This is a genomic window from Pseudoalteromonas sp. SG44-8 (assembly GCF_014164125.1).
GTDB classification, from domain to species: Bacteria; Pseudomonadota; Gammaproteobacteria; order Enterobacterales; family Alteromonadaceae; genus Pseudoalteromonas; species Pseudoalteromonas rhizosphaerae.
This window is the reverse complement of record NZ_JACJEQ010000027.1, coordinates 1-55,686: the sequence shown is the minus strand read 5'-3', so window position 1 is coordinate 55,686 and position 55,686 is coordinate 1. Positions and strand designations below refer to the sequence as shown.

The following is a 55,686-nucleotide window of genomic DNA, read 5'->3' as shown; positions in this document are numbered from 1 at the left end:
TAGCTTTCTTGCCTCTTCTGCTTGACGTTTCGCTTCTTCTTCAGCTTTCTTCAATGCGGCCTCTTCTGCTTCTCTTTGCAGACGCTCAGCTTCAACGCGATCTTTTTCAGACTTCGCGGTTTGTTCTGGGGTCATCTGCTTCTGTTTTGCTACACGTTCAGCATCTGCTTTACGTTTAGCTTCTTCTTTCACTTTACGGTCAGCCTCTTCTTTGGCTTTGCGCTCTGCGTCTTGTTTTGCTTTAAGCTCAGCTGCTTCTTTTGCAGCTTGTTGCTCAAGTTCACGACGAGCGGCTTCTTCTGCTGCTATACGCGCTTGCTCTTGCTCTTGCTCAACCGCGCTTTTCTTCACGTAAGTACGTGTTTTACGTACTTCAACTTGAACTGACTTTGCTTGACCTGTAGAACCCGTCACACTTAATGTGCTTTTGCTCTTACGTTGCAATGTCATACGTGCTGGGCCATCTGAGCCTGTGCCGCCGTGCTGCTTGCTTAAATGATCAAGTAACTTTGCTTTTTCAGCTTCAGTTACATTATCACCCGCTTGCTTAGTGATACCGGCTTGCGATAATTGTTGAAGCAATTTATCAACAGTTGTACCAATATCCCCGGCTAGTTTTTCAACATTTACTTCTGCCATAGTCTCTAATACCTCCGTTAATAACTTACTCGTCTGCGAACCAACAAATGTTGCGCGCAGCCATAATTAGCTCACCCGCTTTCTCTGGAGAAAGCTCTGTAATATCGACTAATTCATCAATACCTTGCTCTGCTAAGTCTTCTAGCGTAACAACCCCTTTGCTTGCCATAACAAACGCAAGGTGACGCTCTAACCCTTCTAGTGCTAATAAGTCTTCAGCAGGCTCTGCACCATCAAGGCTTTCTTCTGTTTTAAGTGCTTTAGTCGTTAATGCATCTTTTGCACGTGAGCGTAACAAATCAACAGTATCTTCATCTAAGCCATCAATTTCTAAAAACTCAGACGCAGGTACATAGGCAACTTCTTCAAGGGTTGAGAAACCTTCGTTGATAAGTAATGTTGCAAAGTCTTCATCGATGTCTAAGTTTTCAGTGAATAAGTTGATTAACTTATCAGATTCCGCTTCGTTCTTAGCGCGCATTTCTTCAACTGTCATTACGTTTAGTTCCCAACCAGTTAACTGGCTAGCAAGACGTACGTTTTGACCATTACGACCAATTGCTTGTGCTAGGTTATCAGCTTCAACAGCGATATCCATTGAATGGGTGTCTTCATCCATTACAATTGAAGCAACTTCAGCAGGTGACATTGCATTAATAACGAACTGGGCTGGGTTGTCATCGTAAAGTACGATATCAACACGCTCACCACCAAGTTCAGTCGATACTGCTTGTACACGTGCGCCACGCATACCAACACACGCACCAATCGGATCGATACGTTTATCATTAGATTTAACGGCGATTTTAGCACGTGAACCTGGATCACGTGCCGCTGCACGTAGTTCAATCATCTCTTCGCCAATTTCTGGCACCTCAATGCGGAATAATTCCATCAGCATTTCTGGCTTAGAGCGTGTTACAAATAACTGTGCACCACGAGCATCAGGTTTTACTTCATAAAGTAAACCACGGATACGATCGCCAGGACGGAAATTTTCACGTGGTAACATGTCATCACGGTAAATAACCGCTTCAGCATTGTTACCTAAATCTAATACGATTGCGTCACGCGTTGCTTTTTTCACAACACCTGTTACTAACTCGCCTTGTTGATCTTTATAAGCTTCTACAACAAGTGCGCGCTCAGCTTCACGTACTTTTTGTACGATTACTTGTTTCGCCATTTGTGTAGTAATACGGTCAAATTTAATTGACTCGATTTGCTCTTCGATGAAATCACCAATCTTAAGATCTGGGTCATCAACCTGAGCCGCTTCCAACGTGATTTCGCTGTAAGGGTTTTCCAGTGAACCATCTTCAAGTACTGCAGCAATTTGCCAACGACGATAAGTGTCGTAATCGCCTGTTTTACGGTCAATTGCAACGCGTACTTCAATTTCACCAGTATGTTTTTTCTTAGTCGCAGTCGCTAATGCGAACTCTAACGCTTCGAAAATCTTTTCTTTTGGAACCGCTTTCTCATTGGAAACGGCTTCAGCAACCAATAATATCTCTTTTGCCATGGGTTATGCCTCGCTTGCCCTATTCCTTCGCACTCGGATTAAAACTTTGCGATGATGTTCGCACGTTCAATGTTACTGAGCATAATTAACTGCTCAGTACCGTCATATGAAAGTGTGATCATATCACTGCTAACTGCTATTAGATCGCCTTTAAAATTACGACGACCATCTTGTGGAAGCTTAGTACGCACGCGTACTTCCTCTCCTTGTGCCTTCTCGTAGTGATCTTGTTTGAATAATAGACGATCAACACCAGGAGACGATACTTCCAAATCATATTCATTTGTAATCGGGTCTTCGACATCTAAAATTGCGCTTATTTGACGACTTGCATCAGCACAGTTATCAACCGAGATCCCCGCTTCGTGATCGATATAGACCCTAAGCGTAGAATGGCGACCCGCTTGCACAAACTCTAGACCATGTAATTCAAAGCCTAACATTTCAACTGACGGTGAAAGCATGGTTAATAAATCTTGCTCAAGTTTTGTCACGAAAATTCTCCATACAAACAAAAAAAGGGCTTATAGCCCTAAAATACTTAGCTTATACCTTGATTTAAAATCAAGTGGTGCAGATACAACAACGCCCCGAACCAAGCGGGGCGTCACACCTAAAGCATAAAACTGTGTGGCCATGGGCCAAGCTTGGTTGCGGATAGCTAACACCATCTAAATTAAACCCAAAGGCTTAAACGCAAAACGCGCATTACATAGAATGCGCGACTTCAAATCAGTAACTAAAATCGCTACTCAAAAGTTTGGCTTCAAGAATTTAGAAATATTAATTAAACTAATAACTTATCTAAAAACTTGGTTGCGGGAGCCGGATTTGAACCGACGACCTTCGGGTTATGAGCCCGACGAGCTACCAGGCTGCTCCATCCCGCGCCAACTGGTATCAAAATACCTGATACCTGCCTAGCAGCTAATTAAGTGAGCTAGACAATGGCGGCTATTATAAAGAGGCTTGGCGTAATTAGCAACCAAAAACTGGTAAAGAATGACTAGACTATAAAGTACAAAATTATACGTCAGAACAATTCGCTATAACCGTACCAAAAGTACCCTGTTAAAAAACCAACATAAAAGCCCTAGGGCGTGTTGACCTTTTGTGATTAATTTTGCAGCAGTATGTTTGGTATTTAGGCAAGGCAGAGTCTATGTAGTGTGGTTGTTCCCCATAAATAGACGATAACGCAGTATAAATTCCAAACATGCGCTGCCCAAAGGGTTCTTCCTAGGGGCGATTAACTCTTTGTTACTTACATGGATGTAAGTAAGGGGCGTGAGCAGGACGCGGAAGCTTTGCTCGATTTTTACTTAGCCCACTAGGTTACAAACCTCGCGCCGCGATTAAATCGCCCCTAGATTGAACAAATTTCAATCCACAAAGGTCAACACGCCCTAGCCTTATTGGCATTAATAATGCGCGCTATTACGCGATTTCCATCGATTTACTCACTCTTTCCTACACAGCGTCTATACTAAGTTTTTAATGGCAATCTGCATATTTAAGGCTATTTAGAGAGGGCTTATTATGAGTATTTCTGCTCATCATCAAAAAATGTTATTACAAAGTATCGCAATAATAAAACCTAACTTTCACTGTTTTACTGTTACCTTTCATGTGCAATTAAAACGTCATGCACTGACTATGCAATGGCCTAGCAGTGATGAAATAAGTGAAAAAAGTTATTTGTTGTATTGCTCATTGGAACGCACTATTACCCACTTAGATCGCTTATTGTCTGTATTACCTTTTATTCATTATCATGCCAACAACCTAAGTAAATCTGGCCTCACTTGTCAGGATGTTGATTTATTATGTGATGCTTTTATAGCTGCGCTAAAAATTCATTTGGGCCGAGAATTTACGCCAAACATAGAGCAAGCGTGGCGTTATGCACTCAGGATGTTTAACAGCATAGTGAAAAGCTATTTATTTAATACCAGTAATATTGTTGCAATTAACAAGTCCGTGCAGCAGCAAGTGAATTCATAGCAAATAACCTACATGCATTATTCTATACTAGCTAACTCTTGTAGAAGACGATCTATTTGGTGCTGTTCAACATCGATTAAAGTTGCATATCTTGATGTTAACGCACTCATTTTTCTAGATAAGGAGTTATCAAAAGTCGCATCAGTTAAGTTATTTAGTTGCTCTTTAGCCTGAGCTTCGAGGGCTGCTATTTGGCGATCCATTTGAGTTTGGTAAGTATCTATTTTTGATTGTCGCTGTTCAACATCTCGTTTGATTTCTTGTGCCCGAATGAACGAATCAATGCCTTTGCTCTGGGTTGATTGTTGGTCAATTTCAGAAGTGTTTTTCGACTCAGGCAAAGCGTATTTTTCTTTTAATAGTCGATCAATATCCCGCTGTTCACGTGCAATTAGAACGTTATAGCGCTCTGAAATACTGGTCATTTGATTTGCTATTGCAGTTTCTTTTTTTGCACCAGATAAATTATTTAACTGCGCATCTGATTGCTCACCTAAGGCGGCAATTTGCTGATTCATTTTCTCGCTTAAGCTATCAATTTTATCTTGATGCTGTTGAATATCAGCATCAATTTGCCGAGTCCGAATATAACTATCGACGCCCGAGGTATCAATATTTTCATTAGCAACAAATTGACTAGATAAGCTCGGGTTTTGCTCTTTTATAGAGATTAGTTTCGCATCATCACCACATGGAAATTGACTAAATTCCACGACGCCTTTTTTTTCACACTGATAAACTGTGGCATGCAAAGAACTAACATGACAAAGTGCAATGAGACAAGGTAAAACAATTTTAAATTTGCGAACAGTATACTGATATTGATTCATAAGCCGACATTCCTTTGTTTATATAGTTAACTTACACAGGTTCCTTATATTTATATACCACGACTATCAGTAATAATAAATGCGATCTAACCGTCAACTTAGTTCGTATAAATAACATTTAGGCAAAATTCATGATTTATAAAACGCTGCGATTTATTTTTGGCGACCAACTTAATGCCAATCACAGTTGGTATAAAGAAGAGAATCAAACACAATACCTTTATGTCATTGCTGAATTAAAACAAGAAACAGATTATGTAAAACATCATATACAAAAGGTAGCGGCGTTTTTTGCAGCAATGGAGAACTTTGCTACTGCGCTCAAACAAGCACAATTAAATGTGCTTCACTTAACACTCGATGATACCCACGATGATGCTTGCATTACCTCATTGCTAACACGCTTGGCTAAGCAATATCAGTGTCAACAAATTCAATATCAGTATCCTGATGAGTATAGATTAAAAACTCAACTGCAAGAGTTTGCAAACAGCAGTGACTTTAATGTTAGTGCCACAGACAGCGAACATTTTTTATTACCTTTTGCTGATATCAGCGACCATTTTAAAAAAGATAAGCATGTGAAAATGGAATTTTTTTATCGCATGATGCGCAAGCGCTTTGACATATTGATGCAAGATAATGCTCCACTAGGCGGGCAATGGAACTTTGACCAAGACAATCGTAACAAATTAAAAAAAACTGATTTAGCTGCTATCCCTGAACCAAAAATATTTACCAATAATATTGAAGCTATTTTACAGCGCATAAGAAAACACCAGGTAAATACCCTTGGCCATTGTTCAGCAACTTTATTATGGCCAACCAGTCGTGCTCAAGCAAAACAATTACTCGATTACTTTTGCACTCATCTACTCCCCTGTTTCGGACAGTTTCAAGACGCGATGACCTGTCAGAGCTCATACAAATGGAGCTTGTATCATAGTCGTATCGCGTTTGCACTTAACACAAAAATGCTGCACCCAATGCAAGTTATTAAGCAAGTACTGGCTGAGTTTGCGGCACGCCAAGAACAGATCACGCTTGCCCAAGTTGAGGGGTTTATTAGGCAAATTTTAGGTTGGCGAGAATATGTAAGAGGTATTTATTGGCAAAATATGCCTGATTACGCGAGTAAAAATGAACTTGAGGCTGCTCGTCTGTTACCTGATTATTTTTGGAGTGGCAAAACAAAAATGAACTGTATGAAACAGGCAATCACGCAGAGCTTAGAGACCGCCTACGCGCATCATATTCAACGCTTAATGATCACCGGAAACTTTTGCTTATTAACCGGTATTGATCCAAATGAAGTTGATAGCTGGTATTTGGGCATTTACATCGATGCCATTGAATGGGTAGAAATGCCTAACACCCGTGGCATGAGTCAATTTGCAGATGGCGGCCTAATCGCCACAAAACCGTATGCCGCAAGCGGTAATTACATAAACAAAATGAGTGATTACTGCACCAGCTGCCACTATAACGTAAAACAAAAAAGTGACGACACGGCTTGCCCTTTTAATAGTTTATATTGGCAATTTATGCACACCCATGAAGCCCGCTTAGCTCGTAACCCACGTATTGGCATGGTCTATAAAAATTGGCAAAAACAAGATACATCACAACAGCACGCTATTTTAGAGCGAGCGCAATGGTGCCTAAATAATATAGAAAAACTCTAACAGAAGTATCATATTAGGTAATATTGTTAATTAAATGTTTAATTAATTTGTAATTATAGTGTAATCACCCTACTTTCTAATATTAGAAATTACTCCACAACACTATGAGAACACGATGAAAAAACAGTTTTTAACGGCATTATTACTGATCAGTACAAGCCAAGCACAGGCATTTAGCCAAGAAACACATAAACGTATCGTCATCGATGCAGTGAACTACATGCAGCAGCACCCAAGCAGCACACAGTTTTCGGCATTAAGCCAATACGCTCAACAAAATAATATGACGGTAACCCAGTTAGCCGAAGTACTAGGCCAAGCAGCCTATGATGTGGATGACTTTGAAGACACCTTCTTTTGTGGTGCTGTAACGGGGTCATGTGTTCAAGCACCAATATGGGGAGCAGCAGAGAGTATTGTTAAATATACCAGCTATTGGCATTTCCAAAACCATACCCAAGGGGCTGATCAACACGGTAACGACTTTGGTGGCTACAATTACCAAAAACTGACGGTATGGGGAACCGTTGATAACTTGGCTTCAAGCTGGTTAAAAGGTGACTACCTTGATGACGGTCAAGGCGGTGAAACAGGCTGGTTTAATGCCGATTCATCAAAGTACAACAGCTATGGTATTACTGAAGCTAATTACCGAATTGACAGCCAATCAAATTACAACATGTACGATGACTTTGAAGAAATGCCTTTTCAGCCAATTGATAATTTAGGTCAATACTGGTATCAAAGCTATTTGCAAAGTGGCAACCCACAAGTGTTAGGTTTTGTTTTCCATACAACTGACTTACTACAACCACACCATACTTGGACCACATCTGATCTCAATCATTCAAGCTGGGAAAGCTGGGTAAAAGACTACTATGATCAGGAACAACTCAATGACTCTGCCCTTATTACACAAGCCATGCAAACATTTTCAGCACTGGATATAAACAGTCAAGACGTACGCCCTTTACTGACACAAGGTGGCGCTTTTTCTTATGCTCAAGGCGGTATTGTGCTTAATTCACAAGACCATTACGACCGCTTAAATACGGCAAAACAAGTGATCCCACATGCGATTGCCATGGTTGTGCACCTACTTAATCATGCCATGGTCGTGCGCCAATGAAAACGCTGAGCAGTTGTATTTTGTTATTATTAGGACTGCTTTATAGCAGCCTAACAATGGCATCATTTAACCAATATAACGATGCTGAAGTGCGTTTAATGCAGCAAGTTTATCAACAACACAATGCCAACATTAGTCGCAAAGACGTTCGTAAACATATGTTTGAAAATCAATTTTTATTATATCAAGCAGAACAACATATGCCTGAGCTGCTTGAACGTCAATCTGCGGTAGGCTTTAGCACGCAGTACCATGTTGAGCGCTATTTGATGAACATATTTGACACGCAACTAAATTTATCAACATCCTATGTTAAAGGAGGTAATCTCACACAATATAATGCCCAGTGGCTGCTCAAAGTATTGCCTAGCTACCCTGCTGATGGCCAATACAACGCTGAACAAATCAATAAAATGCAGCGCACCGAGCTCAGAGGGCTCTTTACAACCGCCGTCAATCTTTATGAGTTTATAGCCCCTTTATCTATGCAAGTACGCTTTCGACTGCACCAAGGTGAAAGTGACTTATTCAAAACTGAAGTAATAAAAAAGCAACAATTTGAGGCGTTGCTTTTAAAAGCAACGCCATTACTTTTAAAGCAAGGGATCAGTATCGCGCACCTAGAAGAACTAGCAAAAGGCGATATTTTAAGGCCTTCGATTCAAAGTTGGCTAGGTATTAAAGACATGATGCACGTTCAAAGCCCAATACTCGACAGTCTTGAACAACAAATATCCGATAAAGAAATAAAATATTATTATCAGGCAAATAAAGCGCGCTTTAAATACCTTAGTGAAGTGACAGCTTACGGCGCTGCGTTTACTGAGCGAGACCAAGCGGTTCGCTTTAGAAATACAGTACAAGCAAGCTCTTTTACAGATGCATTATATATATCACAGCAAAACGACATTTATGCTAAGTATCACAATAAACTAACTCGCAAAAATAAAAGTAATTGGGCTGTGCAACTGGCTTATACGCTAAAAGCAGAAGAATTATCTGCGGTGATGCGCTCACCTGAAGGTCTATGGGTCGTCATAATTAGTAATAACCATCAGTATAACTACTTTAGCGCTACTGACGAAACGGTTCGCTATCAAGCTAAAAAAGCCATCGCAATACAAAAAGCGCAGCAACGCTATCAGCAAAATTGGCTGGCTTGGCAACAACAAAATGCAGTAAAACTATGAATAAAAAAGCTATCTACATAATTACAGGCGTCGCTTGTTTAGGTTTTTTAGTAATAAATTTAACAACAGAGCGAAAACGTGAAATAGCTCCCATCCGCGCTGCTGATGATTTAACGCCAGTAACGCCCGCGCCACAAATAAATAATGCGTCGGCACCGACAGCTATTAATCCAGATATGACTGCTGAAGCGGCGATTGATAGTCACACCTCATTAAAAAATACTGATGCCAGTCAACAACTGCCGCCCATTACTACACCGAGTTACTTGCCTGTCATCGCAAAAAATCCAATCAGTGCGAGTCAGTTTCAAGGCGACTTAACCGATCATCAAGCTTACCTCGATTTTCATAAACAGCAGCAAACTCAGCTTGAGCAACGCTTTGTAATAGCTGCTCAACAAAAAATAACTAACCTTGAAAGCTTGCTCGAAAAAGGCCGTCAAAAAGGCCTCCCTCAACGGCAGCTGCAAGTTGCTATTGATAAAATTGCTGCCTTAAAAGACATGCAAGCCAAATTAAAAAGTAAAGATACTAACTGAACACAGCATCATTAATCATCTGCGATTAATGGTGCGCTAAGCGGAACCGATGTTTGAGCAAAGCTAAAAAAGCCGCCTCAGCTGAGGCGGCTACTAAAAATAACAAGTAAATTAGGGGAAAAATACTGTCAAAGGGATGGTTATTTACCTTCTAGCAAGTTACCACTGCCAATTTCAATTTTACGTGGTTTAAGTGCTTCAGGGATCTCGCGTTGCAAGTCGATACTAAGTAGCCCATTGGCTAAATCAGCGCCGAGTACTTTAACGTGGTCACCTAGCTGGAATTTGCGTTCAAAGTTGCGCTCAGCAATGCCTTGATGAATAAATTTGCGCTCTGCGCTGTCATCTTTATTGGCTTTAATGCCAGCAACTTTTAAGGTGTTATTTTCTGACTCTATCGTCAGCTCATTATCACTAAAACCGGCAACAGCCATAGTAATGCGATATTTGTCTTTATCGAGTGCTTCGATGTTATACGGAGGAAAACTTGGCTGCTTGTCAGTGCGAGCGGCCGCATCCATTAAAGATGCTAAATGATCGAAGCCAATGAATGAACGATAAAGTGGTGATAAATCTACTGTACGCATAATAATATCCTCATATTTAAGCGATATTTTGCATGTGCTTTTCGGTTGAACAAGCGCAAGCAAAGTTTAATTAATAATATAAATTTCAATTACTTCTGTTTAGTTAGGACCCATCAGGCGTCCTCACTAAACTATATATGGACGGCGAAATTGTTTTCAAGATTATTTTTGAAAAAAGTTTTATTTTTTTTCAAAATCTCTTTTTGCCTACTCAATAAAGTGAGGACTCAAAGTTTGCTTTTCAAGTCTTTAAATAGTAATAAGGGGAATTAGCTTTAGAGGTCGATATGAAAAAAGTAACGAGTTTGCTGCTCAATATAATTATGTTAGTTGTGGTGTTTTTTGTAGTGACTACATATCAGCAACGCAATTTACTCAGCTCAGATAGCAGCCCTGCTCCATATTTTAATTTACCTGTGCTCAATGACAGCGAACAACGTATTGATATTGCGATGCTCAAAGGTAACACCACCGTGGTTTATTTTTTTGCGCCATGGTGCACAATCTGTCGTTACAGTATGCCAAACCTAGAAGCGGCATTGGTTGATTCTAATATCAACGCCATTGGCATTGCACTTGATTATAAAAATGAACAAGCAGTTGCGCAGTTTGTTAGTGAACTTAAACTCACAATGCCCATTTTACTAGGCGATAAAAATACCCAGAGTAATTATAAAATCAGCGCCTTTCCTACTTACTATGTAATTGATCAACAACTGCGAATAACCGCACGCTCAATGGGCTATTCAAGCCAATTAGGTATTACTATCAGAGCTCAAAACTAAATGTAACAGCTTGTAACACCTCCCTACATTTGCCTACATTTTCGTACAGTTTACTACGTATTTTTATATATTTTCTCATTACTATAGGTCGCAGTCACACTTACTCATAACCATGGAAGAATCATGTTAGCCACCTGCTTGCCATCACTTTACCGTTTAACGCCACTGGCGTTGTGTTTGCCATTTTTAACGCACGCCAACGTTGATGCTAATGAAGAAATAATAGAGCGTCTTGAAACCGTTTATAAACGCAGTAGCATTACCAGTGAAATAACCGAAAATACTGAAAAACTGATCACTATGCCCGGTGCTATGGGCGATCCACTGCGGGCAGTATTTGCATTGCCAGGCGTTGTCGCCGCTGGCGGCTCAATGAGTGAACCGGCGGTACGTGGCTCATCGCCCGATGATAATTTGTTTGAAGTGGATTTTATGCCTGCAGGCTATATTTTTCATGATTTCGGCAGTTCTATTTTCAACAAGTACATTATTCAAGATTTTCAACTTTACTCAGCCGGCTATGGCACCAGTTACAGCAACGCCACCGGTGCCGTATTTGACGTAACACTGCGTAACCCTAAATATCAACCGATTACTACCACGCTTGATCTTACAATGTTTAATGCCGGTGTCTTTGTTGAAGGGCAACTCACGCAGAACACCGCGTTTTATTTATCAGCACGTAAAAGTACATTACCACTGTTCTTCTCTAAAGGTGAAGAGCTTGAAAACGACGATGGTGAACTCAGTGGTATCACCATCAATGATCCCCCAGATGATCATGATTACCAAGGCAAATGGATCTGGGATATAAACAATCAAAACGCCCTAACAGTGTCATTTACAGGCGCAAAAGACTCGGTTGCAGCAGGCTTTAATCAACGCGCTGAACTTTCACTAAAAAATCCTGAGTATCAAGGCGATGCTGATTTTATTCGTGAATTTACCAGCCAAAGTATTTTATGGGATCACTTTAATAAAGACTTTCATTTACGCTTAGGCGTTGGTTCGCTCGAACATTCTGGCCGATTGGAATACGCTAAACGTGCCACGCTAAGTGATGGCTATTTTGATGAAGAACAACAAAAGCAAATCACTTATAAAGGGCGATTAAATTGGCGTGTTACTAAAGCCCAGCAACTGGTGTTTGATGCCGCCTATTTTGATAACGACAGTACTTACAGTTACGATAGTTTTCAATATCTTTGTACCGAGCTCGATCCTGATTGCGATCTAAACAAAGGTGAGCGAATAACGGGTAAAGACAAGCTAGCCCTTGATAAGTTCTTTGTTGGTGTTAGCCATGTTTGGGTTATTAACGAACAATGGCAAAGCGAAGTCGGCGTGCAATATCAAAGCAATGATTACACTGATGAAGATTTTGTGATGCCGCGTCTTGCGCTTAGCTATTTTATTAATGATCACAATAGCATCAATGCTAAATACGGGCATTATAATCGCATGCAAGATATTGACACTCTATTGCCTGAACACGGCAACCCGAATTTACGTTCGCAAACCTCAAAACACAGCAGTTTAGGTTTTGCACAAGAACTTGCCGATGAATGGACATGGTCTATTGAAGGGTATTACAAAACCATGGACGATTTACCGTTGGCATTAAACAATTATTCCGATGCAGCAATTCGTTACAGTAATGATGTAACTGGGCGAGCTTACGGTGTTGATCTATTAATAAACAAAAATAAAACTGATAAATGGTATGGCTGGCTTGCAGTTAGTTATGCCAAAAGTGAACGCACTGACCAACGCCAAAATATCACTCGGGATTATTACGCTGATACCCCTTTAGTTGTCAACATGGTGTTTAATTACCAAATCAGTGAAAAATGGCAAGGCGGCTTTAACTTTACTGCCCGCAGCGGCCAAGCTTACACCCCGATTGTTGGCGTCACAGAAAATTCCGAATTCGAAGGACGTTTTTTACCACAATATGGTGATCCATTTTCTGAGCGTTTCGATGTTTATCATCGGCTTGATCTTCGTTTTGAACGTCAAACCGACTTTTGGGGCTTAGACGGTGTGTTAATTTTAGAATTAATGAACGCCTACGGCCAAGCAAACACCAGTAGCATTGATTTAGATTATCAGAAAGTAACCTCGACTAATGATTTAATTATCAAAGAAAACGAGGATGATTTTGAAATGCGCCCTTCAATTGGCTTTAGTGTTAAGTTTTAATTAGCCACCCCACATACACCTTTAATACTGATTAAAGGTGTATGTAATCATTAAAATAGAATTCATCAATCGTTTTTTTACGCTGTTTATTTTTTCTCAATTAGTTAAGATGAATGTAAATAAAATCGAGGAGAGCGATATGTTAACTGTAATTTTTGGCCGTGAAGGCTGCCCTTATTGTGTGCGTGCTAAAGATGTTGCTGCAAAACTAGCAAATGAACGTGATGATTTTAAATACCGTTATGTTGATATTATTAAAGAAGGCGTGAGTAAAGCCGATTTAGAACAATCAGCAGGTAAGCCTTGCCCAACCGTGCCACAAATCTTTATTGACCAAGCACACATCGGTGGTTTCACTGAGTTTGAAGCTTACGCTAAAGAAAATCTTGGACTTTATCAATAAGTTCTGTATAAAATTTGTTAATCAATTTGATTTACCCACAATCAAATTGATTAAATTATGACCAACATCAACTACATACAAATTAGTTTCAATTTATACAAGCATTTGCCTCGTAAATCCTATACAATGCGCGCCTCTTTAAATTCGTTGAGGCGTATTAATGTCAGAACCAGTCACGTTTGAATCTCTAAATCTTTCTCCTGCAATTTTGAAGGCAGTTGAAGAGTTGGGTTACAAGACACCATCTGAAATCCAAGCTCAATGTATACCGTTATTGCTAGAAAGAAAGGACGTACTGGGACTAGCTCAAACGGGTACAGGTAAAACCGCAGCATTTGCACTGCCATTACTTAATAATATTGACCCGTCTGTGAAGCAGCCGCAGATCCTTGTACTCACACCAACCCGTGAGCTTGCGATCCAAGTAGCTGAGGCATTCGAACAATATGCTAAACATGTTCGTGGTATTGAAGTATTGGCACTTTATGGTGGCCAGAGCTACAGTATCCAATTAAGTGCACTTCGTCGTGGCGCGCAAGTTATTGTCGCTACTCCAGGTCGCTTAATCGATCATATTAACCGTGGCACTATCAAGTTTGACAGCTTACAAGCTCTTGTACTTGATGAAGCCGATGAAATGTTACGTATGGGCTTTATCGATGATGTTGAAAACATCATGGAAAAAACGCCGCGCGAAAAGCAAACATGTCTTTTCTCTGCGACCATGCCTAAGCAAATTCAAAACATCAGCAGCAAATATATGAATAACCCTGAACAGGTTCATATATCTGCGCGTAACTCAACGGTATCATCTGTTGAGCAAGTGTTTTGGAATGCCAGCGTACACAAGAATAAAGCGATTGTTCGCTTTTTAGAAGCTGAACAATATGAAGGCGCGATTGTTTTCGTACGTACACGTAACGATACAGTACAACTTGCTGAGTTATTAGAGCGCGAAGGTTTCTCTGCAGCTCCACTTAACGGTGACATGAACCAGCAAGCACGTGAACGCACAGTAGAACGCTTAAAAAGTGGCATGCTAAACGTTGTTATCGCAACAGACGTTGCAGCACGTGGTCTAGATGTTGACCGTTTAAGCCTTGTTATCAACTACGATATCCCACAAGATTCTGAAGCTTATGTTCACCGTATTGGCCGTACAGGTCGTGCTGGTCGTACCGGTAAAGCGATTCTTTTCGTAAAACATAACGAACGTTATTTACTTAAAAATATCATTCGTCATACGAATTCAGATATTGTACAAGTTGAACTACCAACTGCAAAAGTTGTTGAAGAAAAACGTATCGAAGCGTTACAAGCTAAATTAGCTATTGCGCTTGAAAATAAAGATATTACTTTCTTTAATGAAGTAGCAGCTAATATGGCGCAAAAGCTTGAACTTGCTCCTGAAGACCTAGCAGGTGCGTTACTGTGTTTAGCACAGCAACAATCACCAATTAAGGTTGAAGAAGTTAAGATCCAACAACGTGAGCGTAGCGAACGTAATGACCGTAACCCACGTGAGCGTAATGATCGTGGTGACCGTGGTCGTCGTAATGAACGCAGCGAACGCCCTGCACGTGACCGTGATGCTAAACCACGTGAACGTAATAGCCGTGATGCAGGCCCTATGGATACTTACCGTATCGAAGTAGGTCGTGAACATGGTGTTCAAGTTAAGAACATTGTTGGCGCTATCGCTAACGAAGCTGACATCTCAAGCAAGTTTATTGGTGATATTCGTTTACACGACAATCACAGTACGGTTCAATTACCGCAAAACATGCCTAAAGATGTACTTGATCATTTCCAAAAAGTGTTTATTTGTAAACGTCCAATGGGCTTAACATTAACACAAGATCAAGGTCCTGCTGAACCACGTGCTGAACGCTCTGAGCGTCCATCAGGTGACAAAAAACGCAGCTTTAACAAAGATGACAGTGCACGCGGTGATAAGCGTAGCGGTCCTCGTAAAGAACGTCGCCCAGTAAGCTTCACAGCTAAATAAGCAACGACTCTTTAATAAAAAAACCTTGCCACGAAAGTGACAAGGTTTTTTTGTGTTTGGAATAAAGTAAATATTCGTGAGGGGAAGATTTTGTGAAGTCACAATAGTCGTTGATAGCAATTGCATTGAATGAATGAGTATTTGAATTCGCTAAAATAATCATGTTTTTAATAAAATTGGCATAAATAAAGCTCTAACATCTATTTTTGCTTCTAAGCGAGCCGCAATCAAATATAAACCAGCAAGTTTACGGTGAATAAATAATGCATCTACTGGTGGTGTATGCCATTGCTGTGCTTGTGCACTAAGTTGCAACCCAGCATCTTTAATATTTGATGCCAGTTGGCTATTTTTAAAATCAAAATCACCATCGTGACGCAGTGGCTCACACGCCATTAAAAATAGCTCTATGACATTATCTTTATAACTGTCACGCAATGTATCTTTAAAATAACCAATCTGAGTGGCCGCATTTAATACCCCATCACGATTATTCTCACTGCCTGCTTTAAATAAAGCTAGATAAGCTTGGCTCAACTGAGGCGAAATCTCACGGGTTGCCCCAAAATCAAATAAAACGATTTTTTGTGTGGCTGGTTGATAATGAAAATTAGCAAAGTTTGGATCTGTTTGTATCAGTCTAAATTCAAACATTTCTTTGAAAAATAACGCAATAAGTTGCTGTGCCACAAAGCTTTGCTCTGCTTTGGGTAAATCGGTAATTCCCTCTATAGGCTGAGCCTCAATATACTGCATCGTTAATATTTGTTTAGTACTGTGCTCTTTATAGACGTTAGGAACAATAAAGTGTCGGTTATTTGCCAATGCATTTTTATAACGTAATAAATACTGCGCTTCACGATGATAATCAGCTTCCGCTAATAATTGTATTTTAGCCTCTGCGACGAGTGGCTTAATATCAAGATCTTTAGGTAATAAACGAGACAATGTAAGCAGCGATATAACATTATCAACATCACTGACCACACTTTTTGCGATCCCCGGGTATTGAATTTTTACAGCTAATTGCTCGCCGTTTTCATGGTAGGCCAAATGCACTTGACCAATAGAAGCGGCAGCAAATGGCCTAAGCTCAATATGTGAAAAGCGCGATAACCAGTCATCTCCCCACTGCTCTTTTAATACAGTAATGAGTTGTTTGTGTGGCATGGGGTTAGCGTCTGATCGAAGTAATGCAAGTAATTGAGCAAGCTCTGGACTGAGTAGATCCCCAGCATCCATTGACAGTAGCTGTCCTAATTTCATTGCCGCACCGCGTAAGTGTGATAGTTCTGTCGCTAGGTTTTTTATGTTTTTAGGCTGCAGTAATAAGCTTTTATTATCCCAACCCTTTCCTGAAAGAGTACTTTTGGCTCCCTCAAATAACATATTACTCGCGACACTGGTTGCTAATGAGCCTAACTTTGCAAAGCGTGAAAATCGAGATGTAGGAACAGCGCGTTCATTGGCCATACTAAAACCTAGTTAACGAATATATTTACCGGTTTATACGTACCAAGCTGGGTATACGATCGAATTGACAACTGGCTGGATAAAACTAACCACAAAAAAACCTCGCCATTATAATGACGAGGTTTTTACACATAAATATTTAGCCGTGTTTTATTAAGGCGCGACTGCTGGATACACGTAACTTGCGTCTAATCCAAGCGGGATACCCAGTGCCCAGTAACCGAGTAAAAATAAGCTCCAGCCAATCATAAAAGCGATTGAATATGGCAGCATCATCGCGATAAGCGTGCCAATGCCCGTGCCTTTGACGTATTTTTGGCAGTACACCACAACTAATGGGAAATACGGCATTAAAGGAGTGATGATGTTTGAACTAGAATCGCCCACGCGATAAGCCGCTTGAGTTAAATCTGGCGAGATACCTAACTGCATTAACATAGGCACAAACACCGGGCCCAGTAGCGCCCACTTTGCTGAACTTGAGCCAACAAACAAGTTTACAAAACCAGTTAAAAAGATGATACCGACAACAGTCACCGCACTTGGTAACTCCATGGCTTTTAACAGCTGCGCGCCTTCAATTGCCAGCAGAGCTCCCAAGTTTGATTTACTAAATGCAGCAATAAACAAGGCACAAAAGAACGCCATTACAATATAATACGCCATGCCGCCCATTGCTTTACTCATGGCATCTATCATATCTTTAGAGCTTTTAAAGGTGCCAACGGTAAAACCATACACTGCACCAGGTATCCAAAACAGTAGGAAAATTAGCGGTACGATAGATTGCATTAAAGGCGAGCGAAAATTAGTTAAAGAGCCATCTTCGCTTCGCATTGCAGAGTCCGCAGGGGCTGACACATAGGCTAATAAAGCAAGACCTGCAATCATCACTGTACTTGCAATAAAAAACGCGCGTTTTTCGTCGCTACGGGCATCTTCAAATGCAGGTAAGTCTTCTTTATTACCATCTAATTCGGTATTTTTTAAACGTGGTTCAATAATTTTATCGGTGATGTACCAGCCTAATAAAATAATGAATAAACTTGAAGCCGAGGTAAACGCCCAGTTATTTAATGGGTTAATCGACATCGCGGGGTTAATAATTTGCGCCGCACTTTGGGTAAAGCTTTGCAGTAGTGGATCAATCCCCGACGGAATAAAGTTTGCACCAAAGCCACCACTGACTCCCGCAAATGCCGCCGCAATACCCGCCAATGGATGGCGCCCTGCTGCATAAAATATAACACCAGCTAACGGAATGACTAACACATAACCTGCATCGGTTGCTGTATGGCTGACGATGGCGACTAAAATAATTGACGGTGTTAAAAGTTTTTTAGGTGTCACCTTTAACATTAACTTAAGGCCAGTATTAATAAAGCCAGAATGTTCAGCAACCCCTACACCCAGCATGGCCACTAACACCACACCTAACGGTGCAAAACCGGTAAAAGTTTTTACCATTGATGATAAAAAGGTCGCTAACGAATCACTCGCCAGCATATTATTAATAATAATAGCTTCACCGGTACGAGGGTCGATAGCGTCAAAAGTAACACCTGAGAACCACCACGACAGTAGCCAAATTAGTAACATGGCAAACAAAAAGATGATTGCCGGATCAGGCAGTTTATTTCCTACCCGCTCAACAAAATTTAAAAATCGCGCAACTATGCCCGAGGGCATTGCCGCATCATTATTATTATTCATTTCACTTGTTCCCTAGAATTTAGTCAGTGGTACTTTAGCGTATCTAGGGAATGAGGTAAATTTTAAGTGAACAGAAAATACATTTTTAGGAACTAAATAGTCTCAATGCACAAAAAAACGGCATTGTTGCCGTTTTTTTAAATAACTTTTTATTTAGTCTTTTAAGCGAGTGCTTTTACTTCTTCCCATAATCTTACTACTAGGGCTTTATCTTCTTCGTTAAGCTCACCATTGCGATACGCTTTCACTAAACTTTTTTCAACGGTTTCATTGAGCTCATCTATTTCAAGATTAAGCTCTTCAACTTGCGCATAGCCTACTGCTAAATCAAAATGGCCTCGTAAATAACCACCGGCAAATAACTCATCATCAGTGGCTTTGATCACTAAGTCATCAAAATACTGTTGGGCTGCGTCAATATAATTTACTAAACTCACTTCTACTTCTCCTGATTTTGCAGGGTCTTCTACCAATCAATCTTGATGGCCTACTGCATACATAATATGGTCGTTAAATCCGCAGGTTACACGAATATAACCGCTTAATTCATCATCCAGCTCACTATCGCCTGTATCGCAAATGAGCGGGCGGCCGTTTAAAGCCTGTAATTTAGTTTTGGTAGCCACCACAATAATATTATCCAGCCCTATCGCGCGAATAAGTGCTGGGCTTAACTGTTGATTGCCACGGCCAAAAATATGGCCTTGGCCACCAATTAGCGTGATCACTAATTTAGTGTCGCGCTGATGGGTCATCGCTAATAATTGTTCAGCTGTAAGATCTTGCGCAATTAAGCTTTGATCTGCAACTAAATCAACACCTAATAAGGTATTTTCAAGTCCCATTTCTTGCATAATAGCTGCAACTGTTGAGCCACTGCCCATTACATATAACGTATCTTCATCCATTTCACTGACGACATAGGCGGCAATATCAGCAAGTACCAGCTCGTCGGTTTCTTTACCGCCATTTTTTACGGCTTGTACATAACGTACTTCACTGGGTACTTGCATTTCACCATAACGTTTTGCTTTAACTGTGCCTTGACGAAACGCATCTTCGTCAATATCCATCACATCGGCATCGCCTAAGGTAACTAGTTCACCTTTAACCAGCATTTCGACTACCCGCCCTGCGGCCTTTGGCGTGATTGCATAAACCCCTGAATGAATTTTACAGCCGGCAGGAATGCCAAGTGCCGGTACGCTATCTTCAACCGCATGACAAATATTGCGCGCAGTGCCATCGCCACCAGCAAATAAAATTAAATCAACACCTAGCTGTTGCAATACCTTGGCTGCACGCTCAGTATCATCTGCACTACTGGGGTGCTCGCTTTGATACACAACTTCGGTATTAAAACCAAGATCTGTAGCGGTGCTTTCACCCATTGAGTGATTAACAGTATAAATTGTTATTTTATCTTGATAAGGCAATAACACCTCAAGCGCTGCTTTAGTGCGTAAATTAGCTTTTGGCTCAGCGCCAAGCGCCAGAGCTTTAGCCGCAACACCATCACTACCTTTGAGCGCCACACTGCCACCTAAACCAGCAACTGGGTTTACAATTAGTCCTAACTTAAACTGCATTACTTAACTCCTGAGGATGTTGCCATACAAACTGCCCGGCATTCAATGGCCATGGCGTATTGTAAAATTCGCTTAATGCTTTTAAAAGTGCAGTAGTCCGAGGATTAAAACCTATTTTTAGTAACTGTAAAAGTTGCTTGTGTACTCGCGCCTGAAAATCAAAACGACAGGTTTGCTCACCATTTAAATTATCAACCGAAACATTAAACTCAAAACCTGTAGCAACACTCAACGCCCACTCGATTGCTTGCGGTTTTACTTCAACGGCTTCAAATTCTGCTTGCTGAGCTTTATCACGGCCATCTGGGCAATACCAATAACCGTAATCTTCGAGTAAACGACGTTTATCACCCGCCACCAGCCAATGAGCTATTTCGTGCAGTGCACTGGCATAAAAACCATGGGCAAACACAATTTGATGATACGGCGTTTTAACATCAGCGGGAATATAAATAGGCTCATGCTCACCTTTGACCAAGCGTGTATTATGGCTGTGGTAAAAAGTGCGTTCAAAAATAGATGTTAAATCGGCTATTTGATGCATAAAAGTCTGATTAATTCGCCTCGGTAAAATGCAACAAATGCACATTAAAATCGAGGCGAATTGTACGGGCTTTTAGCAAGAATGTAAAAGTTGATAACGACTAAGCAGCCATGCGTTATTGTCTTGCCTTTACTTTGCAAATTTAGCTAAGCCAAAAATATGTATTCGCTGCAATCTAGCTCCTTTTATTTACTGTTCAAGTAATAACCCTTATCCTCTTTACACTTACTATCCGAATTTAAGAATAAAATTATAAACCCATGTTCAAATTACTTTTTATAAAACGACCGAAGCTTTTAGTTGTTACTTTAATTACGCTGATAAGTATCCCCCTGCCCTCATTTGCAAAAAGTGTCAGCATCAATGTGTTTGCAATCCCTTCCAAGTCAATCATTAACTTAGTTGAGCAAACTAGTGATGCATTAAAAAAAGAAGGGATCATGAGTTTTTATGAAAAAGGTAAGCCAGTGCACGCTACTTTGTATTTAACTGACTTTGTTGAAGGCTCAGAAGAAGACATTAAACGTGCTGTAAAAAGTATCACCGAGCAACATCAAGAGTTTGCTATAACAGCGCAAGGTTTTAGTGTTACGCAAAGTAATTGGGCATTTATTAACTTACAGTATTCGCCTAAGCTACAAAGGCTAGCAGATGAAGTAACAATGGCGATTGAGCCATTACGCGACACAAATGCCACAATCCCTAGCTGGGTTAAAAACTACCCCAACAAATTAACGGCATTTGAGCGCTATGGTAGCCCCAATGTATTTCAGAACTTTCAGCCGCATTTAACATTATTAGCTAACGAGAAAAGCCCTAAGCTCGTTATTTTAAATAAACAAATGCAAGCCCACCCGCCTGAAGCGCAGGGTAAAATAATCGGCATTGGGATTGGCATTTCAGACCCGTTTGGCCAACAGAAACAAGTGATTGCAGAATACTTTTTTAATAACGATAAAAACTAACTTATTTTTATCGTTATTGTTTTACTAAGTAGCGTTTCAGTAGACGGGTATTGCGGGTATTTGCTTTAAAGTAAGCGTCAAAAATATCACCGACAAGCGGAATTAGGCCACCAAAAAAATCAATCAACATATTTATTACGATACGTAATTTTATACGCTTACTAACTCCTAGGCGCTGGGCTTCAAATAGAATATAGCTAGATAAAATTAGCCCAGCTAGATCTCCAATACCAGGCAGAATACCGATCAGTGCCTCTACGCCAAACTTAAACCGAGTAAAAGGAATGCCAATACTGCTGTCGGTAAAGCGACTAAACCTTTCTAGCCGCTTTAATGTATCTTGGTGTGATAGCTTAATCTGTTCCATACATCCTCATAACCTTAGCGCTTGGCAAGTTACTTTAAGTAACATCAACCCCTGCTTCATCGCAAGCAACAATATCTGTTTCTTTTAGCGCTTCGGTGATCCACTGTTGTAATGTAGGGCAACTTAAAACATGCTGACAATAATGCTCCGCCAAAGCTGAAAGTGATATTTGGTAGGTTTTTAACCTAAGTACTACAGGCGCATACATAGCATCTGCGATACTAAACTCACCAAACAACCACGCATTTGGGTAACTACGTTGTTGCTGGCTAAATATTTCATCAATGCGGCTAATGTCTTTTTTAGCCGCCGCAGATAACTCAATTAGGCGAGTTGCACGAATATTCATTGGCATTTCATTACGCAGCGCCATAAAGCCGGTATGCATTTCAGCGCTTAAACTGCGGGCTGTCGCTCGCTGCGCAGTATCAATAGGCCAAGCTGTATTAGATAAATAAGCATCATTGATGTATTCACAAATTGCCAATGAATCCCATACCTGCAAGTCGCCATCGACTAAGGCGGGTACTTTCTGTACTGCAAAACTGTTTTTAAGCGTTTCATAAAACTCAGGGGTGTCTAATACGAGTTGTTTCTCAGTAAAAATAACATTGAATTTACTCATTAAATACCATGCTCTAAGCGACCATGTCGAATAGTTTTTATTACCGATAAATAATTGCATTTGCGTTCCTTAGTAGTGTTTAATATCCCTAATATAGAGCAGTAGTAAATTAATTACTTACCAATAGTTTTTATACAATACATAAGTAAAATTGATAGATGAGTTAAATATGGATTTAGACGCCCTACGTACTTTTTGCGCTTTTGTTGAAACGGGCAGCTTTACTCGCGCTGCCCAACAAGTATGCCGCACCCAATCGGCAGTGAGCATGCAAATGAAAAAGCTCGAACAAGAGCTGGGTAATCCATTATTTATCAAACAAGGCAGGCAGCTTGTACTATCGTCAAGTGGCGTTCACTTAGCCAGCTACGCAAAACAATTATTAGCACTGCATGATGAAGCCTATAAACAACTTAAAACCGGTGGTGGGCAAACTCGCGTGCGCTTAGCATGTCCTGACGATTATGCAGGCACAGTATTACCTAAAGTTGTGGCTTTATTACATAAACATATACCGCAACTTGATTTACAAATCAGTTGCGAGCCGACCAACCAGCTCAAAACACAACTAGATCAAGGCTTGCTAGACATGGTGATTGCGACGCGCTCGCCCAGCTCTGAAGAAGGTTATTTTTTAGAATCAAGCAAAGGTGTGTGGGTTAAAAGTGCCGAATTTAACTATCAATCCGCTATGACCCTGCCGGTTGCAATATTTCAACGAGATTGTAAATTTCATCAAGCGGCTATTGAAGGGTTACTAAAGGCTGAACGCCCATTTAACATTGTTGCTTGCTGCGGCTCGCTCAGTGCGCTCACAGCATTAGTAAAAGCCAATCTAGCCGTTGGTGTGATGGCTGAGGTAAGTAACACTCAGGAGCTGGTGACGGTTACTGACTCAACTCTGCCGCCCTTGCCCGTTATTGATATCGTACTATTACACGCAAACCACGCTCATAACCCGATAAAACGAGAGTTAGTAAAGCTAATAGCAGCAGATTATGCACTTACCTTGTGAATCTTGGGTTTTAAAGACTATCGCAGCCTTACTAAGGTGCGTTTTCGCTTTGGCTCAGTAAGATATAAAAGTTGCGTATTATCGTGTGAAGCATTAATTAACATATTACCTTTCTCGTTCGCGATATGGCGTATTTCTGAGTGAGCGCTTTGTAAATCAAGCATATTAAGCTCATAACCATCTTCTTGCTCTAAGGTAATACTCAACGTTTGCTCATCGACCGCCAGACCAATAATATCACTATCATCTGCGTGCCATACTTGAGCAAAATTGCCATCTTGATCGAGTCGAAATACCTGTTTGTTATTTGAAAAATAAATCTGATCGTGTTTGTCTAAAGCCATTGCATAACAAGCCAGCCGCTCTCCTTGGCCAGTGAATGGCGATAAACTTAATGTTTGCATGTCTAATTTTGCTGGGTGAAATGTAACGCCATCGTCAGCGCGATATGAAACCAAGATCGCATCTTCATTATAAAACTTCTCTCTGAGATAAAACGAATGATGATGGTGGGCTATTTCTTGATAATCGCCACTTTTTAAATCAATTCGAAACAGTTTATCTTTGCTTGCGGTGATCACTTCTTCGCCATTTTTTGACCAAACAACCCCAAACAGTTCTTCATTATTAGGGTTTGCAAAAATCAGCGTTTGTTTACCTTGCTCATATAAAAATAGCTGTTTTAAACCAAAACGATGGGATTCAAAGACAAACTTAGTTGAATCAGGTGAGAACACCGGTAAAAAATCAACCGACGAGGTATCGACAAGCTTTTCATACTGCTGAGGAGCGGTATTTGTTGCCCGTAAAATATCAACATCAATATTTACAAGCTCCATTAATATCTCCTCACCAGATGGCGTGAATGCAGCATCTCGAATAACTTGATAATTATTAAAGGCGATATCAGTTGAGTTGCCCTGACGATCAATAAGTAATAGATTATTTGTGCTGCTTATCAGCAAGTATTCACCACTTGGGTGCCAACTAAGCCCCTGAATACCATCTTCAATAACGGCAATTGTTTTACTGCTATTATCCGTTAAATTCAGCATTTCAATACGGTAGTTATTTTGTCCTGCTTCATAACCAAGCGCTAGTTGCGTTTGATCTGGCGACAACGCATGTAACTTTAACCAGTCTTGACCCATTGAGGCTTTGATTACCTGTTTTTGTTTAGTTTCTATATTGACGGTCGAAAGCTGCGTATCATTTTTATGTTTTCGTCGCTCAATAAAATAAACCTGATTGTTATTAGTCCATTGTAATTGCTGGCTGGTAACTAAATATTCTTTAAATTCCAGTACGTTGGCGTAATTTAAACTCGTTAGAGTTACCATGTCTAAATTAAAATACGCTAATTGGCTAACATCATTTTGTTTTTCTATAAAAGCCAATGCGCGATTATCCGGACTCCAGCCTAGACTATAGTAGGTCGATGGGTGCTGGGATAATTGTACCTCTTTACCTGTCGTTAATTCTTTTAGCCAGATATGCTGATTATCATTGTCACCGCGAACAAATGCTAAATAATTGCCGTTATTAGATTGCGATTGAGAGGATTCATTGGCTTCATTTGATGTTACAGGCACCAACGCAGAGAAATCAGTTTTAACAACCTGCGTTGCAAATGCGAACCAACCACCAACCAAACATACAATTGTCACGGCGATAAAAGCCAACAACGGCCACTTTACACAGTGAGAACGTGTTTGTTCGTTAAGCTCAAGGCAATAACCCCGTTTCGGGTGGGTAATGATGAATTGTGGATTTTTAGAATCTTCATTTAATGCTTTCCTCAGCAGTGCAATATTGCGTTGCACATTACTTGGGCTAAACACTGAATTAGGCCACACAGCTGCAAAAATTTCTTCCTGGCTAACCACATTGCCCCTATGAGAGTACAAAAATTGGAGCACATCCATAACCTTAGGTTCGACAATTTGTACGCCTTCAGCTGAGGAAATTTTACCACGGCTAACATCGACGTCAAAATTCCCGATTCGAAACCTACCCACTTACAACTCCAATAAATTCATACAAATCATAGATTAAGATTTTCTTAAGATAAACTCAAGGGTTATTACATTGCCGCATTAATTAGTTCAGTTAATGGTTAGGCACCATTTACTAAGTAATAAAAAAGATGCAACGGATATTATCGACATTCATTATTTTTGTGAGCGCGTTTCTACTCTTTCAAATTCAACCTATCTTATCTAAAGAGCTACTACCCGAGTTTGGCGGTGGCGCTTCGGTTTGGTCAACCAGCCTATTTTTTTATCAAAGCATGCTGTTACTCGGCTATTTATATGCTCATTTGTTAAGCCGTTATCAGCTCAAACGACAATTATTTATACACACATTGTTAGTGGCTTTATCGAGCATCATTACTTTTAACACAATTGAAGTCAGTCTATTTTTATCACTAACACCAGCGTGGTCAGTGATTGCTAAATTGTTTTTACAGGTTGGCTTAGTCTTTATGTTACTAAGTGCCACCAGCGTACTATTGCAGCGCTGGTATATTGAATCGACCGCTATGACTGTACCTTATCAATGGTATTCGCTTTCGAATCTGGGTTCACTACTTGCTTTGCTGAGTTACCCATTTATTTTTGAAGTTTTATTTTCAATCGATGAGCAAAAGAGCTATTGGACAGCGGGGTTATTTGCATACTGCATACTGTTATTGTGCCTAGTTTATGTACTATTTAGTAATGGCAGTATCGCTGATAAAGCTATTACTAAATCAAAAACGACTTTGCTCGTCAAACCTAATTGGCTGTGGATTGCGTTCTCAGCAACCAGTTCAATGATGTTGATCGCGACAACTCAGATGATCAGCATCAACATCCCGCCTATGCCTCTGATATGGGCTTTACCATTGGTAATATATTTGCTGACCTTCAGTTATGCGTTTGCATCCGCAAAAAGCTATAATCGCGCCCATTGGACGTACTTATTAATATTTAGCGCATTCGCAGGGCTGATGATGTTTTTCCTTGGCAGCCAATTTAATGCTTTAGCTCAACTGGTGATCTACAGCTTTATTTTATTCATTGTTTGTATGATCTGTCATGGTGAACTTCGAAAACTCGCGCCAGATGGCTCACTGCTTACTGTATTTTATTTATATATCGCTTTAGGAGGAGTGATCGGCAGTTTACTCAGTGCCTTAGTCGCACCGCTACTGTTTGAACAAATAACAGAATTCATTGTGGCGTTAGCTGTAGCGCTTTCATTATTTATATACACGCTACTCACCCAGACGACGAAAACGTCCTCTTGCTATAAAATAGCTTTACTGGCTACGCTGGTTATTTGGGGCACAGGATATAGCTATCTTTTTGTTAATTTTAATCAATACAACTTAGCGTCTGAGAGAAATTTTTACGGTTATGTCACTGTCAAAGACATTACAACGTCTGATCTTGCTGAACGACGCCTAATCGATGGCACAACGATTCATGGCTCACAGCCACTTAATAAACAAACTGAACTCACAAACAGCTATTACCATCACCATACTGGTATCGCTAAATCATTGTCAGCATTAAAAAAGCAACAAGATTTAAATATAGGTATTATTGGTTTAGGTGCTGGAGTTTTAGCAAAGTTTGGCGATAAGTTCGATAAAATCCGCTTTTATGAACTTAACCCTGCGGTTTATAACATGGCCATGAATTATTTTTCATATTTAACAGATAGTCCTGCACGCATTGATGTGGCTATTGGCGATGGCAGAATCACCTTAACTGAAGAGCAAAAAAATAATGCACCGTTAATGAATGCGTTAATTATTGATGCTTTTTCAAGTGATGTTATTCCTACCCATTTACTGACTGAGGAAGCTTTTCAGTTATATTGGCAGCGACTAACAAAAGGCGGCTTATTAATTATCCATATATCCAATAATCATATTGATTTGATGCCAGTGCTCCAAGCTCACAGTAAGCGCTTCGATAAATCTCTGATCAAATTTAACTATAGCGGTACGCAGTTAGGCTCACAATGGGTCGTAATGACGAATAACCAAGCATTTTTAAATTCGATAGCCATGACAGACTTATCACCGATAACACCTTATTCAACAGTACATTTGGCGCAATGGACAGATCAAAAACACAGCCTGATCCCGCTCCTGAAACTTTGATGTCTATCTTAAAATAACCACAACAAAAAAGCGCGATTAACATCGCGCTTTTAAATAATTCTAAATGCTTTTAACTAAACCCTAAACAGAGCCATTTATTGGCCCATGCTCATGATGAACATGCGGGTTTTGACCACGTTGACGTAGTAAATGATCCATTAAAGTAATGGCCATCATCGCCTCGGCAATCGGGATTGCACGAATGCCAACACATGGGTCGTGACGGCCTTTGGTGATCATCTCAACCGATTCATTACTCGTGTTAATACTATTACCGGGGATCGTAATACTTGATGTCGGTTTGAGTGCAATTGACGCGATTATATCTTGCCCTGTAGAGATACCTGCAAGCACCCCACCGGCATGATTTGAGGTAAAGCCATCAGGGGTTAACTCATCACGATGCTCAGAGCCTTTTTGCTCAACCACATCAAAGCCGTCGCCAATTTCAACGCCTTTTACTGCGTTAATACTCATCAGTGAGTGGGCAAGTTCTGCATCAAGGCGGTCAAATACCGGCTCACCTAAACCAACAGGTACATTCTTAGCCACTACTTTTACCTTCGCGCCGACTGAGTCACCTTGTTTTTTAAGGTCGCGCATATAGTCGTCAAGCGCGTCTAACTTGCTTGCATCTGGGAAAAAGAAAAGATTATTTTCAACTTCATCCCAATCGTAATTTTCAGCTTTAATTGGCCCAAGTTGACTCAAACACGCACGTACTTCAATACCATGAAATTGCTTTAGATACTTTTTAGCAATAGCGCCTGCGGCAACACGAATAGCGGTTTCGCGAGCAGATGAACGGCCACCACCGCGATAATCGCGTAGGCCGTATTTATGCCAGTACGTGTAGTCACCATGACCTGGGCGAAATACGTCTTTAATTTTGCCATAATCTTGTGAGCGTTGGTCGGTATTTTCAATTAATAAACCAATACTGGTTCCGGTGGTTTTACCTTCAAAAACACCCGCTAAAATTTTAATTTGATCGCTCTCACGGCGCTGCGTAGTGTAACGGCTTTGCCCTGGCTTACGACGATCTAAATCGATTTGTAAATCTGCCTCAGTGATTTCAAGGCCTGCTGGCGTGCCATCCACAACACCGCCTAAGGCGACGCCGTGGCTTTCGCCAAAGGTGGACACTTTAAATAACTGCCCTATGCTATTACCTGCCATTAACTTTCCTCATTCCTAATGACTACTAAGTACCGAGCCTGATGCTCGGCTTTGATTTTTGTGGTGATCAGTCTGCGAAATATGCAACGAGTTGTTTTTTGCTGATCACAAATACGCCAAATCCACCTTGCTCAAACTCAACCCATTCAAAAGGCGCATTTGGATAAAGGGCATCCATGTGTACCATAGAATTACCAACTTCGACAAATAACAAACCGTTATCAGTTAGATGATCGGCCGCTTCACTCAAAATAGTACGGGTTACATCAAGACCATCATGGCCTGATGCTAAACCAAGCTCTGGCTCATGGTGGAACTCACGCGGTAAATCAGCCATATCTTCGGCGTCTACATACGGAGGGTTTGCCACGATCAGGTCATATTTCTGCCCTGGTACACCGCTGAATACGTCGGATTGAATAGGTAATACACGGTCACTTAACTGATAATCAGTGATATTGATATCAGCAACTTCGAGTGCTTCATAAGAAATATCAACGGCATCAACCTGCGCTTCTGCAAAAGTTTGTGCTAATGCAATCGCGATACAACCAGAACCGGTACATAAATCTAAAATACGATTTACCGATTCAGGCTCAGCTAGCCAAGGTGAAAAGCGATTATGTATTAACTCTGCAAAAGGTGAACGTGGGATCAATACGCGCTCATCGACATAAAATGGCATATTAGCAAACCATGCAATATTAGTCAGATAAGGTACTGGCGTGAAATCATTTATACGTTCTGCAATTAATCCCGCAAGGCGGTTTTTTTCGGTGCTAGTTAACCGGGCATGCATTAATTCTTTTGGTGCATCAATGGGTAAGCTTAACGCGGGCAGTAACAAGTTGACTGCTTCATCCCATGCGTTATCAGTTCCATGACCAAAGAAAATACCACTGCTGGCAAATTGACTCGTGGTCCACCGTAGCCAATCGTGTAACGTTGACAGTTCTGCTACAGCTTCATCTAAGGTTGCTTCTTCTATTAATAATTCGCTCATATTCGTTATCTACCTGCTGCTTTAGAAAATATCAATTCAATCGAGGCGCAATTAAGGCCCCATGATTGCCCTATTGTAACGCTTTTTTACACAGTTTTTACTCTGTTTTCACTCGATTTCTAGCGTTTTTTTGTTTAGACTGCCGCTATGAAAAAAGATCCTCTCTCAAACGCAGATATTAGCCCTGACGACATCGATATGTTTCGTCAAAGTATTAATGGTGCCCGTGTATTTAAACAAGACACGCATCGCTTTGCTAACAAACCTAAAATCTCACAAGCTAAGCTGTTTGCCCAGCAAAAAAAGCAACATCAGGCAGAATTTTTCTTTTCTGATGAATATGTGCCAGATATTGATACCAACGGAACGGTTAATTATGTGCAAGACGGTCAAGATCGTTTTTTAGCAAAGCAGTTACGCCGAGGTGACTTTGTACCTGATTTAACCCTTGATTTACATGGTTTAAATAAGGAGTTGGCAAAAGATGAACTCGCAGGACTGATCCATGAGTGCAAAAAGAAGCATTACTACTGTGCGTGTGTAGTACATGGTATTGGTGGACATATACTCAGACACAAAGTGCCGCAATATTTAGTACAGCATCCAGATGTCATAGCAATACACCAAGCGCCACTTGAATACGGTGGTAAAGGTGCGGTACTTATTTTAATAAACTTACCACAAAGTGATGAATTTAGACGCTAAGCGTTAACGTTATCCCTATTTCAAGGCAACAGTGCAGTGCATATTTTCTCTATCATCTTTCCGCTGATTTTCATTGTTGCGCTTGGTTTTAGTTGTTGTAAATTAAAGTTTTTTGAACAGCAACACATTGCAGGGCTAAGTAAGTTTACTTTTTACATTAGCCTGCCGGCATTTTTATTTTTAAATATGTCGCAAATCGATTTACAGCAAAGTATTAGTTTATCGGCCTTTCTGAGTTTTTATATTCCTGTACTGAGCGTATTTGCCTTAGGTATTTTGGTTGACCGCTTTTATTTAGCTAAGCAAAAAAATTATCAACAACACAGTGTATTTGGCTTAGCGTCGAGTTACTCAAACATGGTGTTGGTGGGCATTCCTATCATCATCGCATCCCTTGGCAAAGAAATGATCGCCATCGCTTTTATGATCATTACCTTTCATAGCACATTGCTGTTTGCACTTACCTATTTAATCGGCGCAAAGGGCAGCGAACACGCATTTTCATGGTCAAGTTTTGCTAAGAGCATGGTACTGAATCCGATTGTATTGAGCATCGGCTGCGGGCTAATATTAAATGTCAGCGGCATTGTTTTGTTTGATAATCTAGCAAAGAGTTTAGAGCTTTTAGCGACCCCCGCCATTGCCTGCGCGTTATTTGTATTAGGCGCCAACTTAGCGTTTTACAAAATTGCAGCTAACTGGCAACCCGCATTAATCGCCTCGTTAATGAAGATTTTGTTACTTCCTGCTGGGGTATTTTTAATCGGTGCATACGCATTTGAATTAGATAGAGAGATTTTGAACGTGTTAGTGCTATTAAGCGCTTCTCCTGTTGGTGTAAATGCTTACCTTATTGCCAGTCAAATAGGTCAACATCAGGTGACATTAGCCGGTGCAGTTGTACTGTCAACGGTTTTAAGTGTGATTAGCTTTAGTTTTTGGTTATCGGTATTGCTTTAACCTTTACAAACCGCCAGCTACATCAACAAAGCTACCTGTGGTAAACGATGCCTGCTCAGAGGCTAAAAAGTAAATTGCAGCGGCAACTTCCTCAGGTTGTCCACCTCGACCCAATGGCAGCTTGTCTTTAAGACGCTCCACCCGATTTACTTCACCACCATCGCGGTGCATATCGGTGTAAATTAATCCTGGGCGCACTGAGTTAACACGAATACCTAACTTGGCTACTTCTTTGGCTAAACCAATGGTTAACGTGTCCATTGCTCCTTTAGATGCGGCATAATCAATATATTCATTTGGTGAACCGGTTTTAGCCGCTGCCGATGATACATTAACGATACTGCCGCCACTGGGCATTCGCTTAATCGCTTCACGGACACATAAAAAAGCGCTTGTTACATTGGTGGTTAGCACTTCATTTATACGCGAGGCTCCCATCTCAAGTAATGGCATTTGCGGTTTCAAAATACCCGCATTATTTATAAGCACATCTAATTTGCCAAATAACTCATCTACTTTTGTAAACAGGGTCAGCACTTGCGTTTCATCAGACACATCGGCTTGCACTATTTCGGCTTTTACACCAAAGCCGCGTGCTTGCTCTGCTATTTTTTCTGCGCTGTGTTGATTCGTTTTATAATTAATACAAACATCATAACCGTGACGAGCAAAATAAATTGCGGTTGCAGCACCAATTCCTCGGCTTGCTCCGGTTATAAGTACTACTGGGTTAGATTTCATTGTCTGTCCTTGTTTTTGCTTATTTAAAAAAACTGACCACTAAGTGATGAATTTAGACGCTAAGGGTTAACGTCATCTTTATTTCAAAACAATCGTTTAAATTTTTCATCGGCGCACCAGGATTTTATAAAATTGTAGCAAACTCGCAACCGGCATTAATAGCCTCGCTGTTAAAGATATTTTATGTTGCGATCCCCGATTCAGGGAATATATTGAGCAAATTCTTTATAGCCATCACACCAATACTATTTAATTAGTGTTCAAATGTACCTGATTATAAACAAAGGCTTAGCTTCCTCCAAGAACGAGATAGAATCGTTTCAAGTTATTTATGAAAGAAACTCTTCTAGCTTAAATAGATCATGTATTAAATCAAAATGGTATTAAGTTGAGGTAAACATCGGGCGTACATTACTGACAACAAGCGTGAGGTATTCAAAGGAGTAATTTAGACACTGCCAGTGTAATTCAACTCAACAAAAAGGTTCGAATGGACTGTGGAAATACTCACCTGACAGCAAAGTAAAATGTATCTTTATTTACTTCTTTAAAATCGTCAAACCGACTAGCTTTGTATTCATCACCTAATCTACTTTTATCTCCAAAAATTAAACCTTGATAACCGTTCATCACTGAACTTCCCCATTGCAAAGTGAAAATTTCATTAGTTCTATTATGATAAATATCCGTAATGCCGATTGCTTTCATTGCCGATAATAATTCGAGTACATCTTCTCTTTTCACTATAGTAGAAGGGATGAAATTGTTCGTAATGGTGTCCCAATTTTCGTATGCATTTTTTTCAGATTGTAAATAGTAACTTTCATAAAACCCGCCTTCAGGAGCTATACCATACGTTTTCTTCTTATCATTTATTATAATATTATTAACGATGAAAATTTCTTCTTTAAGATAACTTAAGGTTACCAAGTTTAAATTTTCTAACTGTTGAGCTAAAGCTTTGGACTTATTCAGCGTAGAAGCTGATGTAATAAACTCTTCATTATAATTATCACTACAAGCGACTAAAGAAAACGTTAAAACAATAAGTAATAAGCACTTTCGATTTAAAAGAAACAACCCCATGAATTAATCCCCAAAGCAAGCGTAAATTTTAAGTTAAATTACTCATCCCCACTATGCAATCGAAAAGTATCAGCAATGTCTTTACAATACATGCACTGACGGACCTTGCCAATTGGTGAAGATAGCTAAATCACCATTTTTTAGTATTGCTTCATTATGATGCTCAAAGCAAAATAAAAAAGAGGTAGTAGCTTTACCTCTTTTAATACAAAGGCTGCAAATTCATCGCATTAATTTGGATATATTAAGTCCTTAAATGCTTGTGGGTTACTTGCTTGCAGCAACAACTGAAATCTCAACTAACAAAGCATCGCGGGCCATTTTAGCTTCTACGCAGGCACGTGCGGGCGCATGACCTGCTGGTACCCACGCATCCCAAACCGCATTCATATCGGCAAAGTAATCCATGCTTTTTACATAAATAGTGGCGCTGAGCATATGCTCTTTTGAACTTCCCGCCTCATTTAAAAGTAACTCAACTTTATCAAGCATGGTTTGCGTTTGTTCGGTGATGCCCTGCTCTGCGTCAGCACATACTTGGCCACATAAGTACACCGTACCATTGTGCTTAACGATACGACTCATGCGAGTTGCGGTTTGAATACGTTCAATTGTCATAAAATTGTCTTTGCTAAATTAGTGTGTCGCTAATTTAGCAAATTTGGTTCTGAACACAAGGTTACATACCCAAGTCACCTCAAGATGCGAGTTTCAGTTGGGCATTTCACTGGCACTTACTCTCATCGTTGTTACTTCTTGAAAGGGACTGCCATTGTTGCAAAGTAACGCCTTGATATTAAGCCCCTGTGAAACGCTGAATTCTGTATCTTGAGGTGGTTTGGGTATGAGGTTAAATTTCGACATTGCTGGGAGCGTGAATACTTAAATATTGGCTTTTATGGCGACTTTCATCGTAACTCAATACGGCAACCGCTCCAGTGTTAAATATCGGCATATTCCCAGCACTCAATTGGTCAACTAAATAACTAACTATTGGCATGTGAGCTACGACCAACCAGGTATCGCATTGTGGATGCATCGCGATGAGAGTTTCTAGATAATCGGCGGCAATTTGTGGATTGCCTTCAGGGATTATATCGCTGCAAGTTTCTTCGAATAAAAAAGCATTATGCTTTTTTACTCCTTCAGCTGTTTGCTGAGCACGAATGTAAGGACTTACTAACAATGCCGTTGGGGTATGCGTTGCTTGCAACCATAAACCCATTTTTTCGGCCTGTTGTTGGCCAACCGAGGTCAAATTTCTACTTGCATCGTCAGCTTGCATCGGTGTTGCTTCGCCGTGGCGCATTATTAAGATTGTTTTCATAAAAAATCAACCGATTAAAGAATATAAAACAGTAGCCAGTTTGCCTGTTTGTCCGCTATATTAAAACAACGTCACACATTTCGCTTATGATATTCAGGTAAAAATCGCCAAGCAATTTAATCGCAGCCCTGAAGTTATCATTGTTGTTAACGAGTAAACTTAACGTTTCAGGAGCATCATTTGAATATCAGCCGCAATGATAACAGAACATACCGTGCCCTCACACTGGACAATGGTCTAAAAGTCCTGTTAGTGCAAGATAAAGATTCAACTAAAGCCGCTGCATCGATGGCCGTGAATGCTGGTCACTTTGACGATCCTGTTGATAGACAAGGGCTCGCGCACTTTTTAGAGCATATGCTTTTTTTAGGCACAGACCAATTTCCGGAATCCGGCGGGTTTGGTAATTTTGTTTCCCAATCCGGTGGCAACACCAACGCATGGACCGGCACCGAGCACACTTGTTATTTCTTCGATATTAACAATCAAGAGTTTGCACAAGCACTGAGCCAATTTAGCCGGTTTTTTATTGCACCTTCTCTCAACCCTGGCGAAACTGAAAAAGAACGTAATGCCATTGATGCAGAATTTAAATTAAAAATAAAAGACGATGGCCGACGCATCTATCAAGCACACAAAGAAACCGTTAATCCTGCTCATCCATTTGCTAAATTTTCAGTGGGTAATCAGCAAACCTTAGCGGATCGTAATGGCTGTGTAAGCAAAGAATTGCGAGATTTTTTTAACTCCCATTATCAAGCCCAGTGGATGAGCCTAGTGATCTGCGCTGATGCAGAAATTGACACTATGGTGCAATGGGTAACTACATTATTTAATGATATTAAAGGTCAGCAGCAACCAAAACCCGTCATTGAGGCATCACTTTATCGCGCGCAAGATCTTTGCAAAGTACTGCATATAGAACCGCATAAGCATATGCAAAAACTCATAGTAAGTTTTGCGATGCCTAATATTGATGATTTTTATCGCCATAAAACCGTTAGTTTTATTGCGCATTTATTAGGGTATGAAGGGCAAGGGTCGCTTTACTCTATTTTAAAAGCGCAAGGTTGGATCAATGCCCTCTCTGCTGGAGGTGGCATTAACGGTAGCAACTTTAAAGATTTTAATATCAGCATGGCACTGACCGATGAAGGAATTGAATACTATGAAGACATCGTTGAAATGGTGTTTGAATATATTTGTTTAATTAATCAAAACATCGATAAATTACCGCGCTTATATCAAGATAAAAAAAATCTATTACAAATCGCCTTTGATAACCAAGAAAAAGCCCGCTTAATAGATTGGGTCAGTAATTTAAGCATCAACATGCAACACTACGATGAAGCCAATTATGTGCAAGGTGACTATCTCATGGATGGTTTTAATCAAACGGCTCATGAAACTGCAATGCAATGGTTAACGCCGCATAATATGCGCTTGGTGTTGATCCATCCTGATGTTGAACCTGAGCATACCACTCAGTGGTATCACACGCCCTATCGGATCGAAAGTATTTCTAGCTGTTGGCTGGAAGCGCTGTGCGAAATTAATACTCCACTACCAGAAATGCTATTACCTACAGCAAACCCTTATTTAACCAAAGAAGTGTCATTGTATGACGTTGAGCAGCCACAAAATCACCCACAACTATTAGTAAAAGAACCTGGCTTTGATTTTTGGTTTAAACAAGACAACACTTTTCGAGTTGCCAAGGGGCACTTTTATTTGGCGATGGATTCTGACTTTGCTGTTAAAGATATCAAACACATGGCACTTACTCGTCTATTTGCAGACTTATTTATGGATAGTGTTGCAGAACAATTTTACCCGGCAGAGTTAGCTGGTTTAAGTTATCACTTAACCTCACATCAAGGTGGTTTAACCCTGCACACTGCGGGACTCTCATCGAGCCAATTAGAATTAGTTGATGAATTACTCCAAGCGTTATTTAACGTCGATATTTGCGCTAAACGTTTTGCCGAGTATAAAAAACAGTTAGTCCGTCATTGGCGTAACAGCAATCAAAATAAACCCGTTGGTGAATTATTTAGCGTGCTGGGTGCAAAAATAATGCCGTGGAATCCAGAACCAGAGCAGCTTGCTGTGGCACTTAAAGATACCAGCTTTCATCAGTTTAATTGTTTTCGCCGCGAGTTTTTTAATGCCTTGCATGTAGAGTCATTTTTGCACGGTAATTGGCGAGAAAGTGATGCAATTGAGTTTCAAAAAAAGATTGCTCACCACTTAGCTAAATCAGCAACGATTGAAGATCTAACCCGTCCGTTATTTGAAATAGACAAAATAACCCGCTCGCAACTGACCCTAAATTGTAGCGATCATGCGATGGTTATTTATTACCAAGCACAAACCGATGACGTTGTTGAAAAAGTAAAAATGATGGCGCTAAACCATCTTATTAATCAAGATTACTTTAATGAACTTCGTACCAAACAACAGTTAGGCTACCTAGTGGGCGCAGGTTATGCGCCCTTTAATACTCGTGCGGGCATCGCCTTCTACGTGCAGTCACCTAACTACAGTGCAACCGCGATTTTTGAGCGTCATAATGCGTTTCTTGAGCAATTCCTTGCTTCATTAGAGCAATTAAATGAAGAGCAATGGCAGCAACAAAAACATGGCTTAACCACCCACATCGCCGAAAAAGATAAAAACCTCCGGCTGCGTTCACAACGCTTGTGGCTTGCCATTGGTAATCAAGATCATCACTTTCATATGCAACAAAAATTGTTAGAAGCATTGGAAAACCTTAGTCTTGCGCAGATAGTTACTTATATTCGCGAGACATTTGCAGAACATAGACCAAGATATGAGCTACTAAGCGTACCTAAAACAAACAAAACGACAAAAAAGCTGATTTCTTCTCATTCTCTTTGACACAACACCGTGCTTCAATTAGATTATCAAGTGCAAAATACAGAAGTGCCCTATGATAATAATAAAAATAATATTCAACACATTCATATTCGCCTCATTATTACTCTGCTTTAGCCCATTGGGCTATAGCGAGCAATTAGTCGATCAGCAAACTTTAATGCTTTATTTACCGAGTGCATTTGTTACGTTAGTGCTGCCTTACTTATTATTCACAATCTACAAATTACGCCGCTCACGACGCCAATTATGTATTTCTGAACGGCGTTTAAAAAGCACGGTTGAAGGCAGTGGTGACACACTTTGGGATTGGAATATCAAAACTGGTGAAGTACTGCGCATTAACGATAAATACATGATGGATAGAAATACCATCATTGATGTTCCACCTAATAAAGCCCTTATTCACCCTAATGATATAGCGCAAGTTGAATTACTGTTAAAGCAACACTTTGCGGAGCAAACCGCTTTCTTTGAAGCCAGCTATCGCATTAAAGATAGCTTTGATCGCTGGCATTGGGTACTCGACAGAGGCAAAATCATTGAAAAAGACACCAATTTAAACCCGCTAAGAATGACTGGCACGGTACGCGATATCACGCAATTAAAATCAACCGAGGCACGCCTTAACTTATTCGCTAAATGTGTTGAATCACTCACTGATGCATTAGCCATTTACGATAAAAACTTTAACCTGGTTGATCTTAATCCCAGCTTTTTATCGCAGTTTGGTGGGAACCGAGATAACTATTTAAACAAGCCATTTACCTTGCCAGGTTACGAGCAAAGTTATATTGATGATATTAAAAATACTGTTCGTCTTACCGACCATTGGCAACAAGAAGTTAAACTGCGCAATAGTGAGCGAAAACTACTACCGATTGAAATCTCAATCGATGAAATTAAGAATGAACATAATCAAATTTGTAACTATGTCATTGTATATTCAGATTTAACCGAGCGTAAAAAAGCCGAATCACAACTACATAACTTATCAAATCGCGATCGTACAACTGGCTTACCTAACCGAAATCTATTTTTTACCGATCTTAAAAAGCTGGCAAAACAAGACAGCCATCATGCATTACTAGTATTTGATTTAGATAACTTTAAAAAAATTAATGACTCATTAGGGCATCAACTAGGCGACAGTTTACTGGCAAAACTAGCAATGCGGTTGAGTAAACTCACCCGTGAAAAAGATGTGTTTTACCGCTTAGGTGGCGATGAATTTGCCTTAGTTATGTCTGGCACTAACGATATTCATACCATTACCAGAATGGCAAAACAGTTTTTAGCCGCCATTGCCACGCCATTTAAAATGGCAGGTCACGAATTAGTGATCACTTCAAGTGTCGGCATTGTGTTATTCCCAGAAGATGGCAATACCCCAGAACTACTGCTTAAAAATGCCGATACTGCGATGTACCATGCGAAAAAGAAAGGTAATAGCTACTTATTCTTTAATGACACCATGAACCGCCAAGCAGTAAAACGCCTGCAAATTGAAAACTTAATGCGATTTGGTTTAAAAGAAGATCATTTTGAAGTTTACTACCAACCAAAAATGAATATCCGCACCGGTAAATTCACTGGAATGGAAGCCTTAGTGCGTTTTATTACTCCGAAAAAAGGCATTATTAGTCCTGGCGTGTTCATTCCCATCGCAGAAGAAACTGGGCAAATCATCGAAATTGGTGAAGTGGTACTTCATAAAGCATGCCGTGATGTTAAAGCCTGGCTGGATGCTGGCTTATTTAATGGCCGAGTTGCGGTAAACTTGTCTGCTAAACAATTTAGCTTACCGGATCTAACTACTCGTATTGATGTGATTTTACAAAATCACGCCTTGCCATCGTACTTTTTAGAACTTGAAATTACGGAAGGTACGGTAATGGACGACCCACAAGATGCTATTTCGATCATGCGCTCTCTCAGTGCCCGTGGTATTCATTTAGCCATGGATGACTTTGGCACTGGCTACTCATCACTTGCATATTTAAAGCAGTTTCCACTTAATACGCTAAAAGTTGATAAAGCGTTTATTGATGATATGCAAACAGAGCGAGGCCGTAATATGGTTGACTCAATAGTTACCATTGCACATAACTTAGACTTACATGTGGTGGCTGAAGGGGTTGAGCAAGCAGAGCAAATTGCAATCTTAAAAGAGCTTAATTGCGAAACGATGCAAGGCTACTATTATTCAAAACCTTTATCGCGAGCTGAATTTACAGAATTTTTGAAGAAACAACAAAACCAAGCGGCACTTAGTTTAGTACAACAGGCATAAATGACAGCCTATGGTCGCCATGTGCACGCTTGTATACCCACGCAGCGCACTAGTGCACGACGATAATGTAAGTTAAACAAGCACCATGCAACGGGGCCTAACAACCCTGCTAGCACCAACCAGCGTTTAACTGGCATACCTTTTTTAATTGCCTGTGAATACATAACGACAATAGATACTACGCTGAGCAGAAAATACAAAAGCAGCCTCGTTCTTTCAGTTTAAAAAATGAGCGCGCAGTGTAACCAAAGCATGCACTGATTTAAAGTACTGCGGGCAAATAATGAGCATAAATTATAATGATATAAAAAAACCGACAAAGATGTCGGTTTTTATCAATACAGGCAGCGTACTTATTTTTCAGCACGGCCCATAAATTTATGCTCTGCGGTATTAATACGGATGCGGTCACCTGTAGAAATATGCTCCGGCACTTGAATGATCAAACCAGTTGATAATCGTGCAGGTTTAGAGCGAGCGCTCGCTGAAGCACCTTTAATTGAAGGGTCTGTTTCTTCAACCACAAGTTCAACACTTGATGGTAAATCTAATCCCACTGGTGCGCCATCAATTACAATGACATGCACGCCTTGGGTTTCTTCGTTGACGAATAAAATTTCTTCGCTGATCGCTTCTTTATTAAGATTATATGGCGTGTAATCTTCGTTATCCATAAATACGTATTCTTCGCCATCTAAATACGAGAACATTGCTTCACGACGAGTTAAATCAGCTAGTTTTAACATGTCGCTATCTTTGAATGTTTCATCTACTTTGCTACCAGTTACTACATCGTATAAGCGCATACGGTACAAACTTCCACCAGCACGGCCTTGTGGTACAGAACGAACAATATCTTTAACCACTAAAACGCGGCCATTAAACTCAATCGCAGTACCTTTTTTAACTTCACTTGCCTTTGGCATCAGTGTATTTCCTATAATTTATAAATCCCCAGAAACATACCACGAACTGGATTTTCTTCAATAAGAAAATATCACATACCGCTATTTTTCTCGTAGGGCCTGTATTTACTCATAAATTTTACCTATTAATCGATTTTTCATGACTAAACTACGAAAAAGCTGCTATGGTTAAACTACCAAAAATGACTTCAAGGACTGGATCATGGATCAGCACACTGCACATGAGTATTTAGCAAAAAAACCTCTGGTTATGGTTACCCAACCTTTCGGCCAAGAAGTTGATGTATATAAAGTAAACCATAAAATGTTTGCCACTTTATCGGTTGGCAACGAAGGGGAAACTGACGAAGACGGCAACCCTATTTGGTGGATGAATTTAAAATGCGACCCGGATGAAGCGCAATCACTTCGTGATATTTTTCCTTCAGTGATCCCGGGCTATCATATGAATAAACGGTTATGGAATACTGTTATTTTAGATGGCTCAATCCCGCAAGGTGAAATTGAACGTATGATTGATAATTCATTTAACTTAGTGGTTGCCAATATGCCGGAAAAAGATCGCAAAGCGATTGAAATTCATATGTAAGTCACAATTTTATGTTGTACTGCGCAAGCTACTTGTTCAGTACAACTTAGCCTTACTCCGTACACGTTAGTAAAAAATGATGATCATCAAATAATACCCCACCAATTTCGTAAGCTGACGGTTCAACGCTAACTAACTTAAAGCCACATTTAGCCAACACTTTTTCTGAGCCTACATTCCCTTTCGTAACCACAGCAGTAAATTGTTGAATGTTAAACGCTGTCGTCGCCCATGTTAAAAATGCTTGTAGTGCTTCAGTTGCATAACCTTGACCATAAAACTCAGGCATTAACAGATAACCAACTTCGGGAGTGTTTGATGATGATGTTGTAAGCCCTGTAACGCCCACTTTTTTGCCTGTTTTTATTTCAATGATCATCAAACACAAAGACTTATTGGCTGTAGGGTGCCACGGCGCCAACCGCTGCATAAACTTACTACGTATTTGCGTATCAGAAGGCCTGTCAAAACATTTTTCAATAACGCATGGCTCATCATGCAAAGCTAGAAAAAACGACCAATCGTCTTGTTCAAGGAGTCTCAATTGTAATCTTGCAGTGCTGATGTTCATTATTCGTCTTTACGCGGTATCAGTTAGGATGCCCCTGTTATAACAACAAAGCAAAATGATTTCAGCAACTAAATTTTTTAAATTCTAGGCATAAAAAAACGCACTTCAAACTATCAGTGCGTTTTTATAACTAGCAATTAAATACTATTTCACTTTATCATCGCTTGCATCAGCTGGGTGCGCGTCGGTTACCGATTCAGCTTCAGTAGCTGGCGCTGGCGGAACAATAACTTCTTGAGCCTCAACCGCTTCGACAGGTTCTACATCGGCAACGTCTTGCGTAGCCGCCACGGTTTGTTCTACCACAACTGCTTTACTTGGCTGTGCAGGCTCAGGCTGATAAAAGCTTGCACCATCATCAGCCATCGCAACTAAAGCTGCACACGGCGCAAATACCGGATTAAAATTAGCAAAAGTAGCCATTTCTGAGCTTACTTTGTTTGCGCCAAGTTTATCCATATAGCTGAATGGACCACCTAAAAATGGCGGGAAGCCAATACCAAAGATTGCGCCAATATCACCATCACGAGGACTGGCAATAATGCCTTCGTCTAAACAGCGGGCAGCTTCGTTAAGCATTTGTGCCACACAACGTTTAGCAATTTCGCTTTTATTTAAACGTGGTGATGGGCTCACGCCGAGTAATTCGTAAACTGATTCGTCTACTTTTTTAGCTTTCTTATCGTAAAGATAAAAACCACGGCCAGTCTTCCGGCCTAAGCGTTTGGCATCAATTAAACGTGAAAACGCATCGGGTGCTTTAAAACGATCACCGAGTTCTTTTTCAAGAATTGGCGCAATCTTAGAGCCGATATCAATGCCGACTTCGTCTAATAGTGCTAATGGTCCAACAGGGAAACCAAACTCAACGAGTGCCGCATCAATCTTTTCAATTGGCTCACCTGCCAGTAATAAGTTAGCCGCTTCATTCACATAAGGCGCTAAAATACGGTTAACGTAAAAGCCTGCGCTATCTTTAACAACGATTGGTGTTTTACCTTGCTTACGGGCAAAATTTACAATCCGGGCGATAGTCTCTTCTGAGGTGCCTTCGTGTGGAATGATTTCAACCAATGGCATTTTCTCAACTGGTGAGAAATAATGTAAGCCAATTACATTCTCTGGACGGGCAGCTTCTGCCGCAATTTGTGAGATAGGCAATGATGACGTGTTACTAGCAAAAATTGTGTTTGCTTGGCATTCACGTTCTACATCTGCCACCATACCTTGCTTAAGACTTAGGTCTTCAAATACCGCTTCAATCACTAAATCAATGTGTTTAAAACCACTGTAGTTAGTTGTACCAGTAATTCGGTTCATAGTTTGTTGCAGTTCAGCCTTAGATAAAATACGGCGCTTTTGCTTTTTATCTAAAATTTTATAGCTGTAATTCATGGCATTACTTATGCCCTGCTCTGCAACATCTTTGATACGAACTGGTACACCGGCTTTTACAGCACTAACATGGGCAATACCTGCGCCCATTAAACCACCGCCTAGTACGGCTGTTTTAGTGATTGCTGGAGCGTCGTCGTTGCGCCACTCTTTTTTCATTTCAGTGGTGGCAAAAAATATCCCACGTAATGACTTTGATTCGCTACTCATTACTAAAGTAGCAAAACCTTCCGCTTCTGTCTTATAAGCTTTTAGTTCATCCAGCTCAACACTTGCGCGTATTGCTTTGATAATAGCCAACGGCGCAGGATAATGACCACCGGTTTTTTTCAGTACATTTTCTTGTGCTTTTTTAAAGATGAAGTTTCGGCCAAACGGATTCGATTCTAATAATTGGCTAATACGATCAAGCTTAGGCTTGGCCGCTTTCGCTTTACCTTTTGAAGCAAATTCTTTTGCTACTTTTAGCAATACGGTCTGTGGTACACAATCATCTACCAAACCCGATTTTTTAGCTTGTTTAGCGCGAATTTGTTTACCTGTTAACGTCCACTCAAGGGCTTTTTGCAAACCAACCAGTTTAGGCAAGCGTTGCGTTCCACCACCACCGGGTAATAAACCAAGTTGTACTTCAGGTAAGCCTAGTTTAGTGATATCACTGTCTGTACATACGCGATAATCGCACGCCAAGGCAAATTCTAAACCACCACCCAATGCCGCACCATGAATGGCACTAACAGTTGGAAATGGCAGTTTTTTCATATCAAAAAATGCACGGTGGCATAATTCGCTGATCGCCAGTGCATCATCACGACTTTGCACGTTATCAAGCATTTTTACATCAGCACCAGCAATAAAGTTATCGCTTTTACCACTAATGAATACCATGCCCTTCACTGACTGCTGTTTTGCGTCATCAAGTAAGGCTGTTAAATCATCTGCAAAAGTGTCGCGCAGGGTATTCATTTTTTCGCCCGGCACATCAATGGTGACAACGGCAATACCGCTATCATCAACGTCTAAATTAAATACTGACTGTGTCATTACGCACTCTCCAATACAAAGGCTGCACCTAAGCCACCTGCGGCACACGCAGTTGTTAGTGCTAAGCCACCGCCACGGCGGTTGAGTTCATGTAAACTTTGGGTGATAAGTCGTGCGCCGGTGGCTGCAAATGGATGACCATATGCAAGCGAACCGCCTAAAACGTTAAACTTATCCATGTTAATTTCACCAATCGCTTTGCTGCGACCGAGTTTTTCTTGCGCAAACTTATCTGAGGCAAACATTTTCATGTTCGCTAACGTTTGTGCTGCAAAGGCTTCGTGCATTTCAATTAAATCAAGATCGGCAAGCGTTATGCCAGCTCTCGCTAAGGCAACAGGCGTTGAATGAGCCGGCCCCATTAGCATGTCTTCATTCACACCAATGGCAGAGAATGCAAAGCTACGTACATAACCTAAAATGTTATAGCCTAATGCTTTGGCTTTACTTTCGCTCATCATTAATACCGCTGCTGCACCATCAGTTAGCGGTGTTGAGTTTGCAGCAGTGACTGAGCCATGCTGACGGTCAAACGCTGGTTTTAATTTAGCGTACCCTTCAACCGTTGAATTATGGCGAATATTATTATCTTGTTCGATAAAACTTTTATACGGCGGTAAATGTGCAGTCATCACTTCATCAGCAAGTTTACCATCTGCCCATGCTTGGCTAGCAAGAGTATGTGAACGATGTGCTAAGGCATCTTGATCTTCACGGCTAATACTGTGAGTTTTTGCCATCTGCTCGGCAGTTTGACCCATAGATAAACCAGTTGAATATTCTGCAACCGCAGGCGGTACTGGTAATAAATCTTTTAAACGCAGCTTAGAGAATATTTTTAAGCGCTGACCTAAGGTACGTGCTTTATTGAGATCAACAAGGCTACCTGCTAATTTTTTACTTACGCCGATTGGCAATACCGATGACGAGTCTGCACCACCAGCAATACCCACTTGCACCGAACCTGCCATGATTGATTCAGCCACATTAGCAATCGCCTGAAAACTAGTAGCACAAGCACGTGATACGGAGTACGCATCAACAGATACTGGCATACCAGTACCCAATACGATTTCGCGGGCAATGTTTGGCGCTTCTGGCATTTGTACTACTTGACCAAACACTAATTGATCAATTTCAGATTTATCAAAGTTAAGGCGTTCAAGCATTTCGTTAACGACTAACTTCCCCATATCAAGGGCTGGTACATGATGAAATGCAGTTGCTTGTTTAGCAAATGGCGTACGTAAACCACTGACGATGGCAATACGATCGCCCTTTGCTGTTTTTAGTATATTTTGCTCAGACATTAATGCTCTCCCACTGACAGGTCTGACCTGTTTGTTTTCCTCGATTCTAAACAACCCGTGTGCTAAAGCCAATAGCGAAATTGAAAATAGTATAATTAGTTACCAACCATAGGCTTTTTTTAGCATATTTACAAAAAATACTGCGCTTTCTATGCTAGGGTAAAAATCGTTAAAAAATAACGAACTATTTTGAAAACTTGAGTCTAACACTTGTGTTATAAACTATTTACCCATATTACTAGTTAAGCTTTTATAAACCTTGCAAATCAGGACAGTTTTTTTACTATGGCCACTAACGTATTTTCACAATTAAAAACTTATTTAGATAGCCAAATTATTGGCCAGCCAGAATTAACGCAAGCACTACTTATTGCTATTTTAGCCGATGGTCACTTATTAGTAGAAGGCCCTCCAGGGCTTGCTAAAACTCGCGCAGTAAATGCATTAGCCAAAGGCGTTGAAGGCTCATTCCAACGCGTACAGTTTACCCCAGATCTATTACCTGCTGACGTAACCGGTACTGATATTTATCGCCAACAGACCAGCGAATTCGTTTTTGAAAAAGGCCCACTATTTCATAACCTTATTTTAGCCGACGAAATTAACCGTGCCCCAGCTAAAGTGCAATCAGCCTTATTAGAAGCCATGGCTGAGCGCCAAGTCACGGTTGGTAAAAACACTTATCCGCTGTCGGATTTATTTATGGTGATGGCAACCCAAAATCCACTGGAGCAAGAAGGCACTTACCCGCTACCAGAGGCGCAATTAGACCGTTTCTTACTCCACCTAAGTATTGATTATCCAGGCGCCGAGCATGAGCTTGATATTTTACGCCTTACCCGTGGCGAAGCGTTGAGCGAGCATCAAGCACCAGCACAACAAATTAGTCAAAGCGATTTATTTGCCTCTCGCAAAGCAATTTTAGGGCTGTATTTAGCTGAGCCACTTGAGCAATATTTAGTGCAACTTATTATTGCAACGCGTGAAGGCGCAAAACTAGACGCCCAATTAGGTAGCTGGATTGAATATGGCGCAAGTCCGCGTGCCACCATCGCCTTAGATAAATGTGCCCGTGCTCATGCATGGTTACAAGGTCGTGACTTTGTTGCTCCAGATGATATTCAAGCTGTGTTACATAATGTTCTGCGCCATCGCATTATTTTAAGTTATGAAGCACAAGCCGATGGCGTTACTAAAGATCAAGTCATTAGCCGTATTTTAGAACTTGTTGCCGTGCCATAAATCATGCAAAGCCAATTAGATAACCAACAGTGGCTCAGCCTAAGTCATAGCCATGGGGTCGACTTAGGCTTGAAAGAGCTGATGTATTATAAAGCGAAAGCTCGCTTATTAGAGCTTGCGCCAAAAGTTAAAATTAGAAATAGCCTGACCGGCCAATATCTCGCGCCTCATAAAGGCCGTGGTATGGAGTTTGCTGAAGTACGTCATTATCAACAAGGCGATGATATTCGCTCAATTGATTGGCGCGTTACAGCACGTACTGGCGAAACACACACTAAGTTGTTTCAAGAGGAAAAAGAACGGCCAGTGTTTGTGTTTACAGACTTTTCTAATTCAATGCTGTTTGGCTCAAAGCTATTACTTAAATCTGTGCAAGCGGCGCATATCAGTGCCTTGGTTGCGTGGTCAGCGTGCCAACGCGGCGATCGCATCGGTGGCATCGTGTTTAATCAACACGGTCATTTAGAGCTCAAGCCCAGCGCCCGCGAAAAAGCCGTGTTAAAACTATGCCACAATTTGTGTAATAACCACCAGCAAGCACTCGCGCAGATTGATGAGCCCGCAGACAATAAACTCAGTGATAATCTAAAACGTTTGAATCATTTAGCCAAGCCGGGCAGCTTAGTCTATTTAGTGTCAGATTTTAGCGCCCTTGATGATGCCAGTTTTAAACAACTAGAAATACTGAGTCGACATTGTGAACTGATCGGCTGCCATATTAGCGACCCATTTGAGCATCAGCTACCGGCGTTTAAACAAACAGTCACGGTTAGCGCCAACGGCAGTGACTTTGCGTTACCGCTGATGGATAAAAGTTTTCGTGATAAATTTGCTAAAACTGCTGAGCAAGCATTTACCACACGAATGCAACGCTTAACTAAATCGGGTCTTAATTTAATATCATTCAATGCAGCCACACCTCTTGAGCTGCAATTAGTGAGAAAGTAATATGCAAACCTCTCCATTAGCTGGCCTCCATGATGTGATTGTGCCAAGCCATGTTTCTTGGTGGCCTTTAGCACCTATTTGGTGGCTCATCATTGTCGTGTTACTCGTAACTGTCAGCTTTATAAGTTACCAGTTGTACCGGGCACGGCAGTTTAAAAAAGCTAAACGCCAAGCTATTTCCCTCAGTGAACAACACGCAGAAGATGCCCAGCAACTACATATTTTAATTAAACGCCTGGTTTTACACTATTATCAGCAAAGTGCTGCATCACAAGGCACGAAACAATGGTGTATTACTCTAAATAAGCTGACCGGACAACAATTTACTGAACACGAACTGATGAGCCTTTATCAATCACAAAGCAATCAAACTGCGCTGGCACAGAAATTAAAACTCGCCATTGTGCAATTTAAATTAAAGGAGCCGCTGAATGTTTGAATTTAGCTGGCCTTGGTTATTTGTATTATTACCGCTGCCTTGGTTGTTGCGCTTATTTAAGCCAGTGCACAGTGAAGGCAATACCCGCTTACGTATTCCAAGCTTCGCCAAACACAATTTAGGCGCGCAAGTTGTCCAGCAACAGGCGCGTGGTATTAGTATATTTGAATGGTTGGTTTGGTTGCTTTTAGTCACCGCTTTAGCTAACCCAACCTGGCTTGATGAGCCAATTACCTTACCTAACGAAGGCCGCGATATCATGCTAGCTGTGGATTTGTCAGGATCAATGACCGAGCAAGATATGGCTTATCAGGGCCAATATGTTGACCGTTTAACTATGGTAAAAGCGGTATTAAGTGACTTTATTGAGCAACGTCAAGGCGATCGTTTAGGGCTGATTTTATTTGGTGATACGGCATTTTTACAAACACCACTAACGCGAGACGTTAAAACCGTAAGCCAAATGCTATCAGAAGCGCAAATAGGCTTGGTTGGCCGTGCCACCGCCATTGGCGATGCACTGGGCTTATCAGTAAAACGTTTTGCCAGTAAAGATGAAAGCAATCGCATTGTGGTGTTATTAACAGATGGTCAAAACACCGCCGGTAACTTAGATCCAGAAGAAGCCCTACTGCTTGCCCGCGAAGAAGGCATTAAAGTGTATACCATCGGCGTAGGCTCTGATAATCCGCGTGGCTTTAGCTTATTTAATATGGGAGGCATGAGCGGAGGTAGTTTAGATGAAACCCTGCTAAAACGTATTGCCGAACAAACTGGCGGCCTTTATTTTCGCGCAAAAGACGTTGCCGGCTTACAACAAATTTATCAAGAACTTGATAAACTTGAGCCGATCAGCGCTGATGAGCAAACCTTTCGCCCACAAAGTGCGTTATTTTACTTCCCTTTATTAATTGCACTGACCTTGATTGGTCTGCGCGTTATGTTTATCAGTGCAAAAGCATTAAGACAGGAGGCCTAATGGACTTTGAATTTATCCGCCCGACCGTATTGTGGTTATTAGTTCCTGTGTGTTTAGTGTTTACTATTGCAATAATAAAGCACAAGAAAACCAGCCAAGGTGAATTAATAGCAGCTCACTTAGCAAAATTTGTGATCAACACCAACAACCAAAAAAACACGCAACCCATGTGGCTAATTGCCCTCTTTGCAGTGTTAGCCGTCATTTTTAGCGCAGGGCCCAGTTTTGAAGAAAAACAAGTGCCGGTATTTCAAAGCAAAAATGCCCGTGTAATTGTGATGGATATGTCGCTATCGATGTACAGCACGGATATTGCGCCCAGTCGTTTAGTCCAAGCGCGCTTCAAAGCGCTGGATATGATCAAACTATTTAAAGAAGGTGACACTGCGTTAGTGGCCTATGCAGGCACTGCTTATACCATTTCGCCGCTAACCAATGATGCCGCGACGCTTGAAAACCTGATCCCAAGTTTAAGCCCAGATATCATGCCTGATAAAGGCTCCAACGTACTTGCTGGGCTTGATGCTGCAAAAGAGTTATTAACACAAGCCGGATACCTTGAAGGCGATATTATCTTAGTAACAGATGGTATTGAACAAAGTGAGCAACAAGATATCAGCCAATTTACAGACGCTAACCCTTATCGATTAAACATTTATGGTATCGGAACAGAGCAAGGCGCGCCAATTAAACTTCCTGAAGGTGGGTTTTTAAAAGATAGTTACGGGCAAATTGTGGTGCCCACCATCAACATCAGTATGCTTAATGGTCTAGCAAGAAACAGTGGCGGTAAATTTGCGACTTATCAACCTAGTGCCCGCGATATTCAAATTTTTGCTCCCAGTGCAAATAGTGAAATACTGAAAAATGAAAAACAAAGTCAAGCGCTCTGGCGTATTGATGCGGGGATTTATGGCTTGTTTATTTTACTGCCAATGATGCTGTGGATTTTTCGCCGAGGAGCTTTTGCAGCTGCATTTTTAGTGGTGAGCTTTTTACCGCAACACAATGCTTATGCAGTAGAGCTGCCTTCGGTATTTAAAAATCAAGATCAACGTGCGCTGGACGCCTATCAACAAGGTGAATATGAGCAAGCTGCCACAGCAGATTCTAGTCAACTAAAAGGCGCGGCGCTTTACCAGCAAGGTAATTTTGATGCTGCATTGGCACAATTTAGCCAAGATAAAAGCGCCACTGGTTTATATAATTACGGTAATGCTCTAGCAAAGGCAGGCAAGCTAGACGAAGCAATTGCCGCCTATCAGCAAGCACAAACTTTGCAAGACGACTTTACCCAAGCAAAAGAAAATCAGGCACTCGTTGAGCAATTGAAAAATCAACAGCAACAGCAGCAAAATCAACAAGGCCAAGACGGCGAACAAAACCAAGATCAAAAAAGCCAAGATGGTGAACAAGGTCAAGATCAGCAAAATAAAGATAAGTCACAGCAAGGTGAACAGCCAAATCAGGACCAGCAATCTCAACAAGGCGATCAATCTAAGCAAAGTGATGATCAGCAAGATGGCAAACCATCTGATCAACAAACTGACAAGCAAAACGAGCCACAAATGGAGGCGGAACCTGAGCAAGGTGATAAAACTGATGGGCAACAGCAACAAGATGCGCAAACCGAGCCCCAAGATGACTCTGCAAACGATAATAAGCAGCCGCAGCCACAAATGACTCCTGAGCAACAGCAACAAGCTGAAGAAGCGGCAAAGCAACAAGCTATGCAAGCACAAACCGCAGAGCTTACCAACGAAGAGAAAGAGAAAGCGCAGCAGCTTAGTCAGTTATTGCGAAAAGTACCCGATGATCCCGCAATCCTGTTACGTAACAAAATGCAATTAGAAGCCCAAAAACGAAACAATCAACGCCGTCCACAAGGAGTCGAAAAATCATGGTAATGCGATTAATCTGTTGTTTATTGCTTATCAGCGCTATGCCCTCGTGGGCCGTTACGCAATTACAAGCCAGTGTTGATAAAAACCCGGTACTAGCGGGTGAATTTTTTATGCTCAATATCAGTGCAGATGACACCATAAAAAATGATCAACCTGATACCTCAGTCCTGTTAAAAGACTTCGTGGTTGGCCGCACCAGTGTCAGCACCCGCACAAACATCATTAATGGTAGTATTTCAAAAGAAACCACTTGGTCTATTAAACTTATGACCCGCACTGCCGGTGATTATACAATCCCAGCATTTAGTGTAGCTGGTGTCAGCTCTGCGCCCATTGCATTAAAAGTGGCTGAACGCAGTAAAGATACGCAGCAAAACAACGATATTTTTATTAAAGCATCGCTTTCAAGTGACAGCCTATTTGTTCAAGAGGCAGGGCTTTACACGGTTAAGCTATATCTTGCCAAAGAGTTACTTGATGGTAACTTAAGTGCCCCCGCGATGTCCGATGCGCAGCTAAGTCAAATCGGCAAGCAGACTGAAAACTATGAACTTGTTGATGGTAAGCGTTACTTAGTGATCACTCGCGAGTATTTAGTACAGCCCCAAAAAAGTGGTAGTTACACGATTCAAGCACCAACTTTTCAAGGTCGAATTCGCCAAGACTATCGCCAATTAGATGTATCTGCACTGGGTGATAATGTCGATATTGAAATTAAACCGATACCAAGTGACTACCAAGGTGCATGGCTGCCTAGTGAATTAGTTAATTTAGATGAGCAATGGCAACCCGCTGACGACACAGTAGAAGTGGGTACACCTATTACGCGAACGCTGACCTTAACTGCACTTGGTATCACCAAAGAGCAACTACCTGATATTGAACTGCCTGAAATCAAAGGTATTCGCAGTTACCCAGATGAAAAAGAAAATAATCACTTGGTTCGCGATGGTCGGGTAATATCACAACAAACAGCCTCGTACGCTTTGTTACCACAGATGCCAGGCACTTATACACTGCCAGAGGTAAGCGTGCCTTGGTATAACACCAAGATTAACCGGATCAGTTATGCAACACTACCAGCTCGTACTATTACAGTAACACCTAGTAGCACAAGCACTCCAGCAGCCGTTGCTGCGCAGCCACTTACGCCATCACAAAGCGCAACAACAGATGCTGCAGCAATAAGTTATCAAGCAACGCCGATAAATCAGTATCCGCTATGGTTAATTATTATCAGTGTGATTGGTTATTTATTATGGTTTATTACCTTGATTTTATGGTGGCGCAGTCAATCTCAGCGCAGCTTGATGCAAGCAAAGCCGACAGTAACCCATAGTGATTCATCAATTTCATTAGATGAATTAAAGAAACACGCTAAAAGCAATGATGTAAGTGCCTTTTATCAGGCGCTAAATCGTTACGCAATGCACTTAACAAAACAATCGAGCGGTGCAATAGACAAGCTCGAACAACTAGCTGATAATGCACAGCTTAGTCAACATATTGCTAAACTAAGGGCTGCACTCTATAGTCCTAATGATACAGATGTTGATTTAATTGCGATTGTCGGCATGTTAGAAGAGCAACGTAAAGTACAAAAAAAATCACAACAAGCTGTATTAAAAGGACTTTATAAATAGAGTTTAAGTGACGGGGAGCAATCCCCGCGCTCAAATAGTAAATAACTTAAAATAAATAAAAAAAGTGCTTATGCTTGGAAATGAAAACTCTAAAAGTCAGGTCTTAGTTGATATGGCAGAGAAAAAAACACGCTATGAAAAACTTGTTCATGTTTATCATAGCGAATTATATCGCTTTGCTTATTGGCTCTGCCGCGACCCTAATATTGCCGAAGATCTTGTCCAAGAAACATTTTTACGTGCTTGGCGATCTCTGGATTCATTATTAGATCAAAAAGCAGCTAAGCCATGGCTATTGACGATTTTACGCCGGGAAAATGCCCGTCGTTTTGAACGCAAACAATTTGATTATAGCGATGTTGAAAACGACACCTTAGTTGACGAAAAAAGCGTCACCTTGGATGACGAAATGGAACAAACAGTGATCCAACGTCAAATCGCTAAGTTACCTGATGAATACCGCGAGCCATTATTATTACAAGTCGTTATGGGCTGCTCCGGTGAAGAGATAGCAGAAATATTAGATTTAAATAAAAACACGGTTATGACGCGTTTATACCGCGCCAGAAACCAGTTAAAAGAGGCATTGAGCCGTGATGATGAACAACTTAAAGGGGCATCAAATTAATGGATGATCTCGAGTTTCGTCGCCGAATTAGCGCACAGCCAAACAGCACAGATAAGGAGCTTGTGGAGTTTGCAGAGCAACACTCTGAGCGACAAGAATTTATTAATGATATGCAGGCCTTTGATTTAGAGCTTGCCAATGCACTTGACGTACCGGTGCCAGCAGGTCTTGCCGAGCGTATTTTGGCAAACACCGCAGCGCATGCACAAAACGAGTCGGTCACAACTGAGCAACTCAACCAAGCACCAGCTGATACCAGCGCGCAAACACCGCCGCAACGAACAGATAATGTAGTTGAGGCAAGTACACGTTTTAAACGTGCTCGTTTACCACTTGCCATGGCAGCCTCAGTATTAGTGGCTGTGGGAGCATTTTTATTTAGCAGCGAACAAAATGTTGCGTACGCAGCTGGCGAACATGCGCTTGCTCATGTTTACTATGAAATTAATTCGCTGCAAAAGACCGAAGCAATCAGCTTAGCAACGGTAAATGAAAAATTTGCTGTGTTAGGCGGCCATTTAGATGAATTGCCAGGTAAAGTGACTTACCTAATGTTTTGTGACTTTAAAGGCCAAAAGGGATTACACCTGGTTTTTGAATCAGACTATGGCCCGATGACGGTATTTATAGTGCCATCAAAACAGCAATCGTTTGGCATCGGCGACGATGATTTTCAAGACGATCGTTTTGAAGGCCATATTAACCGTGGTGCTGACGCAGATACTATTTTAGTAGCAAGTCTTGGTGCGCCATTAGAAAATTACAATGATCGTATTAATGGTGCGATCCGCTGGTTAAATTAACCTTCCTTTTGCATTGCCGTTATTATAACGGCAATGCAATTTATACCTTCGCGAAACAATCGTTATATTCTTCCTGCTTGAACCAATAATTGCTTTTAAATTAATCTATTGACCAAGCTACTGAGCATTTTAGAACTAATTCAGTTTGTCGCTATTTATCTAATTCCTGAACTACTTTAGAATCGCCGTTCTAATTTGTTTTAAGGAACTTCATGAAAAACCTGATTGTTATATTTTCATTGCTTGCTCTACTATGTACTGCAAGTTTTGATGCACAAGCACGTAAAAAGTTTGGTAGTAAAAAACGTGGCCAAACACCAGAAACACAACAAACCGCACAAAAACAACAAACAGATACCAATACCCTCGCCCCTGCTGCAAAACCAAAATCAAGCAAAAAAGGCATGATGGCAGGTATTTTTGGCGGCTTATTAGCCGGTGGATTAATCGCCGCAATGATGGGCGATGACTTTGAAGGGATGCAACTACTTGAGATAATTTTAATGGCAGGTATTGCCTTTATTATCTTTAAACTTATCATCGGTATAATACGTCGTAAAAACGCCCCTGTAATGGCGCACGGCCAAGGAGCATTTACTGCACCGCAAATGAGACAAACTGCGCCTGAGCACACCACTACAAGTGGATTTAGTCAAACCAATGACGTACCGTTTAATTTACCCGCTAACTTTGATACTAACGGCTTTTTACAAGGTGCGCGTAGCCATTATCATACATTGCAAACAGCATGGAATAATGCTGACTATGCAACGATGGCTGAATACTTAAGCCCTGAACTAGTCGCTGAATTTAAAGCGGAACGTGAAGCGATTGACAGCGTTGCAACTGACGTGATGTTTATTGATGCAGAACTTGTACGTGCCGATACCGACACACAAAAATGGCAAGTAAGTGTACGTTTTAAAGGGAAGTACCGTGACTTAGGCGATAATAAAGAACAGCCTATTTTAGAAATTTGGCACTTAGAGCGTGCCACCAGCGATGATGCGCCTTGGCTGATTGTTGGTATTGAAGATTTAATTGACGCGTAGTTCTAGGTTCTAGGTTCTAGGTTCTAGGTTCTAGGTTCTAGGTTCTAG

The 55,686-nt window shown here is 40.9% G+C and carries 49 protein-coding genes and 1 tRNA gene; 26 read left to right on the top strand and 24 right to left on the bottom strand.

Translation table 11 applies throughout. From position 1 onward, the window contains the following. The 4 genes from H5163_RS17080 to H5163_RS17065 form a co-directional block, all read right to left on the bottom strand. The coding region (locus tag H5163_RS17080; protein WP_182735595.1) for a translation initiation factor IF-2 associated domain-containing protein at window positions 1-639 on the bottom strand (639 nt) is incomplete at its 3' end. A gap of 25 nt (window positions 640-664) precedes the next feature. Further along, window positions 665-2,164, bottom strand: a complete 1,500-nt coding sequence (nusA, locus tag H5163_RS17075; RefSeq protein ID WP_145240434.1) for a transcription termination factor NusA — start codon at window positions 2,162-2,164, stop codon at window positions 665-667. A 38-nt stretch (window positions 2,165-2,202) separates the two neighbouring features. Beyond that, window positions 2,203-2,658 (bottom strand): ribosome maturation factor RimP, encoded by a 456-nt coding sequence (rimP, locus tag H5163_RS17070; RefSeq protein ID WP_145240432.1) that lies wholly within the window; start codon window positions 2,656-2,658, stop codon window positions 2,203-2,205. A 319-nt stretch (window positions 2,659-2,977) separates the two neighbouring features. Next, window positions 2,978-3,054: transfer RNA gene (locus tag H5163_RS17065), tRNA-Met, on the bottom strand. A gap of 649 nt (window positions 3,055-3,703) precedes the next feature. Between H5163_RS17065 and H5163_RS17060 the strand changes: the two genes are divergently transcribed. Then, the gene (locus H5163_RS17060) at window positions 3,704-4,168 is read left to right on the top strand and encodes a globin (protein ID WP_182731376.1); all 465 of its coding nucleotides are present in this window, start codon (window positions 3,704-3,706) and stop codon (window positions 4,166-4,168) included. Window positions 4,169-4,185: 17 nt separating this feature from the next. Here H5163_RS17060 and H5163_RS17055 read toward each other — a convergent pair whose 3' ends face one another. Further along, a complete protein-coding gene (locus tag H5163_RS17055; protein WP_182735594.1) occupies window positions 4,186-4,998 on the bottom strand; it encodes a hypothetical protein in 813 nt (270 codons plus the stop codon). Between the two features lie 131 nt (window positions 4,999-5,129). Between H5163_RS17055 and H5163_RS17050 the strand changes: the two genes are divergently transcribed. The 4 genes from H5163_RS17050 to H5163_RS17035 all read left to right on the top strand — a co-directional run bounded on the left by H5163_RS17050 (window position 5,130) and on the right by H5163_RS17035 (window position 9,541). Continuing rightward, the gene (locus tag H5163_RS17050; protein WP_182735593.1) at window positions 5,130-6,683 is read left to right on the top strand and encodes a cryptochrome/photolyase family protein; all 1,554 of its coding nucleotides are present in this window, start codon (window positions 5,130-5,132) and stop codon (window positions 6,681-6,683) included. 115 nt (window positions 6,684-6,798) lie between these two features. Then, window positions 6,799-7,812: a phospholipase gene (locus H5163_RS17045; RefSeq protein WP_145240424.1), complete on the top strand. Its 1,014-nt coding sequence runs from the start codon at window positions 6,799-6,801 to the stop codon at window positions 7,810-7,812. Between the two features lie 56 nt (window positions 7,813-7,868). Then, a complete protein-coding gene (locus tag H5163_RS17040; protein WP_259399832.1) occupies window positions 7,869-9,002 on the top strand; it encodes a peptidyl-prolyl cis-trans isomerase in 1,134 nt (377 codons plus the stop codon). Next, entirely contained in the window at window positions 8,999-9,541 is a 543-nt protein-coding gene (locus H5163_RS17035; protein ID WP_145240420.1) for a hypothetical protein, read from the top strand. The genes H5163_RS17040 and H5163_RS17035 overlap by 4 nt, the downstream gene beginning before the upstream one ends. Before the next feature lie 140 nt (window positions 9,542-9,681). Here H5163_RS17035 and H5163_RS17030 read toward each other — a convergent pair whose 3' ends face one another. Further along, the gene (locus H5163_RS17030) at window positions 9,682-10,128 is read right to left on the bottom strand and encodes an Hsp20 family protein (protein ID WP_145240418.1); all 447 of its coding nucleotides are present in this window, start codon (window positions 10,126-10,128) and stop codon (window positions 9,682-9,684) included. Between the two features lie 287 nt (window positions 10,129-10,415). Between H5163_RS17030 and H5163_RS17025 the strand changes: the two genes are divergently transcribed. The 4 genes from H5163_RS17025 to H5163_RS17010 all read left to right on the top strand — a co-directional run bounded on the left by H5163_RS17025 (window position 10,416) and on the right by H5163_RS17010 (window position 15,526). Next, window positions 10,416-10,913, top strand: a complete 498-nt coding sequence (locus tag H5163_RS17025; RefSeq protein WP_145240416.1) for a TlpA disulfide reductase family protein — start codon at window positions 10,416-10,418, stop codon at window positions 10,911-10,913. A 123-nt stretch (window positions 10,914-11,036) separates the two neighbouring features. Beyond that, the gene (locus H5163_RS17020; RefSeq protein WP_182735591.1) at window positions 11,037-13,115 is read left to right on the top strand and encodes a TonB-dependent siderophore receptor; all 2,079 of its coding nucleotides are present in this window, start codon (window positions 11,037-11,039) and stop codon (window positions 13,113-13,115) included. 139 nt (window positions 13,116-13,254) lie between these two features. Further along, window positions 13,255-13,518, top strand: a complete 264-nt coding sequence (locus H5163_RS17015; protein ID WP_145240412.1) for a GrxA family glutaredoxin — start codon at window positions 13,255-13,257, stop codon at window positions 13,516-13,518. 160 nt (window positions 13,519-13,678) lie between these two features. Beyond that, window positions 13,679-15,526, top strand: a complete 1,848-nt coding sequence (locus H5163_RS17010; protein WP_145240410.1) for a DEAD/DEAH box helicase — start codon at window positions 13,679-13,681, stop codon at window positions 15,524-15,526. A 159-nt stretch (window positions 15,527-15,685) separates the two neighbouring features. Here H5163_RS17010 and H5163_RS17005 read toward each other — a convergent pair whose 3' ends face one another. From H5163_RS17005 to H5163_RS16985, 5 genes are all read right to left on the bottom strand, one after another. Beyond that, window positions 15,686-16,999 (bottom strand): AarF/ABC1/UbiB kinase family protein, encoded by a 1,314-nt coding sequence (locus H5163_RS17005; protein WP_182731371.1) that lies wholly within the window; start codon window positions 16,997-16,999, stop codon window positions 15,686-15,688. 153 nt (window positions 17,000-17,152) lie between these two features. Beyond that, window positions 17,153-18,712 (bottom strand): AbgT family transporter, encoded by a 1,560-nt coding sequence (locus tag H5163_RS17000; RefSeq protein ID WP_182735590.1) that lies wholly within the window; start codon window positions 18,710-18,712, stop codon window positions 17,153-17,155. A gap of 161 nt (window positions 18,713-18,873) precedes the next feature. After that, window positions 18,874-19,149: a YfcL family protein gene (locus H5163_RS16995; protein WP_145240403.1), complete on the bottom strand. Its 276-nt coding sequence runs from the start codon at window positions 19,147-19,149 to the stop codon at window positions 18,874-18,876. Between the two features lie 36 nt (window positions 19,150-19,185). Further along, complete coding sequence (locus tag H5163_RS16990; RefSeq protein ID WP_149983017.1) at window positions 19,186-20,301, bottom strand: ATP-NAD kinase family protein; 1,116 nt, start codon at window positions 20,299-20,301, stop codon at window positions 19,186-19,188. Continuing rightward, complete coding sequence (locus H5163_RS16985; RefSeq protein ID WP_149983018.1) at window positions 20,291-20,845, bottom strand: elongation factor P hydroxylase; 555 nt, start codon at window positions 20,843-20,845, stop codon at window positions 20,291-20,293. Before H5163_RS16985 ends, H5163_RS16990 begins: the two co-directional genes overlap by 11 nt. A 260-nt stretch (window positions 20,846-21,105) precedes the next feature. On the opposite strand from H5163_RS16985, the gene H5163_RS16980 reads away from it, so the two are divergent. Further along, window positions 21,106-21,810 (top strand): DUF1045 domain-containing protein, encoded by a 705-nt coding sequence (locus tag H5163_RS16980; RefSeq protein WP_182731369.1) that lies wholly within the window; start codon window positions 21,106-21,108, stop codon window positions 21,808-21,810. A 13-nt stretch (window positions 21,811-21,823) separates the two neighbouring features. On the opposite strand, the gene H5163_RS16975 is transcribed toward H5163_RS16980, so the two are convergent. Beyond that, window positions 21,824-22,177, bottom strand: coding sequence for a DUF4112 domain-containing protein (locus tag H5163_RS16975; RefSeq protein WP_145240395.1), 354 nt, complete (start codon window positions 22,175-22,177; stop codon window positions 21,824-21,826). A gap of 34 nt (window positions 22,178-22,211) precedes the next feature. Then, window positions 22,212-22,862, bottom strand: a complete 651-nt coding sequence (locus H5163_RS16970) for a glutathione S-transferase family protein (RefSeq protein WP_145240393.1) — start codon at window positions 22,860-22,862, stop codon at window positions 22,212-22,214. A gap of 109 nt (window positions 22,863-22,971) precedes the next feature. On the opposite strand from H5163_RS16970, the gene H5163_RS16965 reads away from it, so the two are divergent. Continuing rightward, window positions 22,972-23,817 (top strand): LysR family transcriptional regulator, encoded by an 846-nt coding sequence (locus H5163_RS16965; protein ID WP_182735589.1) that lies wholly within the window; start codon window positions 22,972-22,974, stop codon window positions 23,815-23,817. Between the two features lie 17 nt (window positions 23,818-23,834). Here the strand turns inward: H5163_RS16965 and H5163_RS16960 are convergent, their stop codons facing one another. Next, window positions 23,835-25,835 (bottom strand): winged helix-turn-helix domain-containing protein, encoded by a 2,001-nt coding sequence (locus tag H5163_RS16960; RefSeq protein WP_182735588.1) that lies wholly within the window; start codon window positions 25,833-25,835, stop codon window positions 23,835-23,837. Between the two features lie 128 nt (window positions 25,836-25,963). Here H5163_RS16960 and H5163_RS16955 point away from each other — a divergent pair, with 128 nt between their 5' ends. After that, complete coding sequence (locus H5163_RS16955) at window positions 25,964-27,973, top strand: fused MFS/spermidine synthase (protein WP_182735587.1); 2,010 nt, start codon at window positions 25,964-25,966, stop codon at window positions 27,971-27,973. 81 nt (window positions 27,974-28,054) lie between these two features. On the opposite strand, the gene aroC is transcribed toward H5163_RS16955, so the two are convergent. Together aroC and prmB are read right to left on the bottom strand one after the other, a co-directional pair. Then, window positions 28,055-29,152, bottom strand: coding sequence for a chorismate synthase (gene aroC, locus H5163_RS16950; RefSeq protein ID WP_145240385.1), 1,098 nt, complete (start codon window positions 29,150-29,152; stop codon window positions 28,055-28,057). A gap of 67 nt (window positions 29,153-29,219) precedes the next feature. After that, complete coding sequence (prmB, locus tag H5163_RS16945; RefSeq protein ID WP_145240383.1) at window positions 29,220-30,155, bottom strand: 50S ribosomal protein L3 N(5)-glutamine methyltransferase; 936 nt, start codon at window positions 30,153-30,155, stop codon at window positions 29,220-29,222. Window positions 30,156-30,302: 147 nt separating this feature from the next. Here prmB and smrB point away from each other — a divergent pair, with 147 nt between their 5' ends. Both smrB and H5163_RS16935 read left to right on the top strand, forming a co-directional pair. Continuing rightward, a complete protein-coding gene (smrB, locus tag H5163_RS16940) occupies window positions 30,303-30,860 on the top strand; it encodes an endonuclease SmrB (RefSeq protein WP_145240381.1) in 558 nt (185 codons plus the stop codon). 36 nt (window positions 30,861-30,896) lie between these two features. After that, window positions 30,897-31,820, top strand: a complete 924-nt coding sequence (locus H5163_RS16935) for an AEC family transporter (RefSeq protein WP_182735586.1) — start codon at window positions 30,897-30,899, stop codon at window positions 31,818-31,820. 3 nt (window positions 31,821-31,823) lie between these two features. On the opposite strand, the gene H5163_RS16930 is transcribed toward H5163_RS16935, so the two are convergent. The 4 genes from H5163_RS16930 to sixA form a co-directional block, all read right to left on the bottom strand. After that, window positions 31,824-32,561: an SDR family oxidoreductase gene (locus H5163_RS16930; RefSeq protein ID WP_182735585.1), complete on the bottom strand. Its 738-nt coding sequence runs from the start codon at window positions 32,559-32,561 to the stop codon at window positions 31,824-31,826. A 507-nt stretch (window positions 32,562-33,068) separates the two neighbouring features. Further along, the gene (locus H5163_RS16925; protein ID WP_182735584.1) at window positions 33,069-33,647 is read right to left on the bottom strand and encodes a hypothetical protein; all 579 of its coding nucleotides are present in this window, start codon (window positions 33,645-33,647) and stop codon (window positions 33,069-33,071) included. A gap of 267 nt (window positions 33,648-33,914) precedes the next feature. Then, complete coding sequence (locus H5163_RS16920) at window positions 33,915-34,265, bottom strand: RidA family protein (RefSeq protein ID WP_145240373.1); 351 nt, start codon at window positions 34,263-34,265, stop codon at window positions 33,915-33,917. A 232-nt stretch (window positions 34,266-34,497) separates the two neighbouring features. Then, on the bottom strand, window positions 34,498-34,974 hold the full coding sequence (sixA, locus tag H5163_RS16915; RefSeq protein WP_182731360.1) for a phosphohistidine phosphatase SixA: 477 nt from the start codon (window positions 34,972-34,974) through the stop codon (window positions 34,498-34,500). A 180-nt stretch (window positions 34,975-35,154) separates the two neighbouring features. Here sixA and H5163_RS16910 point away from each other — a divergent pair, with 180 nt between their 5' ends. After that, window positions 35,155-37,875 (top strand): insulinase family protein, encoded by a 2,721-nt coding sequence (locus H5163_RS16910; RefSeq protein WP_182735583.1) that lies wholly within the window; start codon window positions 35,155-35,157, stop codon window positions 37,873-37,875. 157 nt (window positions 37,876-38,032) lie between these two features. Then, complete coding sequence (locus H5163_RS16905; RefSeq protein ID WP_257326390.1) at window positions 38,033-40,165, top strand: bifunctional diguanylate cyclase/phosphodiesterase; 2,133 nt, start codon at window positions 38,033-38,035, stop codon at window positions 40,163-40,165. 353 nt (window positions 40,166-40,518) lie between these two features. Here the strand turns inward: H5163_RS16905 and yeiP are convergent, their stop codons facing one another. Beyond that, on the bottom strand, window positions 40,519-41,091 hold the full coding sequence (yeiP, locus tag H5163_RS16900) for an elongation factor P-like protein YeiP (RefSeq protein ID WP_145240366.1): 573 nt from the start codon (window positions 41,089-41,091) through the stop codon (window positions 40,519-40,521). Window positions 41,092-41,293: 202 nt separating this feature from the next. Here yeiP and H5163_RS16895 point away from each other — a divergent pair, with 202 nt between their 5' ends. Further along, window positions 41,294-41,680, top strand: coding sequence for an MmcQ/YjbR family DNA-binding protein (locus tag H5163_RS16895; protein WP_145240364.1), 387 nt, complete (start codon window positions 41,294-41,296; stop codon window positions 41,678-41,680). A gap of 52 nt (window positions 41,681-41,732) precedes the next feature. Here the strand turns inward: H5163_RS16895 and H5163_RS16890 are convergent, their stop codons facing one another. The 3 genes from H5163_RS16890 to fadI form a co-directional block, all read right to left on the bottom strand. After that, window positions 41,733-42,251 (bottom strand): GNAT family N-acetyltransferase, encoded by a 519-nt coding sequence (locus tag H5163_RS16890; RefSeq protein WP_182735582.1) that lies wholly within the window; start codon window positions 42,249-42,251, stop codon window positions 41,733-41,735. Between the two features lie 144 nt (window positions 42,252-42,395). Beyond that, window positions 42,396-44,690, bottom strand: a complete 2,295-nt coding sequence (gene fadJ / locus H5163_RS16885) for a fatty acid oxidation complex subunit alpha FadJ (RefSeq protein WP_182735581.1) — start codon at window positions 44,688-44,690, stop codon at window positions 42,396-42,398. After that, window positions 44,690-46,000: an acetyl-CoA C-acyltransferase FadI gene (gene fadI, locus H5163_RS16880; protein WP_145240359.1), complete on the bottom strand. Its 1,311-nt coding sequence runs from the start codon at window positions 45,998-46,000 to the stop codon at window positions 44,690-44,692. The genes fadJ and fadI overlap by 1 nt, the downstream gene beginning before the upstream one ends. 285 nt (window positions 46,001-46,285) lie before the next feature. Between fadI and H5163_RS16875 the strand changes: the two genes are divergently transcribed. The 9 genes from H5163_RS16875 (at window position 46,286) to H5163_RS16835 (ending at window position 55,638) form a co-directional block, all read left to right on the top strand. Continuing rightward, complete coding sequence (locus H5163_RS16875) at window positions 46,286-47,242, top strand: MoxR family ATPase (protein ID WP_064667661.1); 957 nt, start codon at window positions 46,286-46,288, stop codon at window positions 47,240-47,242. Window positions 47,243-47,245: 3 nt separating this feature from the next. After that, complete coding sequence (locus H5163_RS16870) at window positions 47,246-48,190, top strand: DUF58 domain-containing protein (RefSeq protein WP_145240355.1); 945 nt, start codon at window positions 47,246-47,248, stop codon at window positions 48,188-48,190. Between the two features lies 1 nt (window position 48,191). After that, on the top strand, window positions 48,192-48,629 hold the full coding sequence (locus H5163_RS16865; protein WP_145240353.1) for a DUF4381 domain-containing protein: 438 nt from the start codon (window positions 48,192-48,194) through the stop codon (window positions 48,627-48,629). After that, window positions 48,622-49,608 carry a VWA domain-containing protein gene (locus H5163_RS16860; RefSeq protein WP_145240351.1) on the top strand — a complete coding sequence of 329 codons (987 nt, stop codon included), beginning with the start codon at window positions 48,622-48,624 and terminating at the stop codon, window positions 49,606-49,608. Before H5163_RS16865 ends, H5163_RS16860 begins: the two co-directional genes overlap by 8 nt. Continuing rightward, window positions 49,608-51,515: a VWA domain-containing protein gene (locus H5163_RS16855; RefSeq protein ID WP_182735580.1), complete on the top strand. Its 1,908-nt coding sequence runs from the start codon at window positions 49,608-49,610 to the stop codon at window positions 51,513-51,515. The genes H5163_RS16860 and H5163_RS16855 overlap by 1 nt, the downstream gene beginning before the upstream one ends. Then, window positions 51,509-53,155: a BatD family protein gene (locus H5163_RS16850; protein ID WP_182735579.1), complete on the top strand. Its 1,647-nt coding sequence runs from the start codon at window positions 51,509-51,511 to the stop codon at window positions 53,153-53,155. The genes H5163_RS16855 and H5163_RS16850 overlap by 7 nt, the downstream gene beginning before the upstream one ends. A gap of 70 nt (window positions 53,156-53,225) precedes the next feature. Then, on the top strand, window positions 53,226-53,783 hold the full coding sequence (locus H5163_RS16845; protein WP_149983044.1) for a sigma-70 family RNA polymerase sigma factor: 558 nt from the start codon (window positions 53,226-53,228) through the stop codon (window positions 53,781-53,783). Then, the gene (locus H5163_RS16840; protein WP_182735578.1) at window positions 53,783-54,586 is read left to right on the top strand and encodes a DUF3379 family protein; all 804 of its coding nucleotides are present in this window, start codon (window positions 53,783-53,785) and stop codon (window positions 54,584-54,586) included. Before H5163_RS16845 ends, H5163_RS16840 begins: the two co-directional genes overlap by 1 nt. A 212-nt stretch (window positions 54,587-54,798) precedes the next feature. Beyond that, entirely contained in the window at window positions 54,799-55,638 is an 840-nt protein-coding gene (locus H5163_RS16835; protein ID WP_182735577.1) for a Tim44 domain-containing protein, read from the top strand. Window positions 55,639-55,686 lie beyond the last annotated feature (48 nt).

Bases quoted from the DNA above. Each gene is read 5' to 3' on its own strand.
- H5163_RS16890 (WP_182735582.1), bottom strand. From the start codon at position 42,251: ATGAACATCAGCACTGCAAGATTACAATTGAGACTCCTTGAACAAGAC.
- H5163_RS16845 (WP_149983044.1), top strand. From the start codon at position 53,226: ATGCTTGGAAATGAAAACTCTAAAAGTCAGGTCTTAGTTGATATGGCA.
- H5163_RS17015 (WP_145240412.1), top strand. From the start codon at position 13,255: ATGTTAACTGTAATTTTTGGCCGTGAAGGCTGCCCTTATTGTGTGCGT.
- H5163_RS16860 (WP_145240351.1), top strand. From the start codon at position 48,622: ATGTTTGAATTTAGCTGGCCTTGGTTATTTGTATTATTACCGCTGCCT.
- H5163_RS17060 (WP_182731376.1), top strand. From the start codon at position 3,704: ATGAGTATTTCTGCTCATCATCAAAAAATGTTATTACAAAGTATCGCA.
- H5163_RS16965 (WP_182735589.1), top strand. From the start codon at position 22,972: ATGGATTTAGACGCCCTACGTACTTTTTGCGCTTTTGTTGAAACGGGC.
- H5163_RS16920 (WP_145240373.1), bottom strand. From the start codon at position 34,265: ATGACAATTGAACGTATTCAAACCGCAACTCGCATGAGTCGTATCGTT.
- H5163_RS17025 (WP_145240416.1), top strand. From the start codon at position 10,416: ATGAAAAAAGTAACGAGTTTGCTGCTCAATATAATTATGTTAGTTGTG.
- H5163_RS16865 (WP_145240353.1), top strand. From the start codon at position 48,192: ATGCAAACCTCTCCATTAGCTGGCCTCCATGATGTGATTGTGCCAAGC.
- H5163_RS16835 (WP_182735577.1), top strand. From the start codon at position 54,799: ATGAAAAACCTGATTGTTATATTTTCATTGCTTGCTCTACTATGTACT.
- prmB (WP_145240383.1), bottom strand. From the start codon at position 30,155: ATGAGCGAATTATTAATAGAAGAAGCAACCTTAGATGAAGCTGTAGCA.
- H5163_RS16875 (WP_064667661.1), top strand. From the start codon at position 46,286: ATGGCCACTAACGTATTTTCACAATTAAAAACTTATTTAGATAGCCAA.
- yeiP (WP_145240366.1), bottom strand. From the start codon at position 41,091: ATGCCAAAGGCAAGTGAAGTTAAAAAAGGTACTGCGATTGAGTTTAAT.
- H5163_RS16975 (WP_145240395.1), bottom strand. From the start codon at position 22,177: ATGGAACAGATTAAGCTATCACACCAAGATACATTAAAGCGGCTAGAA.
- H5163_RS16870 (WP_145240355.1), top strand. From the start codon at position 47,246: ATGCAAAGCCAATTAGATAACCAACAGTGGCTCAGCCTAAGTCATAGC.
- H5163_RS16850 (WP_182735579.1), top strand. From the start codon at position 51,509: ATGGTAATGCGATTAATCTGTTGTTTATTGCTTATCAGCGCTATGCCC.
- fadJ (WP_182735581.1), bottom strand. From the start codon at position 44,690: ATGACACAGTCAGTATTTAATTTAGACGTTGATGATAGCGGTATTGCC.
- H5163_RS17020 (WP_182735591.1), top strand. From the start codon at position 11,037: ATGTTAGCCACCTGCTTGCCATCACTTTACCGTTTAACGCCACTGGCG.
- H5163_RS17010 (WP_145240410.1), top strand. From the start codon at position 13,679: ATGTCAGAACCAGTCACGTTTGAATCTCTAAATCTTTCTCCTGCAATT.
- H5163_RS16990 (WP_149983017.1), bottom strand. From the start codon at position 20,301: ATGCAGTTTAAGTTAGGACTAATTGTAAACCCAGTTGCTGGTTTAGGT.
- smrB (WP_145240381.1), top strand. From the start codon at position 30,303: ATGAAAAAAGATCCTCTCTCAAACGCAGATATTAGCCCTGACGACATC.
- H5163_RS17005 (WP_182731371.1), bottom strand. From the start codon at position 16,999: ATGGCCAATGAACGCGCTGTTCCTACATCTCGATTTTCACGCTTTGCA.
- nusA (WP_145240434.1), bottom strand. From the start codon at position 2,164: ATGGCAAAAGAGATATTATTGGTTGCTGAAGCCGTTTCCAATGAGAAA.
- H5163_RS17055 (WP_182735594.1), bottom strand. From the start codon at position 4,998: ATGAATCAATATCAGTATACTGTTCGCAAATTTAAAATTGTTTTACCT.
- H5163_RS17045 (WP_145240424.1), top strand. From the start codon at position 6,799: ATGAAAAAACAGTTTTTAACGGCATTATTACTGATCAGTACAAGCCAA.
- H5163_RS16855 (WP_182735580.1), top strand. From the start codon at position 49,608: ATGGACTTTGAATTTATCCGCCCGACCGTATTGTGGTTATTAGTTCCT.
- H5163_RS17050 (WP_182735593.1), top strand. From the start codon at position 5,130: ATGATTTATAAAACGCTGCGATTTATTTTTGGCGACCAACTTAATGCC.
- H5163_RS16840 (WP_182735578.1), top strand. From the start codon at position 53,783: ATGGATGATCTCGAGTTTCGTCGCCGAATTAGCGCACAGCCAAACAGC.
- sixA (WP_182731360.1), bottom strand. From the start codon at position 34,974: ATGAAAACAATCTTAATAATGCGCCACGGCGAAGCAACACCGATGCAA.
- H5163_RS16930 (WP_182735585.1), bottom strand. From the start codon at position 32,561: ATGAAATCTAACCCAGTAGTACTTATAACCGGAGCAAGCCGAGGAATT.
- H5163_RS16925 (WP_182735584.1), bottom strand. From the start codon at position 33,647: ATGGGGTTGTTTCTTTTAAATCGAAAGTGCTTATTACTTATTGTTTTA.
- H5163_RS17040 (WP_259399832.1), top strand. From the start codon at position 7,869: ATGGCATCATTTAACCAATATAACGATGCTGAAGTGCGTTTAATGCAG.
- H5163_RS16985 (WP_149983018.1), bottom strand. From the start codon at position 20,845: ATGCATCAAATAGCCGATTTAACATCTATTTTTGAACGCACTTTTTAC.
- H5163_RS16980 (WP_182731369.1), top strand. From the start codon at position 21,106: ATGTTCAAATTACTTTTTATAAAACGACCGAAGCTTTTAGTTGTTACT.
- H5163_RS16895 (WP_145240364.1), top strand. From the start codon at position 41,294: ATGGATCAGCACACTGCACATGAGTATTTAGCAAAAAAACCTCTGGTT.
- H5163_RS16955 (WP_182735587.1), top strand. From the start codon at position 25,964: ATGCAACGGATATTATCGACATTCATTATTTTTGTGAGCGCGTTTCTA.
- H5163_RS16905 (WP_257326390.1), top strand. From the start codon at position 38,033: ATGCTTTATTTACCGAGTGCATTTGTTACGTTAGTGCTGCCTTACTTA.
- fadI (WP_145240359.1), bottom strand. From the start codon at position 46,000: ATGTCTGAGCAAAATATACTAAAAACAGCAAAGGGCGATCGTATTGCC.
- H5163_RS17030 (WP_145240418.1), bottom strand. From the start codon at position 10,128: ATGCGTACAGTAGATTTATCACCACTTTATCGTTCATTCATTGGCTTC.
- H5163_RS17035 (WP_145240420.1), top strand. From the start codon at position 8,999: ATGAATAAAAAAGCTATCTACATAATTACAGGCGTCGCTTGTTTAGGT.
- H5163_RS17000 (WP_182735590.1), bottom strand. From the start codon at position 18,712: ATGAATAATAATAATGATGCGGCAATGCCCTCGGGCATAGTTGCGCGA.
- aroC (WP_145240385.1), bottom strand. From the start codon at position 29,152: ATGGCAGGTAATAGCATAGGGCAGTTATTTAAAGTGTCCACCTTTGGC.
- H5163_RS16970 (WP_145240393.1), bottom strand. From the start codon at position 22,862: ATGCAATTATTTATCGGTAATAAAAACTATTCGACATGGTCGCTTAGA.